55 protein-coding genes and 1 riboswitch (2 of these 56 cut by a window edge) are annotated in these 57,671 nt (G+C 39.8%); of the genes, 35 read left to right on the top strand and 20 right to left on the bottom strand.

Annotated elements, in window-relative coordinates:
• Positions 1-1,538 carry the 3' portion of a DNA polymerase I gene (gene polA, locus GTH25_RS16650; protein WP_075673349.1) on the top strand. It extends 1,261 nt beyond the left edge of the window, so 1,538 of the gene's 2,799 nt are visible here — the last part of the coding sequence; its start codon lies off the left edge, out of view; the stop codon is at positions 1,536-1,538.
• Between the two features lie 54 nt (positions 1,539-1,592).
• Here the strand turns inward: polA and GTH25_RS16645 are convergent, their stop codons facing one another.
• Together GTH25_RS16645 and def are read right to left on the bottom strand one after the other, a co-directional pair.
• Complete coding sequence (locus tag GTH25_RS16645; protein ID WP_075673329.1) at positions 1,593-2,051, bottom strand: hypothetical protein; 459 nt, start codon at positions 2,049-2,051, stop codon at positions 1,593-1,595.
• Between the two features lie 171 nt (positions 2,052-2,222).
• Complete coding sequence (def, locus tag GTH25_RS16640) at positions 2,223-2,741, bottom strand: peptide deformylase (protein WP_075673328.1); 519 nt, start codon at positions 2,739-2,741, stop codon at positions 2,223-2,225.
• A 286-nt stretch (positions 2,742-3,027) separates the two neighbouring features.
• Here def and GTH25_RS19430 point away from each other — a divergent pair, with 286 nt between their 5' ends.
• A complete protein-coding gene (locus tag GTH25_RS19430; protein ID WP_438361642.1) occupies positions 3,028-3,075 on the top strand; it encodes a small protein SpfP in 48 nt (15 codons plus the stop codon).
• 150 nt (positions 3,076-3,225) lie between these two features.
• On the opposite strand, the gene yihA is transcribed toward GTH25_RS19430, so the two are convergent.
• Entirely contained in the window at positions 3,226-3,858 is a 633-nt protein-coding gene (gene yihA / locus GTH25_RS16635) for a ribosome biogenesis GTP-binding protein YihA/YsxC (RefSeq protein WP_075673327.1), read from the bottom strand.
• A gap of 270 nt (positions 3,859-4,128) precedes the next feature.
• Between yihA and ppiA the strand changes: the two genes are divergently transcribed.
• From ppiA to argD, 3 genes are all read left to right on the top strand, one after another.
• Positions 4,129-4,698, top strand: coding sequence for a peptidylprolyl isomerase A (ppiA, locus tag GTH25_RS16630; RefSeq protein WP_072064793.1), 570 nt, complete (start codon positions 4,129-4,131; stop codon positions 4,696-4,698).
• 374 nt (positions 4,699-5,072) lie between these two features.
• The gene (locus GTH25_RS16625; protein WP_036933913.1) at positions 5,073-5,648 is read left to right on the top strand and encodes an aminodeoxychorismate synthase component II; all 576 of its coding nucleotides are present in this window, start codon (positions 5,073-5,075) and stop codon (positions 5,646-5,648) included.
• Between the two features lie 117 nt (positions 5,649-5,765).
• A complete protein-coding gene (argD, locus tag GTH25_RS16620) occupies positions 5,766-6,980 on the top strand; it encodes a bifunctional acetylornithine/succinyldiaminopimelate transaminase (protein ID WP_075673326.1) in 1,215 nt (404 codons plus the stop codon).
• A gap of 95 nt (positions 6,981-7,075) precedes the next feature.
• Here argD and crp read toward each other — a convergent pair whose 3' ends face one another.
• Positions 7,076-7,708: a cAMP-activated global transcriptional regulator CRP gene (crp, locus tag GTH25_RS16615; protein WP_004246872.1), complete on the bottom strand. Its 633-nt coding sequence runs from the start codon at positions 7,706-7,708 to the stop codon at positions 7,076-7,078.
• A gap of 313 nt (positions 7,709-8,021) precedes the next feature.
• Here crp and GTH25_RS16610 point away from each other — a divergent pair, with 313 nt between their 5' ends.
• A complete protein-coding gene (locus GTH25_RS16610) occupies positions 8,022-8,429 on the top strand; it encodes an OsmC family protein (RefSeq protein WP_075673325.1) in 408 nt (135 codons plus the stop codon).
• Between the two features lie 89 nt (positions 8,430-8,518).
• Here the strand turns inward: GTH25_RS16610 and GTH25_RS16605 are convergent, their stop codons facing one another.
• The 3 genes from GTH25_RS16605 to GTH25_RS16595 all read right to left on the bottom strand — a co-directional run bounded on the left by GTH25_RS16605 (position 8,519) and on the right by GTH25_RS16595 (position 10,652).
• Positions 8,519-9,388, bottom strand: a complete 870-nt coding sequence (locus GTH25_RS16605) for a phosphoribulokinase (protein WP_075673324.1) — start codon at positions 9,386-9,388, stop codon at positions 8,519-8,521.
• Between the two features lie 65 nt (positions 9,389-9,453).
• Positions 9,454-9,675 (bottom strand): YheU family protein, encoded by a 222-nt coding sequence (locus tag GTH25_RS16600; RefSeq protein WP_075673323.1) that lies wholly within the window; start codon positions 9,673-9,675, stop codon positions 9,454-9,456.
• Positions 9,672-10,652, bottom strand: coding sequence for a hydrolase (locus GTH25_RS16595; protein ID WP_075673322.1), 981 nt, complete (start codon positions 10,650-10,652; stop codon positions 9,672-9,674). Before GTH25_RS16595 ends, GTH25_RS16600 begins: the two co-directional genes overlap by 4 nt.
• A 99-nt stretch (positions 10,653-10,751) precedes the next feature.
• On the opposite strand from GTH25_RS16595, the gene GTH25_RS16590 reads away from it, so the two are divergent.
• From GTH25_RS16590 to GTH25_RS16580, 3 genes are all read left to right on the top strand, one after another.
• Entirely contained in the window at positions 10,752-11,357 is a 606-nt protein-coding gene (locus GTH25_RS16590) for a LysE family translocator (RefSeq protein ID WP_075673321.1), read from the top strand.
• Between the two features lie 712 nt (positions 11,358-12,069).
• A complete protein-coding gene (locus GTH25_RS16585; RefSeq protein ID WP_075673320.1) occupies positions 12,070-12,930 on the top strand; it encodes an SIS domain-containing protein in 861 nt (286 codons plus the stop codon).
• Between the two features lie 149 nt (positions 12,931-13,079).
• Complete coding sequence (locus GTH25_RS16580) at positions 13,080-14,624, top strand: methyl-accepting chemotaxis protein (RefSeq protein WP_075673319.1); 1,545 nt, start codon at positions 13,080-13,082, stop codon at positions 14,622-14,624.
• 99 nt (positions 14,625-14,723) lie between these two features.
• Here GTH25_RS16580 and GTH25_RS16575 read toward each other — a convergent pair whose 3' ends face one another.
• The 3 genes from GTH25_RS16575 to GTH25_RS16565 all read right to left on the bottom strand — a co-directional run bounded on the left by GTH25_RS16575 (position 14,724) and on the right by GTH25_RS16565 (position 20,964).
• On the bottom strand, positions 14,724-16,469 hold the full coding sequence (locus tag GTH25_RS16575; protein WP_075673318.1) for a methyl-accepting chemotaxis protein: 1,746 nt from the start codon (positions 16,467-16,469) through the stop codon (positions 14,724-14,726).
• Between the two features lie 540 nt (positions 16,470-17,009).
• Positions 17,010-18,698 carry a methyl-accepting chemotaxis protein gene (locus tag GTH25_RS16570; protein WP_156734280.1) on the bottom strand — a complete coding sequence of 563 codons (1,689 nt, stop codon included), beginning with the start codon at positions 18,696-18,698 and terminating at the stop codon, positions 17,010-17,012.
• Positions 18,699-19,029: 331 nt separating this feature from the next.
• Positions 19,030-20,964, bottom strand: coding sequence for an ABC transporter ATP-binding protein (locus GTH25_RS16565; RefSeq protein ID WP_099659190.1), 1,935 nt, complete (start codon positions 20,962-20,964; stop codon positions 19,030-19,032).
• A gap of 121 nt (positions 20,965-21,085) precedes the next feature.
• Between GTH25_RS16565 and kefG the strand changes: the two genes are divergently transcribed.
• From kefG to slyD, 4 genes are all read left to right on the top strand, one after another.
• Positions 21,086-21,631 carry a glutathione-regulated potassium-efflux system ancillary protein KefG gene (kefG, locus tag GTH25_RS16560; protein ID WP_075674193.1) on the top strand — a complete coding sequence of 182 codons (546 nt, stop codon included), beginning with the start codon at positions 21,086-21,088 and terminating at the stop codon, positions 21,629-21,631.
• Positions 21,632-21,636: 5 nt separating this feature from the next.
• A complete protein-coding gene (gene kefB, locus GTH25_RS16555) occupies positions 21,637-23,490 on the top strand; it encodes a glutathione-regulated potassium-efflux system protein KefB (RefSeq protein ID WP_075674194.1) in 1,854 nt (617 codons plus the stop codon).
• A 13-nt stretch (positions 23,491-23,503) separates the two neighbouring features.
• The gene (locus tag GTH25_RS16550) at positions 23,504-23,707 is read left to right on the top strand and encodes a YheV family putative zinc ribbon protein (protein WP_036914399.1); all 204 of its coding nucleotides are present in this window, start codon (positions 23,504-23,506) and stop codon (positions 23,705-23,707) included.
• An 88-nt stretch (positions 23,708-23,795) separates the two neighbouring features.
• A complete protein-coding gene (slyD, locus tag GTH25_RS16545; protein ID WP_069369613.1) occupies positions 23,796-24,434 on the top strand; it encodes a peptidylprolyl isomerase in 639 nt (212 codons plus the stop codon).
• Positions 24,435-24,514: 80 nt separating this feature from the next.
• Here the strand turns inward: slyD and GTH25_RS16540 are convergent, their stop codons facing one another.
• Positions 24,515-24,733, bottom strand: a complete 219-nt coding sequence (locus tag GTH25_RS16540) for a SlyX family protein (protein WP_023583298.1) — start codon at positions 24,731-24,733, stop codon at positions 24,515-24,517.
• A gap of 334 nt (positions 24,734-25,067) precedes the next feature.
• Between GTH25_RS16540 and fkpA the strand changes: the two genes are divergently transcribed.
• Positions 25,068-25,820, top strand: a complete 753-nt coding sequence (gene fkpA, locus GTH25_RS16535) for an FKBP-type peptidyl-prolyl cis-trans isomerase (protein WP_075674195.1) — start codon at positions 25,068-25,070, stop codon at positions 25,818-25,820.
• A 98-nt stretch (positions 25,821-25,918) separates the two neighbouring features.
• Here fkpA and GTH25_RS16530 read toward each other — a convergent pair whose 3' ends face one another.
• Together GTH25_RS16530 and GTH25_RS16525 are read right to left on the bottom strand one after the other, a co-directional pair.
• Positions 25,919-26,800, bottom strand: coding sequence for a DMT family transporter (locus tag GTH25_RS16530; protein WP_075674196.1), 882 nt, complete (start codon positions 26,798-26,800; stop codon positions 25,919-25,921).
• 146 nt (positions 26,801-26,946) lie between these two features.
• The gene (locus GTH25_RS16525; protein ID WP_156734278.1) at positions 26,947-27,105 is read right to left on the bottom strand and encodes a hypothetical protein; all 159 of its coding nucleotides are present in this window, start codon (positions 27,103-27,105) and stop codon (positions 26,947-26,949) included.
• A gap of 347 nt (positions 27,106-27,452) precedes the next feature.
• Between GTH25_RS16525 and GTH25_RS16520 the strand changes: the two genes are divergently transcribed.
• The 18 genes from GTH25_RS16520 to GTH25_RS16435 all read left to right on the top strand — a co-directional run bounded on the left by GTH25_RS16520 (position 27,453) and on the right by GTH25_RS16435 (position 48,948).
• Positions 27,453-28,157: a helix-turn-helix transcriptional regulator gene (locus tag GTH25_RS16520; protein ID WP_023583301.1), complete on the top strand. Its 705-nt coding sequence runs from the start codon at positions 27,453-27,455 to the stop codon at positions 28,155-28,157.
• Between the two features lie 9 nt (positions 28,158-28,166).
• Positions 28,167-28,562: a sulfurtransferase complex subunit TusD gene (tusD, locus tag GTH25_RS16515; RefSeq protein ID WP_075674197.1), complete on the top strand. Its 396-nt coding sequence runs from the start codon at positions 28,167-28,169 to the stop codon at positions 28,560-28,562.
• The gene (gene tusC, locus GTH25_RS16510; protein ID WP_083629137.1) at positions 28,562-28,930 is read left to right on the top strand and encodes a sulfurtransferase complex subunit TusC; all 369 of its coding nucleotides are present in this window, start codon (positions 28,562-28,564) and stop codon (positions 28,928-28,930) included. The genes tusD and tusC overlap by 1 nt, the downstream gene beginning before the upstream one ends.
• A 31-nt stretch (positions 28,931-28,961) precedes the next feature.
• The gene (gene tusB, locus GTH25_RS16505) at positions 28,962-29,255 is read left to right on the top strand and encodes a sulfurtransferase complex subunit TusB (protein WP_075674198.1); all 294 of its coding nucleotides are present in this window, start codon (positions 28,962-28,964) and stop codon (positions 29,253-29,255) included.
• A 127-nt stretch (positions 29,256-29,382) separates the two neighbouring features.
• On the top strand, positions 29,383-29,757 hold the full coding sequence (gene rpsL / locus GTH25_RS16500; protein ID WP_004236497.1) for a 30S ribosomal protein S12: 375 nt from the start codon (positions 29,383-29,385) through the stop codon (positions 29,755-29,757).
• A 98-nt stretch (positions 29,758-29,855) separates the two neighbouring features.
• The gene (gene rpsG, locus GTH25_RS16495) at positions 29,856-30,326 is read left to right on the top strand and encodes a 30S ribosomal protein S7 (protein WP_004246897.1); all 471 of its coding nucleotides are present in this window, start codon (positions 29,856-29,858) and stop codon (positions 30,324-30,326) included.
• A 78-nt stretch (positions 30,327-30,404) separates the two neighbouring features.
• Entirely contained in the window at positions 30,405-32,519 is a 2,115-nt protein-coding gene (gene fusA / locus GTH25_RS16490; protein WP_075674199.1) for an elongation factor G, read from the top strand.
• 67 nt (positions 32,520-32,586) lie between these two features.
• Complete coding sequence (gene tuf / locus GTH25_RS16485; protein ID WP_036933947.1) at positions 32,587-33,771, top strand: elongation factor Tu; 1,185 nt, start codon at positions 32,587-32,589, stop codon at positions 33,769-33,771.
• Positions 33,772-34,043: 272 nt separating this feature from the next.
• On the top strand, positions 34,044-34,421 hold the full coding sequence (gene secE, locus GTH25_RS16480) for a preprotein translocase subunit SecE (protein WP_006534701.1): 378 nt from the start codon (positions 34,044-34,046) through the stop codon (positions 34,419-34,421).
• A 7-nt stretch (positions 34,422-34,428) separates the two neighbouring features.
• On the top strand, positions 34,429-34,974 hold the full coding sequence (gene nusG / locus GTH25_RS16475) for a transcription termination/antitermination protein NusG (protein ID WP_004246900.1): 546 nt from the start codon (positions 34,429-34,431) through the stop codon (positions 34,972-34,974).
• Between the two features lie 146 nt (positions 34,975-35,120).
• Positions 35,121-35,549 carry a 50S ribosomal protein L11 gene (rplK, locus tag GTH25_RS16470; protein ID WP_075673745.1) on the top strand — a complete coding sequence of 143 codons (429 nt, stop codon included), beginning with the start codon at positions 35,121-35,123 and terminating at the stop codon, positions 35,547-35,549.
• Between the two features lie 4 nt (positions 35,550-35,553).
• Entirely contained in the window at positions 35,554-36,255 is a 702-nt protein-coding gene (gene rplA, locus GTH25_RS16465) for a 50S ribosomal protein L1 (RefSeq protein ID WP_075673746.1), read from the top strand.
• Between the two features lie 326 nt (positions 36,256-36,581).
• A complete protein-coding gene (gene rplJ / locus GTH25_RS16460; protein ID WP_006534706.1) occupies positions 36,582-37,079 on the top strand; it encodes a 50S ribosomal protein L10 in 498 nt (165 codons plus the stop codon).
• A 63-nt stretch (positions 37,080-37,142) separates the two neighbouring features.
• On the top strand, positions 37,143-37,508 hold the full coding sequence (gene rplL, locus GTH25_RS16455; RefSeq protein ID WP_075673747.1) for a 50S ribosomal protein L7/L12: 366 nt from the start codon (positions 37,143-37,145) through the stop codon (positions 37,506-37,508).
• Positions 37,509-37,859: 351 nt separating this feature from the next.
• Positions 37,860-41,888: a DNA-directed RNA polymerase subunit beta gene (gene rpoB / locus GTH25_RS16450; RefSeq protein WP_075673748.1), complete on the top strand. Its 4,029-nt coding sequence runs from the start codon at positions 37,860-37,862 to the stop codon at positions 41,886-41,888.
• Between the two features lie 122 nt (positions 41,889-42,010).
• On the top strand, positions 42,011-46,237 hold the full coding sequence (rpoC, locus tag GTH25_RS16445) for a DNA-directed RNA polymerase subunit beta' (protein ID WP_099660135.1): 4,227 nt from the start codon (positions 42,011-42,013) through the stop codon (positions 46,235-46,237).
• A gap of 79 nt (positions 46,238-46,316) precedes the next feature.
• Complete coding sequence (locus tag GTH25_RS16440; RefSeq protein ID WP_164530758.1) at positions 46,317-47,672, top strand: polysaccharide deacetylase family protein; 1,356 nt, start codon at positions 46,317-46,319, stop codon at positions 47,670-47,672.
• Between the two features lie 190 nt (positions 47,673-47,862).
• Positions 47,863-48,948, top strand: coding sequence for an Rpn family recombination-promoting nuclease/putative transposase (locus GTH25_RS16435; RefSeq protein WP_099660134.1), 1,086 nt, complete (start codon positions 47,863-47,865; stop codon positions 48,946-48,948).
• Positions 48,949-49,136: 188 nt separating this feature from the next.
• Here GTH25_RS16435 and thiH read toward each other — a convergent pair whose 3' ends face one another.
• The 7 genes from thiH to GTH25_RS16400 all read right to left on the bottom strand — a co-directional run bounded on the left by thiH (position 49,137) and on the right by GTH25_RS16400 (position 55,548).
• Positions 49,137-50,255 carry a 2-iminoacetate synthase ThiH gene (gene thiH / locus GTH25_RS16430; RefSeq protein ID WP_164530757.1) on the bottom strand — a complete coding sequence of 373 codons (1,119 nt, stop codon included), beginning with the start codon at positions 50,253-50,255 and terminating at the stop codon, positions 49,137-49,139.
• Positions 50,255-51,034 carry a thiazole synthase gene (locus GTH25_RS16425; protein WP_075673753.1) on the bottom strand — a complete coding sequence of 260 codons (780 nt, stop codon included), beginning with the start codon at positions 51,032-51,034 and terminating at the stop codon, positions 50,255-50,257. Before GTH25_RS16425 ends, thiH begins: the two co-directional genes overlap by 1 nt.
• A gap of 1 nt (position 51,035) precedes the next feature.
• On the bottom strand, positions 51,036-51,236 hold the full coding sequence (thiS, locus tag GTH25_RS16420; RefSeq protein ID WP_006534717.1) for a sulfur carrier protein ThiS: 201 nt from the start codon (positions 51,234-51,236) through the stop codon (positions 51,036-51,038).
• Complete coding sequence (locus GTH25_RS16415) at positions 51,233-51,982, bottom strand: HesA/MoeB/ThiF family protein (protein WP_075673754.1); 750 nt, start codon at positions 51,980-51,982, stop codon at positions 51,233-51,235. Before GTH25_RS16415 ends, thiS begins: the two co-directional genes overlap by 4 nt.
• Positions 51,976-52,623 carry a thiamine phosphate synthase gene (gene thiE / locus GTH25_RS16410; RefSeq protein ID WP_075673755.1) on the bottom strand — a complete coding sequence of 216 codons (648 nt, stop codon included), beginning with the start codon at positions 52,621-52,623 and terminating at the stop codon, positions 51,976-51,978. The genes GTH25_RS16415 and thiE overlap by 7 nt, the downstream gene beginning before the upstream one ends.
• Positions 52,607-54,559, bottom strand: a complete 1,953-nt coding sequence (gene thiC / locus GTH25_RS16405) for a phosphomethylpyrimidine synthase ThiC (RefSeq protein ID WP_164530756.1) — start codon at positions 54,557-54,559, stop codon at positions 52,607-52,609. The genes thiE and thiC overlap by 17 nt, the downstream gene beginning before the upstream one ends.
• A gap of 141 nt (positions 54,560-54,700) precedes the next feature.
• A riboswitch (TPP riboswitch) is annotated at positions 54,701-54,823 on the bottom strand.
• A 44-nt stretch (positions 54,824-54,867) separates the two neighbouring features.
• On the bottom strand, positions 54,868-55,548 hold the full coding sequence (locus GTH25_RS16400) for an HAD family hydrolase (RefSeq protein WP_075673757.1): 681 nt from the start codon (positions 55,546-55,548) through the stop codon (positions 54,868-54,870).
• A 145-nt stretch (positions 55,549-55,693) separates the two neighbouring features.
• Between GTH25_RS16400 and nudC the strand changes: the two genes are divergently transcribed.
• From nudC to nfi, 3 genes are all read left to right on the top strand, one after another.
• A complete protein-coding gene (nudC, locus tag GTH25_RS16395) occupies positions 55,694-56,479 on the top strand; it encodes an NAD(+) diphosphatase (protein WP_075673764.1) in 786 nt (261 codons plus the stop codon).
• A gap of 88 nt (positions 56,480-56,567) precedes the next feature.
• Positions 56,568-57,641 carry a uroporphyrinogen decarboxylase gene (hemE, locus tag GTH25_RS16390; RefSeq protein WP_075673758.1) on the top strand — a complete coding sequence of 358 codons (1,074 nt, stop codon included), beginning with the start codon at positions 56,568-56,570 and terminating at the stop codon, positions 57,639-57,641.
• Positions 57,634-57,671: the 5' end (the start) of a deoxyribonuclease V gene (nfi, locus tag GTH25_RS16385; protein ID WP_075673759.1), read on the top strand. It continues 631 nt past the right edge of the window; only the first 38 of its 669 coding nucleotides appear in the window; the start codon lies at positions 57,634-57,636; its stop codon lies off the right edge, out of view. Before hemE ends, nfi begins: the two co-directional genes overlap by 8 nt.

The raw sequence follows: 57,671 nt of genomic DNA, 5'->3' as shown, positions 1-57,671 counted from the left end.
GGCAGAACTTGAAGTTTGACCGCGGCATTATGGAAAATGAAGGTATCGCATTAAACGGTATTCATTTTGATACGATGTTGGAATCTTACGTATTAAATAGCGTAGGTAATCGACATGATATGGATACGTTGGCTGAAAAACATTTAAACCATAAAACCACCACATTTGAAGAGATAGCGGGTAAAGGTAAAGGCCAACTGACTTTTAACCAAATTGAGGTTGAGCAAGCGACGTTATATGCAGCTGAAGATGCGGATATCACTTTATTACTTCATCAAGCGTTGTATCCTCAAATAGAAGCCATTGAGTCTCTTAAACATGTTTACCGCGATATCGAAATGCCACTAGTTCCTGTGCTTTCTAGGATGGAACGCAAAGGGGTATTAATTGATGCTCAAGTGCTAGCGGTTCAATCTCAAGAGATTACACAACGTTTAGCTGAAATTGAAAAAGAGACATTTGCGTTAGCGGGACAAGAGTTTAATCTCTCTTCACCTAAACAGTTACAAGAAATTTTATTTGATAAGCTGCAATTACCCGTTATCAAGAAAACCCCGAAAGGGGCACCGTCCACCAATGAAGAAGTATTGGAAGAATTAGCACACAGTCATGAATTACCTCGCTTAATTTTAGAGCATCGTGGTCTTGCGAAACTAAAATCAACCTATACTGATAAATTGCCATTGATGGTGAATAGTAAGACGAAGCGTGTACATACTTCATATCATCAAGCGGTAACGGCAACGGGGCGTTTATCTTCTCGCGATCCGAATCTTCAAAATATCCCAGTGAGAAATGAAGAAGGACGTAGAATTCGCCAAGCATTTATTGCGCGTGAAGGTTTTAAAATTGTCGCTGCCGACTATTCACAAATTGAATTACGGATCATGGCGCATTTATCGCAAGATAAAGGTTTGTTAGATGCCTTTGCTCAAGGTAAAGATATTCACCGTGCCACTGCATCTGAAGTATTCGGCATACCTTTAGAGGAAGTGACCTCTGAACAACGTCGTAGTGCGAAAGCGATCAACTTTGGTCTTATTTATGGCATGAGTGCATTTGGCTTATCACAACAAATTGGTGTTGAGAGAAGAGAAGCTCAGCGTTATATGGATCTCTATTTTGAGCGTTACCCTGGCGTATTAGATTATATGGAACGCACACGTAAGCAAGCTTCTGAACAAGGCTATGTTGAAACGTTAGATGGTCGTCGTCTCTATTTACCAGAAATTAATTCAAAAAATGCTATTCGTCGTAAAGCTTCAGAGCGTGAGGCAATCAATGCCCCAATGCAAGGTACTGCTGCTGATATCATCAAAAAAGCGATGATTGCTGTTGATAACTGGATTTGCAGTGAATGCCCTGATGATGTGCATATGATTATGCAAGTGCACGATGAATTGGTATTTGAAGTGCGAGAGTCTTATTTAGAGAACGCAAATATCATGATCCACAAATTAATGGAAAGCAGTATGGAATTAGCTATTCCGTTAAAAGTTGAAGTGGGTGTCGGTAATAATTGGGATGAAGCACACTAGTTTTTAAACACTATTTTTAACTAGAAAAGGGCACAGGATTGTGCCCTTTTTTGTTTATGCTTTGCTGTTTGGAGCAAGTTCTGACTCTTCAAATTCAAGAAAGTCTTCATGCAAATCCTGGATTAACCTATCTGTTGTGGTGCCTTTGTTATCGAGTTCCATCAAAGACCAACCCACGTTACCATTCACGTCATAAAGATAGCTTTGATCAAGCATATCAATTACTTTTCCAATGATTGATTTACCATAGAAATGCAGTAATTCCTTCAGTTCTTGCTCATCAAATTGGGAAGCTAGCTTTTGATATACTTCGGGTGCTTCATCAGAGTAAATATCCATTTCACTGAGATTTCCTTCAACATCACGATAGATATCGGTGAACCCTTTTAACACAAGAAAGCGTGCAAATTGTGGGATGTTTTCTTGTAATTCACTATTTGCCCATGATTTTGGGTTTGTTGCACCGGCGGCTTTGAGTTGTTCACATAAATCCTTAAATCGACTGTTTTCCATTTTTTCCTCAAGTGATTTACTGGTGAGATTTTAAATCTATTGTATAAGGGATGGAGAGAAAAACAGCGAGAATTTATCTGTATTAGGATAGAAAAAAAGAAAAGCTCGGTTAATTACCGAGCTTTTTTATGTCAAAACTTATCAAAATGTGAAAAAGAGATAAGTGAATAATTAAGCAACTTGTGAGTCGATCAGTTTGCTCAATTTCTTCTGTTTTTTCTCAATACGTTGACGTTTTAACGGAGATAAATGGTCAATAAAGAGTTTGCCATCAAGATGGTCTAACTCATGTTGAATACAGCCTGCAAACAAATCAGAGGCTTCAAGTTCAATTTCATCACCATTTCTATCTAATGCCTTGACCTTTAAGAAGCGGTAACGCTCTGTTGGGGCAAAAGAATCTGGAATAGATAGACACCCATCCATCATATCCATCACTTCATCTTCAGTGCTGATAATTTCAGGATTGATAAGTGCAATCGGTTGATCTCGGTTTTCAGAAACATCAATTACAACAATGCGTTTAGATACATTAACCTGAGGTGCCGCTAAGCCAATACCTCGTTCTGCATACATGGTTTCAATCATGTCATCGATTAATGTGCGTATTTCGTCATCTACTTTTTCCACTGGTACTGCGACTCTGCGCAGACGCTCATCTGGAAAACGCAGGAGCGTTAATACAGCCATGGATACCTCATTTTATCGCTAATTACATATTTACTACGGTCTCGCGATAAGCGTATCACAAAATCATTAAGGATAAACCGCACCTTTTGTGTGATTTGTTCTATTTTTAATCATATTCACGTAAGTGATTAAAGTCTCATAATTATGTAATTAAACTACATTTATTTATGGTTTGAATACATAAATACATAGCTGAATCGTGTCTGCATGTGAAAAAAAATTACAAAAGGGCTTTTATTAACCAATAAAATAGAGTACATTATCTCTCGTAGGGTACAGAGGTAAGATGTTCTATCTTTCAGACCTTTTACTTCACGTAATCGGATTTAGCTGAATATTAGCTGCCCCAGTCGACTTTATTTCGACTGGGGCATTTTTTTGCCTAAAATTCACTGGGGTGGTTTGTGCGAGAAGTGAAAGGGAAAGTGATTTCCCTTTTATCAATAGAAGAACAGAACGCTATCGTTGAGAAAAAAGAAGATAATTAAGCGTTGTCATCATTTGTAGGTTGTTCTTCTGAACCTGAAAACCATTCATTAAGTGTGTTACGTAGCTTATCAATACCGATTTTTTTCAATGATGAAAAATATTCTACGCGGATATCGCCCACTTTATTTGCCAGCTCTTCACGTACGCTCATTAACTGCTTTTTACGCGCACCTGATGCGAGTTTATCTGCTTTAGTCAGTAAAACGAGAGTAGGAAGCTCTGAGCCTACAGCCCAGTCAATCATTTGCATATCGAGATCTTTTAATGGATGACGAATATCCATTAAAATAACGACACCTTTTAGGCATTCTCTTTTTTGTAAGTATTCACCTAAAGAGCGTTGCCATTTACGTTTCATTTCTTCAGGAACTTGAGCATAGCCGTAGCCGGGTAAATCGACTAAGCGTAAACCTTCTTCAATTTGGAAAAGGTTGATTAATTGAGTACGGCCTGGCGTTTTACTGGTTCTGGCTAATCCATTTTGTTGGGTTAACGCATTTAAAGCACTGGATTTACCGGCATTAGAGCGACCCGCAAAGGCAATTTCAATTCCTGTATCTAGTGGTAAATGGCGGATATCAGGCGCACTGATAATGAAATGTGCTTTTTGGTAGTTAAATTGGGCCATTATGGTATAAACCTCTCTGAAATAATGCGGCTTTTCATGCATACTTATTTCAATTTTGCATGAAAATGAATATCTAAAATATTTATTTGCTCTATTTTGGCGCAATTTAATGACTTATAACAGTGCTTAAAAATTAAAATTTACCCTGTTATAACGTAATTAGACTTATTGAGCGTAAATAAAGGTAAATGATTGGCACTATTTACCTCAGCGAATTAGAATCGCTGCATATTAAGTAAGTTGTAGACTATTAAAGTAAAGGATCCCTGCATGTTAAAACGTTTTCTTGTCACCTTCGTTACCGCTTGCACTTTAACAACAGCGACTTTTGCAATGGCAACGGGAGAAACCTTCGTTAAATTAGTCACCTCTGAAGGCAATATTGAAATATCACTGGATAATAAAAAAGCCCCCATTACAACGAAAAATTTTATTCAGTATGTCGAAGATGGGTACTATAACGGCACCACTTTTCATCGTGTTATTCCTGGTTTTATGGTTCAAGGCGGTGGTTTTACTGCTGATTTACAGCAAAAACAAACCAGAGCGCCAATTAAAAATGAAGCCGATAATGGATTGCGCAATGTAAAAGGTTCTATTGCCATGGCGCGCACGTCAGATAAAGACAGCGCAACCAGCCAGTTCTTTATTAATGTGGCTGACAATGCATTTTTAGATCACGGCCAACGTGATTTTGGCTATGCCGTATTTGGGAAAGTTGTGAAAGGAATGGATGTAGTCGATAAAATTTCACAAACTCCAACTCGTAACATAGGGCCTTACCAAAATGTGCCAGTAAAAACGGTTACTATTTTATCTGCGGAAGTCGTAAAACAATAAACGCATTATTAGGATAGGATATCTACTTATTCTAATAAGATAAAATGCATATAAACCGGAATGAGTGTTTTCATTCCGGGTTTTTTAGTACGAAAAAAATATTTTTTATCCTTCCTTTTTTCGTGTGATCTCCTGCAATAAGTATTCACTACGCTATTAATCACTCTATTCATCATCAATTACCGTCATTCTTGTTATTGCGCAATAAATCAGCAGGTTTTCTTGCTTACTATTCATATTTTATACCTGTGCTATGATAATCGGCTTTGTTGTACCCAAGTCGGTTAAACAACGAACTATTTTGGCAAATCTACACTCGCTTTAAAATAGTAATAAAATAGATAATGATAAGAAAATCAGTCGGATAGGCTAATATGCTGTTACTTATTGATAATTACGACTCGTTTACCTACAACCTCTATCAGTATTTCTGTGAATTGGGTGCTGAGGTTGTTGTTAAGCGTAACGATGAGATCGGACTTAAAGAGATAGAAAAGATGATGCCAGCACATCTTGTTATCTCGCCAGGACCTTGTACTCCTGATGAAGCAGGGATCTCTCTTGAGGCTATACAGCGGTTTGCCGGTGAAATTCCTATTCTTGGGGTTTGTCTTGGACATCAAGCGATAGGGCAAGCTTTCGGTGCATCGGTTATCAGAGCACGAGAAGTGATGCATGGTAAAAATTCATTAATACATCATAATCAACAAGGTGTTTTTAAGGGACTTAATAGACCTTTAAGTGTGACGCGTTACCACTCTTTGGTGATTGACGCGACAACATTACCAGTACCTTTTGAAGTGACGGCATGGAGCCAACATGATGGAAATGTTGATGAAATTATGGGAATTCGCCATCGTACACTGCCAATTGAAGGGGTTCAATTTCACCCGGAAAGTATTTTAAGTGAACAAGGACATGAGCTATTAAATAATTTCCTTAAATATTAAATGGATAGCATTTAAATAGCGAAATAACGTCTTTTTATACAAAACCACATTTGATTTTTTATTCATATTTGGTGATTATATTTTCATATTGAATATGGATAACGATCAGGTGGGGTAATGACAAATCAAAGCATCAATAGGGCAACATACGATCAAGTAATGTTGCCAATTTATTCACCCGCAGAATTTATTCCTGTCAAAGGGATGGGTAGCCGTGTTTGGGATCAGCAAGGAAAATCGTATATCGATTTTGCTGGTGGTATTGCGGTTTTAGCACTAGGGCATGCTCATCCAGCTCTAAATCAAGCCTTGAAAGAACAAAGTGAGCAACTTTGGCACGTCAGTAATATTTTTACGAATGAACCTGCATTACGTTTAGCACAAAAATTAATAGATAACACATTTGCAGAACGTGTCTTTTTTGCCAATTCGGGCGCAGAAGCAAATGAAGCCGCATTTAAATTGGCTCGCCATTATGCCATTACTCGTCATAGCCCTTATAAAACTAAAATTATTGCCTTTCACAATGCATTTCATGGCAGAACGCTGTTTACAGTATCGGTTGGTGGACAACCTAAATATGCGGATGGTTTTGGTCCTAAGCCTGCCGATATCGTACATGTACCGTTTAATGATTTAGATGCTGTTAAAGCGGTTATGGATGACCACACTTGTGCCGTTATTTTAGAGCCAGTTCAAGGTGAAGGTGGCGTAACAGCGGCAACACCTGAGTTTATGAGAGGGCTACGTGAGCTGTGTGATAAGCATCAAGCTCTACTTGTTCTTGATGAAGTACAAACAGGTATGGGGCGTACAGGTAAACTGTTTGCCTATATGAACTATGATGTGACACCAGACATTATTACAACCGCAAAAGCGCTGGGAAGCGGTTTTCCACTTAGTGCGATGTTAACAACATATGAGATAGCTTCCGCAATGGGGGTTGGAACGCATGGTACAACCTATGGTGGCAATCCATTAGCTTGTGCAGTGGGCAATGTCGCATTTGATTTAATTAATACACCTGAGGTACTTGAGGGGGTAGAAAAGCGCTATCAATGGATTGTGGATGAACTGGCGGCAATCAATCAAACGTACCATGTCTTTTCGCAAATCCGTGGACAAGGTTTGTTGATAGGAGCGCAATTAGCGCCACAATATGAAGGTAAAGCCAAAGAATTACTCGGTCTTGCTACTAAACATGGCTTAATGATGTTAAATGCAGGGGCTGATGTGATGCGTTTTACACCGTCGTTAATTATTACTCAAGAAGAACTGCAAGAAGGAATGGTGGCATTGAAAGCGGCTATTGCAGAATTTGTAAAAGGATAGTATCAACTGAAAACCCCATCAGCGAGGATGGGGTTTTCACAAAAAGTATATCAATAGCCCTGTTATGGGCTATTGTTTGTTTCGAGCGGGAAAACTTAGCGAGTCCCGTAAACGACGATAGTTTTACCGTGTGCGGAGATCAAGTTTTGATCTTCCAGCATTTTCAGAATACGGCCTACAGTTTCGCGTGAACAACCAACGATTTGACCAATTTCCTGACGTGTAATTTTAATTTGCATGCCATCAGGATGTGTCATTGCATCGGGTTGTTTTGCTAAGTTTAATAAGGTTTGTGCAATACGGCCTGTTACATCAAGGAAAGCAAGGTTACCTACTTTTTCTGATGTTGTTTGTAATCTGTTCGCCATTTGAGCAGAAAGGCGCATCAGAATATCAGGGTTAACCTGAATTAATTGGCGGAATTTTTTATAGGAAATTTCTGCTACTTCACAGGCTGTTTTTGCTCGAACCCATGCACTACGTTCTTGATCTTCTTCAAATAATCCAAGTTCACCGATGAAATCCCCCTGGTTTAGGTAGGAGAGGATCATTTCTTTTCCTTCTTCATCTTTAATAAGAACAGCCACGGAACCTTTAACAATATAATAAAGTGTTTCCGCTTTCTCACCTTGGTGGATCAGCGTGCTCTTGGATGGATATTTGTGAATATGGCAGTGTGACAAAAACCATTCAAGAGTCGGGTCTGTTTGCGGCTTGCCGAGAACCATTCGCGTTATCCTCTGTACGTTAAATGCAGCCTTTCAAAACGGATAGGTTCCCTTTTGAGACAGCGTGCTTAAAAATCCTATCTTTACCTATTAACTTCCTGAGAACACGGTCAGTTAATATGGAGTAGATTATAATAAATGAGAAAATAATGCATTGATCTTAACCACTATCATCAAGCAGATATTGTTTTTAACACAATTAGTGCATTAAGTCTCGTTTTACGCAGTCAGCATAATAAACCTATTTGCTAATTGCTAGTTGAATTATGAGAATGTACTCTTTTAGTTTCTGTCATCTTTAGGGGGAAAATAAATGGAAGCGCGAGTTAAGTGGGTTGAAGATTTATCTTTTGTCGGCGAATCTTCATCAGGCCATCAGATTATGATGGATGGGAATTCGGGTGATAAAGCCCCAAGCCCAATGGAAATGGTATTAATTGCTGCGGGTGGATGTAGCGCTATTGATGTCGTAAGCATTTTACGTAAAGGTCGTCACCAAGTGACTGATTGTGAAGTGAAATTAACATCAGAGCGACGCGAAGAAGCCCCTCGTTTATTTACTGATATCAATTTACATTTTATTGTTTCAGGTAAAGAATTAACGGATAAAATCGTAGAACGAGCAGTTCAATTATCCGCAGAAAAATATTGTTCTGTTTCTTTAATGTTAGGAAAAGCAGCCAATATTACGCATTCATTTGAAATAAAAGATGTTGACTAATTTTGATATTTTAAAATAAAGTTTAATTTGAAAAATAATATCCCATTAATTAAGGGATATTATTTTTATAGAGACAAATTTTATTTTGGTTAACTTATCTTTTCGCCATTTAATAATTTTTTGACTAATGGTGCCATAATTAATTCCATCGCTAATCCTAATTTCCCGCCCGGTACAACAATAGTGTTTATTGTTGACATAAACGAGCCATGTAACATCGCAAGTAAATAGGGAAAATCAATATCAGTTAAGCCACGAAAACGAATAACAATAAAACTTTCATCAAGAGTGGGGATTGCTTTGGCAGAAAAAGGGTTTGAAGTATCAACGGTCGGAACGCGTTGGAAGTTAATGTGGGTGCGTGAGAATTGAGGAATAATGTAGCTAATATAATCGTCCATAGAGCGTACAACTGAATCTCTTACCGCTTCTTGTGAGTGTCCCCTTTCTGTCGTGTCTCGGATAAGCTTTTGTATCCACTCTAGGTTGACGATAGGAACAACACCGACCAATAAATCAACATGTTGAGCTACATCATGTTCGTTGGTAACAACGCCACCGTGCAATCCTTCATAAAAGAGAATATCAGTATTACTAGCTAATGGCTCCCAAGGGGTAAATGTTCCCGGTAATTGGTTGTAAGGGGTTGCTTCATCATAAGAGTGTAGATATTTGCGAGATTGTCCTTGTCCTGTATCGCTATATTGACTTAAGGTCTTACTCAGTAAGCTAAAATCATTTGCTTCAGGGCCAAAATAACTGATATGTCTACCTTGTTCTCTGGCTTTTCTTATCGCCATATCCATTTCAGGACGGGTATAGCGATGAAAACTATCTCCATCAATCAATGCAGCATTTGCATTGAACTGTTGGAATATTTTACGAAAAGCTTGGCTTGTTGTGGTGGTTCCTGCACCACTTGAACCAGTTACTGCGATGATAGGATGCTTAATTGACATAGGTTATCCTTTTGCTAAATAAGGTTGGCCCTTATTGATGGCGATACATCGCTAACTTTGAATAACTAATCAGAGCGAAATTGCGATGCAGGCATAATATTGACGCTCTCATGAAGTTCAGACCAAACCAACACGGCCTCACCGGATTTAAGTTGTTTTTTTACGTCGGCGACTTTTTGCTCAAGCGTTTTCTCTTGGATACCATAATCAGTACCTTCTCGTAAAACGAAACTTTCAATGAGATTGTCTAGAGTTTCAGTTGAAAGCTCGCTCCAAGGTATTATCATTTTGCTTTCTCCAAATAGGTAGCCAACCAATCAGGAATACGCCTTTCTAGCCACATCACCGGTTTTGATAGCTTCCCACCAACAAATCCCACATGCCCACCAAACTCTGTAAGTTGGTATTCAATGTTATTGGGTAGCGTTTTGACATCAGGAATAACATCCGCAGACATAAATGGATCGTCTTTAGCATGAATGATAAGTGTCGTTTTCTTTATTTTATTTAATAAAGGCAACGCACTGCATTGGCGATAATAATCTAATGCATCTTTAAACCCGTGAATTTTAGACGTAATAAGATCGTCAAACTGGCGTAGTTTTTTGATGGATTTTATCGTCAATAAGCTAATCGGTAAGGATTCTGGATAGCGAATAAGTTTTCGGGTTGCGTTATTTTTAAGTTCTTTTAACAGATACCATTGGTAAAAACGAGAAAAACCATGTTCAATTTTTGTTGAACATGGTTCAAGCATTAATGGCGCAGAGACAATAACAGCTGCATCTACAACCGCATTTTCACCACTTTCAGCAAGATAATAGGCAAGCATATTTCCACCAAGTGAATAGCCAACGGCGGCTGTTGGTTGTTCGCCAAATTCCTTTTTCAACCAATTTAAGAAGTAGCGAGCATCTTCTGTTTCACCTGAGTGGTAAATGCGATTTTGTCTATTGGGTTCACCACTGCATCCTCTAAAATGCATCACAACGCTTAGCCAGCCTCTCTCTTTTGCGGCGGCTAACATGCCATGAGCATAAGGGCTACTAAACCCACCTTCTAAGCCATGAAAGATGACTAAGCGCGGTTTATCGAGTGCCGTTGCCGGATCTTCACTCCACGCTAAATCGACAAAATCATTGTCTGGAAGATTGAGCCGTTGCCAATGTGGCGTAAGTTGTGGCGTCCTACGTACAATTCTTGGTAAGAGCGTTTGTAAATGTGGATTTTTAGCCCAACGTATTGGATTAAAGTATTGAGACATATTTTCCGTCTATCAAAATGAATTAACACTTGTTTGCTAAATAACATACTGCTATTTTCGGTGAAAATAAAACGTCTGTCACATCTTTGAGCATACTCAATGACACTTAGCCTTGTTTTTTCTTTAACTATTTTCCTGTTTATTGCAGCGATAACACCTGGACCAAACAATTTACTGCTTACTTCATCTGGGGCAAATGTGGGCTTTAAGGGCTCGTTAAAGCTAATGGCCGGCATTATGCTGGGTATGCAATGCGTTTTATTAAGCTCTGCATTTGGTGTTGCCGCATTATTGATAATTTATCCTGCACTGCATATCGGGTTGAAGATAATCGGGAGTGCGTATTTACTTTGGCTTGCTTGGAAAACAGCGACATCATCTTATCAGCGTTTAGATATTCCAGCAAAAACACCACAAGCAGTAAGTTGGTTTCAGGGCGGATTGTTGCAATTTCTAAATCCAAAAGCGTGGATGATGGGATTAGGTGCAGTAGGGAGCTTTAGTCTATCAGGCGATGCTTATTTTAGCTCAGTCATTGCTATTAGCATTGTTATGGTTATTGTTAATTTTGTTGCTGGTATTGTTTGGATATTAGGCGGAACATTAATTAGCCTATTTTTACAAAGCAGACGCTCTTGGTTTGTTTTCAATATTTCAATGGGATTATTAACGGCGCTCTGCGTCCCTTTGATTTGGATAGAGTAATTTCAGAAAATAGTTATAAATCAAGTGGTAATCAAACTTTTTTGATTTAAATGATGTTTTTTTAAGATTGGTTGAAATGATCTCTCTTGATGTGTATCAAAAAAAGAGTATTCCTCTATAAAAAGAGAGATCTACGATCGCCCACTGACACAATCATTCATGTTAAAGTACTCTCTTGTATAAAGTGATGACTGATTTTTTAGTCGTTATATAGTTCTCATTATTCAACTATTTGATTTTTTTATTTCTCATTATTTACACCATTAAAATGGAAAATAACTATTTTATATAGGAATTATTTATTCTTTTTACTGTTTCTATTAAAGTGATTTTTATTACGTTTATGTTTTTGAATTGTTATTAAATGAATGGAAGTGTTTGAAAATAACAATTTATTAAGAGTAAATAGATTAAGTTTATATCGTTCTATTGACCTAAAAGAATAAATTATTATTTAAAATAGAGAGGGGAGTAAATTAAGTATTATAAATGTAGGGACTGATGAATATCGTTCTGATTGAAAAGATAATTATAAAACTATTATAAAAACAAGTATTCCAATAATAAGGTGATTTTTTCTATACTTTATTGTTGTTCATTATCTCTTTTTAATTGATTTTTTTCTAAAAAATTAATTGTTATAGGTATTAAATACTGTACCAAGAATTACTCCATATATAACTATATAGTACTCGAAGTGGATATTGTCATTATGCCGACATTAACGAAAATTGCCTGGATAAAGCCGGGTATGGCTACGAATCAGCGAAAAATAGCAGACTACATTTTAGATAATCCAGAGAAAACAATCACTTTATCGTCACAGCAACTTGCTGAAACAATGGGTGTGAGTCAATCTGCTATTGTTAAATTTAGTCAAAAAATAGGATTTAAAGGTTTTCCTTCTTTGAAACTCGCCATTAGTGAAGAGCTAGGTCGAAAAAACGCGAATTCAGGGGCAAACCCTAGCCTATTACATAATCAAATAGGCTCGGAAGATAGTTTAGAGGTTATCGCACAAAAACTCGCTCAAGAGAAAAATAATTCAATTTGCGATACAACTCGCCAAATTAATTACCTTCATTTTGAAAAGGTGATCCAGCTGATTGATGAAGCTCAGCGAGTTCAGATTATTGGTATTGGTGGCTCAGGATTAGTCGCAAGAGATTTAAGCTATAAATTACAAAAAATAGGAATAACCACGCTGATTGAAACAGATCATCATGTTCAGATATCTGTTGCCCAAATGTTAAGCTCAAAGGATTTACAGATAGTTATTTCTTATAGTGGCAAAAGAAAAGATATGTTAGTCGCAGCCTCTGTAGCTAAAAAACAGGGAGCAAAAATCATTGCCATTACAGGAGAAAAACACTCTCCATTAGGAAGAATTTCTGATTATATATTAGAAACAATTGCGGATGAAGGTGAGTGGCGAAGCGCTTCAATCTCTTCACGCACAGCACAAAACACGATCACTGACCTCATTTTTATGGCGTTATTAAAGAAACGTGATGAGTGTGCAAAGACATTAGTGCTAAGTTCGCAGGCATTAATTAATAGCTTAGATAATTAAAAAATTTGAACTGATTCAAAAAATTAATATTTAAACATAGGTATTTACACTTATTACTAAAGTTATTCTCCTAACGGCCGAAACGATAGTTATTTAGGCAGTCTTTTTTTGTTGAGATGTTTTAATTTCAATGTCGAGGAGAGTAACTAATGCGTAACAATCAACCGGTGACACAGCGAGAATACCCGGTATCTGAAAACGCAACACTGATGTCGACGACAGATCTTGATGGCAATATTATTTATGCTAACGAGGACTTTGTCGAAGCCAGTGGGTTTTCAGTGGAAGAACTAGTGGGACAACCCCACAATATTGTCCGACATCCAGATATCCCTTCAGCAGTTTTTAAGGATATGTGGAAAACGTTAAAACAAGGAGAGGTTTGGACTGGGATCGTGAAGAATCGGCGTAAAAATGGGGATTACTATTGGGTAAGAGCGAATATCACCCCTATTATACGTCAGGGTAAAATTCAAAGTTTTATGTCGGTAAGGACTTCTGCAAGAAAAGAGGAAATAGCACAAGCCTCAGCGCTTTACGCTGCGTTTAATCAAGGTAAGTATCCTTCACACATGTTTTTAAAAGGCGCTTTTGTGTATAAAGGATGGCAGCGTTGGCGCTCATGGAATCAGACAATTTCATTAAAAAAACGACTCCGCCTTTTTATCCTCTTACCTCTACCTTTTATGTTGTTGAGTGCATGGTTTGCTGGTTTATCTGGCTATGCTCTTTTTATGCATATGGCGATTTTGCTGGTATTACTGATGGCAAATGAACGTATTCTCTATTTTCAGATTGTTAAGCCAATTAGACTCCTGAATGAGCAAGCGAATCGAGTTGCAACTGGCGATGAACATAACGTTACATATATAAATCGCATTGATGAAGTGGGTATGACACAGCGTTCAGTTAATCAACTAGGGCGTATGTTCCGTTGGTTAGTCAGTGATGTGAGTCATCAAATACATCAAGTAGACATCTCTTGTGATCAATTAGCTGCAGGTAATCGTGATCTGTATGTAAGAACAGAGCAAACTGCCAGCAATGTTGAAGCAACGGCCTCAACGATGAATGAATTAACGACAGCGGTAAGCAGCAATAGTGAAACGGCAGGGCAAGCAAACAACCTTTCTAATGTCACTTGTGAGGCAGCGATAAAAGGAGGTAATGCAATGGATAATATCGTTAATACAATGAATGATATTGCGAAGAGTTCTGATCGTATTAGTAATATCATTGGTGTTATTGATAGCATTGCCTTTCAAACTAATATCCTTGCACTTAATGCATCCGTAGAAGCGGCCAGAGCAGGCGAACAAGGTCGAGGTTTCTCAGTGGTTGCAACAGAAGTAAGGGAGCTAGCGCAGCGCAGCGCAGAGGCAGCGAAAGAGATCAAAACATTGATCAGTGCTTCAAGTAGCAATATCAAAGTCGGCTCAAAGCAAGTCAATGAAACAGTCGGAACTATGGAAGATATTGTCGTGCATGTTAAAAATGTGACTGATTTAATTGGTGAAATTAGTCTTGCATCATCAGAACAGAGTGCAGGTTTAAAAGAGCTTGGTCGCGCTGTTGAAAAATTGGAATCGATTACGCATGAAAATGCGAATTATGTTTCTAAAGCCTCAATGATTTCAGGTGAAATGAAAGTACAAACTAATTACTTAGTTAGTGCAATCAATGTATTTCATTAATTTGTTATTATTTAAGAAGTAAAAGAAAAAGACACCTACTAAAAATAGGTGTCTTTGTGTTTATCTAAATCACGCTTTTATCATGATCAACTCAATGAGTTAAAAGCTTGTCCAATCATCATCTTCACCGTCATTTACAGTTGCTGTTCCTTTTGCTGATTTTCTCTCTTTCACGTCATCTTTAGCGATATTTTTCATGTTCTCATCTTTTGTATGCTGTGATTTTTCAGATGAGAACTGTTTTTCTATTACTTTATGTTGTGTCTTTTTATTGAACTGTTCACTTTCAGCCGTTTTAAATTGCTCAACAATTTGTTCAAGATTACCTGCTTCTTCGGTCAATAAGCTGGCAACAGCAGAAGATTGTTCAACCATCGTCGCATTTTGCTGTGTTGCTTTATCCATTTCAGTGACTGCAAGAGAAACTTGAGTGATACCTCGAGTTTGTTCTTCTGACGCAGATAAAATTTCTGTCATTGAATCTTCAACATGTTTTACGGATGTGAGTATTTCGCCCATAGAAATGCTAACTTGCTCAACCAGATCATTGCCATGACGAACACGACTAATAGAGGCATCAATTAACTCTTTAATTTCCTTTGCAGCTTCGGCACTGCGTTGTGCTAGCTCCCTTACTTCTGTTGCAACCACTGAGAAACCTCGACCTTGTTCGCCCGCTCTTGCGGCTTCAACCGCAGCATTTAACGAGAGAATATTGGTTTGGAAAGCGATGCTATTGATAACCGCGGTAATTTCACCAATTTTTTGTGAGCTATCGGCAATATCAGTCATCGTTTTCACCATTCTATTGGTGACGTCGCCCCCTTTGCTGGCAATATTGGAGGTCTGACTAATCAGGTGTGAAACTTCACGAGCACTTTCTGTATTATTTCTCACTGTTGCTGTGAGTTGTTCCATACTTGAGGCGGTTTCTTCTAATGCACTCGCTTGCTCTTCGGTACGACAAGAAAGATCGGTATTCCCTGCGGATAACTCTTGGACACCGGTATAAATATGATGGCTTGTCCCTCGGATCGCATTCACAATTAATGACAGTTCAGTACGCATATATTGAATACCTGTAATTAATTGGTCGATTTCATTATTTCCTTTTACTGTAACATCTTTATTTTCTAATAAGTTTCCTTGTGAGATTTTCGACATATAATCGACAATTTGATTGATACGTAAAACAATATTTCGACGTATCCAAAGTACAACAAGAACAGTAAAAAGAATGAAAATAAACATAAAGACAAAAGCTAAAACCAAGGTACGTTCATAATTACCTTGAGCTGCTTTTATTGCATGAGTAACAACGTTATCACTGAGATAATCTGTTGCTTCATAAAGGGATTGAGTAAAGCGGTCATTGGTATTATGTGCATAAAGAGATTGAAAGCCGTAGTAATCACGAATTTCTAAACATGATACAAGTTGGTCAAGATCATAAAGTACACGATTAAAGAGCTTTTTCATGCTCTCTATTTTTTCGGGATCAAAATCTGCTTCTTCGGTAGCAGTGAAATATGCAGTAATAATACGTGTAATTTCTTGTTTTCTTTTGGGATAAGAGGAAATGAAATCAGAAATTTTACTTTCTGCAATATCGGGCGTGAGATGGGCTTCAAACATAACATTTAGCATATCTTCACGTAGTTTATTTAACTCAGCATAACCATAATCCATCGTTTTTATCTGTTCAAAGCCATTCGCTAATTGTGAGATCCGCTTATTTGTTAAACTCGCATCACGGATACTCATTGCACCAGAAAAAAGTTGAATGGCGCAAAACAGTATTAAGATAAACATTAAGCCATTAGATATTTTTATTCGTTTCAGCATAGCCTTACCTATTTAATTGGTTTGTAGGACACACAGCAAGGAGCGATAACTATTTATCAATTAAACTTATTCGGCTCAATATTTAAAAACTTTACCTTTTCTACTCTATTTGATAGTAAAGACGACTTATATTTCTTTTTTTAGCTTTGATTATCAGCTAATGGCTAAAATTTTCTAATGATTAATAGAAAAAACCATAAGTATATTATCTTACTTATTTTTTGTGTTAATTATTAAAATATAAATATTAATAATGATTTGTTGGATATTAAAACAATAATAAGCAGTATTTTATTTTTATTTATCTTTTTATCTTATGATAAGTAAAATAAAATTATCGCTTTCATAAACGCTCTTAATTTTTCTAAAAAAATGCTTTTGTTTCGTATAAAAAACGATCTGTTTTTTTGTGTTTATGTGCGGTGGGCTCAGAAATACTCCCAGAAAAATCACTGGGAGTATGGTAGGTAGAGGTTTTGTTATATGTTCTGGACTATTTTCTACACAACTCTCTCTCACGATATTGTGTGAGAGGTATCATTAAAAGCTTTCCCAATTATCGTCTGTTTCGTGATTATTGGTTTTTATTGTTGGTGTTTTAAGTGTTTCTGTGTCTTGTGATTTAGCTGAGAATGTAGGTAACTTAGTTTTAGTTGGTGCAACTTTTTCGTGCTCAACTTTGAATGTATTCACAATCGTATCCAGCATACCTGCTTGTTCACTTAATGTGGCAGAGGCAGCTGTTGATTGTTCAACCATCGCCGCATTTTGCTGTGTTGCTTTATCCATTTCATTAACAGCAAGGCTGATCTGTGCAATACCGCGGGTTTGTTCTTCTGATGCAGATAAAATTTCTTTCATCGAACCCGAAACATGATTAACAGAGGTGACAATCTCACCCATTGATAAACTCACTTGTTCGACAAGATCATTACCTTGTCTAACACGTGATATTGTCGATTCAATCAGCTCTTTGATCTCTTTCGCCGCTTCCGCACTACGCTGTGCTAAATTGCGAACTTCACTTGCAACCACTGAGAAACCACGGCCTTGCTCACCCGCTCTAGCCGCTTCAACGGCAGCATTAAGGGCTAATATATTGGTTTGGAAAGCAATATCATCAATGACTGCAGTGATTTCACCAATTTTTTGTGAGCGATCGGCAATGTCTGTCATTGTCATTACCATCTTATTACTATGCTCACCCCCCTGAACGGCAATATCGGCAGTACTCATAACGAGCTCTGTGACTTCACGAGCGCTTTCTGTGTTATTACGAATAGTTGCGGTCATCTGCTCCATGCTGGATGCTGTTTCTTCTAATGCACTGGCTTGCTCTTCAGTTCTACTCGATAAATCATTATTACCTGCAGCAATCTCTTGTACGCCAGTGTAAATAGTTGCACTAGTATTTCGAATCGAACTTACCATCTCTTTTAATTGAGCTCGCATTTGTTGTAAGCCGAGCATGAGTTGATCGATTTCAGTCTTACCTGAAACATCGCTATCAATACGACTGACTAGATCGCCTTTAGCAATTGCCTCTTGATAGATGATCATTTGGTTAATGCGCACAATGATGTATTTGCGGATCCAAATAAGCACTAAGGTGGTAAAGATGAGGAAGATACCCATAAAGAGCGATGCTATCCACAACATGCTGTGGTAGTTGCCTTCTGCTTCAATCACTGAAGGATTCACAACTTCATCGGTAATAAAGTCGGTGGCTTCATACAATGAATTAGTGAAGTTAGTGTTTGCTGGGCTTTTTAAAATTAAACGAACCGCGTTAGTGTTACGTTCACTTAAATACTGCGCCAGTAAATCAAGATCAGCCCGGCTCTTTTGATAAAGCTGTTTGATTTGTGCCATACGTTGCTGATCGAAGCCTGTTTGCGCAGATAGCTCAACATACTCATTCATCAATGCGTCAACTTGTGCTTTACGTTCGGGCATGGTTTGCATAAATGCAGTAACATTTGCATCCTCGGTTTGAGGATTTGAAATATAATTAAATGCTTGTGCAATAATATCAGTACGTAATGTATTCAACTCCGCATAAGTATTATCCATGGTGCGTAGTTGATCGAAACTGTATGAAATTCTTTTAAGTGTATTTTGAGTCTGGTAGGCATCGTGAATGCTTTGTACTCCAGAGATGATCTGAATAATACAAAACAGAGTCAGGACACACATTAAACCTTGAGAGATTTTAATTCGTTTTAACATAACTCTACCTATTAGCTTTGCCTTTTCGTTGGTAAGTGGGAGGTCCACTTAGCAGAATGATTAATTCGGCTGGAATGTTAAAAACTTTAGCGTGAAAGAATTTATTTCCCTTACTTAATATAAATAGGTAGAAAATAAACGTTAATTAGTTATTTTTATTGGGTTATTGTTAGATAGAGTGAGATTATATTTTGTGTAAATAGTGCTATTGTAAAATGATATAAATACCGTAAGTGAAATGAATTGTATAAATTTTCAGAATGAATTGAAGAGCAAAAATAAAGGAACTATTTAATTTAAAATAGTTCCTTTTTAAATGGATTGCGTTGTATTACTGGGCTTCAAATGTGTTTGTCATTTCTTCCAGTGTTTCTTGTAACTCCATCCATTCCATTTCCACTTCTTCTAGTGCGGATTTCGCAACACCTTGTCGGTTTAAGCAATCAGAAAGCTCATTTTTACGGCTAGTATCATAAATACCACTATCAGAAAGAGCTGTTTCGATATCACTAAGCTCTTGGCTTAATTTATCCATCTTGCTTTCTAATGTTGTGAGTTTCTTGCGTAGAGGCTGGGTTTGTTGTCTAAACTCCGCTTCTTTACGTTTTTGCTCTTTTTTATCTTGAGCGCTTAAATTGGTGGTTGTCGTGATATTGTCGTTATCTTGTTGGCTCTTATTTGCCTGTGTCTCTTGACGATTTTGATCAACTAACCACTGTTGATAATCATCAAGATCACCATCAAATGGCTCAACTTGACCATCGTGCACCAGGTAGAGATCGTCAGTGGTGGAGCGTAATAAATGCCTATCATGCGATACGACAACAATTGCGCCTTCAAAGCTAATTAAAGCTTGAGTCAGTGCTTGGCGCATATCTAGATCAAGGTGGTTTGTTGGTTCATCCATTAATAGCAAGTTAGGACGTTGCCAAACTAAAAGTGATAAGACCAAACGCGCCTTTTCACCCCCAGAGAATTGACCACAAGCATCTGTGACTTTGTCGCCATGAAAGCCGAAACCACCCAAGTAATCACGTAATTTTTGTTCAGTCTCTTTAGGTGCTAAACGAGTTAAATGTTGTAGTGCCGATTCATCTGAGCGTAAAAACTCTAATTGATGCTGGGCAAAATAACCAAGCTTAATACCTTTAGACAGTGCTAATTTCCCCTGTAACGGTTCAATCTCACCTGCAAGTAATTTAATCAGTGTCGATTTACCTGCACCATTGCGTCCTAATAATCCAATACGTGAGCCAGGAACTAAATTAAGTTTGATATCATTAAGAATAATTTTTTCACCATAACCCGCGCTGACTTTCTCCATTGATAAAAGAGGATTAGGCAAGCTTTCAGGTTGACGGAAACTAAAATGGAATGGGTTATCTGAATGTGCAGGAGCAACCTTTTCCATTCGCTCAAGCATTTTGACACGGCTTTGAGCTTGTTTGGCTTTTGTCGCTTTCGCTTTAAATCTATCTATAAAACTCTGTAAGTGTGCAATTTTGGCTTGTTGATTTTCAAACAAAGCTTGTTGTTGTGCGAGTTTGGTCGCACGTTGCATTTCAAACGAAGAGTAGTTGCCTGAGTATTCAAAGATTTTTTCTTGCTCGATATGCAAGATTTTATCCACGATAGGATCAAGAAAATCACGGTCATGGGAAATTAAAATAAGCGTGCCTGTGTAGCTCTTTAGCCATTTTTCTAGCCAAATAACGGCATCTAAATCTAAGTGGTTGGTTGGTTCATCAAGTAGCAGTAAATCCGAACGGCAAATCAGCGCTTGCGCTAAGTTTAAACGCATTCTCCAGCCACCTGAAAATGATTTTACAGGTTCATTAAGCTGCTGTTGGCTAAAACCTAAACCATTCAGTAAGGTTGCTGCGCGGGATTGTATTGTCCATGCATTAATTGCATCTAATTGCCCGTGGATCAGTGCGATAGCATGACCATCATTTATTTCGTTCGCTTTTTGTAATCGTTGTTCTAACTGGCGATATTCTCTATCACCATCAATAACATAATCAATAGCAGGTACATCAAGTGCAGGTGTTTCTTGGTTAACCCATGCCATTGACCATGTACTAGGATAGGTGACATTGCCTGCTTCAGATTGAAGTTCACCCTTCAATAAAGAAAGTAATGTGGTTTTGCCACAGCCATTTTTACCGACTAGACCAATCTTTTGCCCTGGATTAATAGTTGCACTGGCATTGTCCAGTAACACTCTGACACCACGGCGAATTTGCAAAGAAGAAAAAACAATCATAAATATCGTCTATTAAGAGTATGTAAATTAATATATAGAGTAAGTTGTTCGTAACAGTTGGTCACAATGCGTGCATGGTAACGGAAAAAACAGTTTCTGACACGTTTTGTAAGGAGGAATGATGTCAAACGCATCAAATGTATTGCTGGTGTATGTTCATCCCGAACCGCGTCAATCAATCGCCAATAAGGCGTTATTAAAAGCGGTGAGGGATTTAGAAAATATAACTATCCATGATTTATATGCTACTTATCCTGATTTTTTTATTGATATACACCATGAACAATCCTTGCTGTGTAAGCACCAAGTGATCGTTTTTCAATTTCCATTGCAAACATATAGTTGCCCTGCATTATTAAAAGAGTGGCAAGACAGAGTGTTAACTCGTCCATTTGCTAACAAAGCAGGTAGAGCACAATTAAAGGGTAAGTCATTTCGTTGTGTTATTACAACGGGAGAGCCTGAGCAGGCTTATCAACATGATGGGAAGAATCACTACACACTGACAGAGTTATTACGTCCTTTTGAATTAATGGCAGAAATGTGTGGTATGCGCTGGTTATCACCAATGATTGTGTATTCAGCAAGACAACAGTCTAAAACAACACTGACTCATATCGGTGAGGCTTATCGTCATTGGTTAAGTGCGCCACTTGAAGGGGAGTAAGCCTAATGGAAGATAATTGGATGATTAAAGCTGTGCTCTTTTTCTTGTGTGCTGCCGTGATTATGGTGCCGATTGCACAACGCCTTAAAATTGGTGCAGTACTCGGTTATTTGATTGCGGGTATTGCTATTGGTCCTTGGGGATTAGGGCTGTTTAAAGATGTTGATAACATCTTACATTTTGCTGAATTAGGTGTGGTTTTTTTAATGTTCCTTATTGGTTTGGAATTAAATCCAGCCAAGTTATGGGAATTAAGGCGAGCCATTTTTGGTGTTGGTTCAATGCAGGTGGTATTAACTGCATCTATTTTTTCAGGGCTCATTCTCGTTTTTACTTCTTTTTCATGGCAGGCGGCTGTTATTGGAGGCTTAGGTATTGCGATGTCTTCCACGGCAATGGCGTTGCAACTTATGAACGAAAAAGGAATGAACCATAATGAAGGCGGGCAATTAGGTTTTGCTGTTTTACTTTTCCAAGATATGGCCGTTATTCCTATCCTTGCCGTTATTCCTTTGTTGGCTGGAGAAACGGCAAGTAGTGATTGGTATCGCATTGGTGTGAAAGTGGCTGCTTTTGCTGGATTGCTGATTTGTGGTCGTTATTTATTACGTCCACTTTTGCGCTTAGTGGTGAAATCGGGAGTAAGGGAAGTTTTTACTGCCGCTGCGCTGCTTGTTGTATTAGGTGCCGCTATTTTTATGGAAACTCTTGGCTTTTCAATGGCAATGGGAACCTTTATTGCGGGCGTGTTATTGGCAGATTCAGAGTATCGACATGAATTAGAGATCTCCATCGAGCCTTTTAAAGGCTTACTTTTAGGACTCTTTTTTATCTCTGTCGGTATGTCTTTAGATATCGGTATTTTATGGCGTTATCTCCCACAAGTATTATTGGGCGTCTTAGTTCTGGTGATTGTAAAAGCATTGATACTTTATAGTATTGCGTGGTTAGCCAGATTACGTTTTTCCACACGATTACAATTCTCAGCTGTGTTAAGCCAAGGCGGGGAATTTGCGTTTGTTGTTTTCTCGACATCGATGGCAATGGGCGTATTAGATAGTCAGCAAATGGCGTTATTGTTGGTTGTTGTCACGCTTTCTATGATGACAACGCCTCTTGTGATGCAAATGACAGACGCTGTGTTTGCTCGTCGCTATAATGAAGCTAAAACGGACGAACAGCCCTTTGTTGAAAATAACCACCCAGAGGTCATTCTTGTCGGATTTGGCCGAATGGGTCAGGTTGTAGGGCGTTTGTTAATGGCGAATAAGATTAACGTCACGGTATTAGAGCATGATGTTGGAAGCATAAGCACCATGCGTAAATATGGCTATAAAGTGTATTATGGTGATGCCACTGATCTCAATTTATTGCGTGCTGCCGGTGCTGAACATGCTAAAACCATTGTTATCACCTGTAATGAACCTGAAGCTACGATGGAAATTGTTCATCTCTGTCAGCATCATTTCCCTAACTTGCATATTATTGCAAGGGCAAGAGGACGTGTTGAAGCTCATGAATTGCTCAAAGCAGGCGTAACAGATTTTAGTCGTGAAACATTTTCTAGTGCCTTAGAGTTAGGTCGTAAGACGTTAATTGAATTAGGAATGCATCCTCATCAAGCTTATCGGGCACAACAGCATTTTCGTCGTCTGGATATCAACTTATTGAGAAAGCTGGTGGATGAATCACCTGAAGAAGTTTCTAACGTTTCACGAGTAAAAGAAGCGAGACGGGAACTTGAGGAGTTATTTAGTGAAGAAATTCGTCAAGAGCACCATCAGCCTGATATTTGGGATGAATCTTTAACAGAAGATATTCCTCAAATACACAAAGAAAAAAAATCTATTGATAAATAGGAGAACTGACCCCATGTCTGCAACCCGTAAACGCTTTATCGCAGGAGCTGTGTGTCCACACTGTCAAGCTCAAGATACACTCAAAATGTGGCGTGAAGATAAAGTGGATATTGTGGAATGTGCGAAATGTGGCCATCAACAACGGCAAACAGAGGGTGAAGTTAATTCCCTTGTTCGTGAAAATGAGCAGGTCATTGGGATCTTTACACCACAATAATTGTAGGTTTTTTGATATAACCCGATACAGAAGATTTATTTTTCGTTACAATCGGGAAAATTTTGCCCACGGGTATGTAGGAGATGTCATGAAAGTAGCAAACGACTTGGTAGTTAGTCTGGCTTATCAAGTAAGATCAGAAGACGGTGTTTTAGTTGATGAGTCCACGGTGAGCGCACCGTTAGACTATCTGCATGGCCGTGGTTCTTTAATCAGTGGTTTAGAAAATGCGTTAACAGGTCGCGAAGTCGGTGAAAAATTCGACGTAGAAGTGGCTTCTGACGATGCATATGGTCAATACGACGAAAACTTAGTTCAACGTGTACCGAAAGATGTTTTTGTTGGTGTTGATGAGTTAGAAGTTGGTATGCGTTTTCTTGCTGATACCGATCAAGGTCCAGTACCAGTAGAAATTACAGGTATTGAAGGTGACGAAGTTATCGTTGATGGTAACCACATGTTAGCAGGTCAAAACCTGAAGTTTCATGTTGAAATCGTTGCAATTCGTGAAGCGACTGAAGAAGAATTAGCTCACGGTCACGTACACGGTGAAGAAGAAGAGCACGAATGTTGCGGTGGCCACGGTCACGGTGAAGAAGGCGGATGCTGTGGCGGTGGCCACGGTCACGGTCATTCACACGGTGAAGAAGGTGGATGCTGCGGTGGCGGCGGTCATGGCCACGGTGGTCACGGCCACGGTAATGGCGGTTGTGGTTGCCAGCACTAATCTTTCGTTGAAAAGATCAAAAGGAGCGTCTAAACGCTCCTTTTTTGTTTTCGGTTTTGATATCAATAACAAACGAGAACTTAGTAGTGAGGTGGAGGTGTTTCGTCCTCAGGTCTAGCAAGTATTGAGGTTTGAGAGTTTTTTAGGCGCTCTGAAACAATTTTTAAGGCTTCTTTAAAGCGGCTAATTTCGATTTGTTGCTGTGTGACCACCTGATTTAATTCTTCAATAGTCGCATCTTGGAAAGCAACTTTGCTTTCTAATTGAATGAGCAATCGCTCTACTTCCTTAATATCCATTGTGTTTTTCCTCCTTTAAAATGTCCTATTACGACGAATATGATTAACAAACTCGCGAAATTTAATCTTATTTACTGATATATACACAGGAAGACATAAATCTGGTTTGAGATAAAAGACTATTTTGCTAATGTGATAGCACTCTGTGCTGACAAAAATCCTAACATTAACTGTTAAGAGTGTCGGCAAATTTTTTAAATTCATATAAAATTGCTACCCGCGGATGAGATCTATACCGCAACGACAGCAAGATGTGATGCAAAACGTTTAAGCAAAGATCTATGATGATCGTTTGCAAAACGTAGCGACTCACTAACATATACTGGAGAATGGGATGAAATCTTTATTAAAAACGACGTTGCTGGCAACCAGTTTAGCTTTCGCATTCAGTGCACCTCATGCATTCGCTGAAGAAGCTACAGCTAAAGTGCCAACATTAAATAGCGCATTTAAAACTCAAAATGAGCAAAATGCCTATGCGTTAGGCGCGTCGATGGGTCGCTATATGGAAGCTGCATTACAAGAACAAAAAAATATTGGTATTACTTTAGATTCCAAACAACTGTTAGCAGGCGTTCAGGATGCATTTAATAGTAAATCAAAATTATCAGACGCTGAAATTGAATTAACATTAGCGGCTTTTGAAGACCAAGTCCGTACTGCTGCAACAGCAAAAATGGAAAAAGAAGCGACAGAAAACAAAGCTGCGGGTGATAAATTCCGTACAGAGTTTGCCGCTGAGAAAGGTGTAGTAAAAACTAAATCAGGCTTACTGTATTTAGTTGAAAACCCAGGTAAAGGCAAAACACCAACAGATGCTGATCGTGTTACTGTAAACTACAAAGGCATGCTGATTGATGGTAAACAATTTGATAGCTCTTATGATCGTAACGAACCTCTGACAATCAGCCTGAAAAGCGTTATTCCTGGCTGGACTGAAGGTATGAAGTACATCAAAGAAGGCGGTAAAATCAAGTTAGTTATTCCACCAGAATTAGGCTACGGACAACGTGCAACAAGTGGTATTCCTGCTAACTCAACATTAGTATTTGAAGTTGAATTACTGAGTGTTGAAAGCGATAAGTAATTCACTTATCTCTAAATATCACTAAAAAAATGCTGACATTCATGTCAGCATTTTTATTTCTAATGTATAGCTTATTGTTTGTTTATTAACTCATAGTGTTAGTCTATTGTTTCTTCAATAATAATGGCTTTGGGCTTTTTGAAAACAAACAGCAAGCCTACAATGATTGCTCCCATTCCAGCCAAACTTAGCCAAGACATTTTGTTACCTAAGAAGATGTAATCCATTAATGCTGTTACGCCAGGTACTAAATAAAATAAGCTAGTGACGTTAACTAAATTACCCGCTGTGAGTAAGCGGTATAGTAGCAATTGAGCAACAACAGAAATGATCACAGCAAGCCAAAGTACAGGAATGATAAAGCCAATGTCGAATGAAGCATGAAAAGGCTGGAAGGGTACAAATAATAAACATAACGCAAGGCTAACAACATATTGTAACGGTAAGGCATCCATCGGTGCTAATTGCAGTTTTTTCTGTGAGATTGCACCAAAGCTCATGCAGAGTAGTGCGACTAACGCATAAATCATTCCCGTCAATGAGAGGGCCGTATTAAATAAACTTTGGGCAACCACTAACACTAATCCAGCCAAGGCGATTAAAAGCCCTAATAGTCGTGTCGCTGTAAAATTACGTTCTATTATCCATAATGTAATAATTGGCTGAACGCCCATAATTGTGGCTAACATTCCTGGTGTAATGCTATTAGCAAGCGCTAAAAGATAACAGATAGAATAACCACCAATAATAAGTAAACCGACCCATGCTGTTTTTAAACGACTTCCTTTCGGTGGCAAAAAGCGATGGCGCTGAATACATAAAAAAGAGAGAAACGCTAAAGCGATAATAAAACGCCAAGTTAAAATTGCAAATGAGCTACCATTATCTAATCCCCAACGAGAAAAGATAGCGCCACTACTCCACAATAAAACGAATAACGTTGTTGGGCCGAATTTTGCCCAATATTGACGTAAGTACATGATGATATACCTGTAAAATAAGCAATAAGAGAGCTTGATTATTTTTAATGATTATTAGCTAATTGATAAAATATCAATGAATAAACGTAAGCAACATATCACTATATAAGTGGTGATTAAGTCCGTTCTTAAGCTAAGTAAATAAATCAAGCAACGTGAGTTGCAACAACAACCGTTGTATTGACTACAACCACTTTCACAGGCGGAGGTGGTGAAGAGAGAATCTCAATAGGCATAGAAGCAACAGAAATTGATCCTATTATTGATGAAGTTTGCTGAGATTGGCATATCATCAGTGTATTCATAGGATTAATCACTCGTTAAAATAACAATAATTTGGAATATAGGTAATCTATTCAGTAGTGTCAATCTTTATCCTGCCCACTCTGAAAAAGGAAAATTTTCAAAAATAAAAGGTGGGAATGAGTACAAAAGATAAAGAAAAATGAAAAAAGCTGTGACCTATCACAAAGCTCTTATTCTAAGTTACTTGACGTAGATCTTCTGGCGATCTAACGTCAGAATCGTTCTTAATTCTGTTTTTATATTTAAATTTTTTTAATATTGAATTGATCCGCAATGACGAATCGTTATAAAAAATAGAACCTCAAGTCATTATCATAATTAAAGCCTTTAAGGATTATATAATCAAATGTCTAGCCCGTTATTTAATGGTGACAGCAGCGAGTTTGAAAAACTAGATAGCCGACCTTTTACTCAAACTGATCACGAAATACTAAAGTCCTATGAAGCAGCCGTGGATGGTTTGGCAATGCTCATTGGCAATCATTGCGAAATCGTATTGCACTCTCTGGAAGATTTGAAATGTTCAGCGGTTAAAATCGCGAATGGAGAACATACTGGTCGTAAGATTGGTTCTCCAATTACCGATTTGGCATTACAAATGTTACATGACATCACAGATGAAGATTCAAGTTTTTCAAAGGCTTATTTTACTAGAGCGAAAAGTGGTGCATTGATGAAGTCAATCACGATTGCTATTCGTAACCGTGAACGTCGTGTCATTGGTTTATTGTGTATTAATATGAACCTTGATGTTCCATTCTCTGAAATAATCAAAACCTTTATTCCTGAAGAAACGCATGAAGTTGCATCCGATGTTAACTTTGCTTCATCTGTCGATGATTTAGTGGCTCAAACATTAGAGTTTACGATTGAAGAAGTAAATAATGATCGCGAAGTTGCGAATAATGCTAAGAATAAACAAGTGGTGTTAAGCCTTTATGAGAAAGGTATTTTTGATATTAAAGATGCCATTAATCAGGTTGCAGATCGCTTAAATATCTCAAAACATACTGTGTATCTCTATATTCGCCAGTTTAAAAATGGAGAATAAGGCAACATTATGAGTTCCTTGACATATTGTTTAGTGGTTACAGGGCCTCATTACGGAACTGAACAAGCTTCAAGTGCCTATTTATTCGCAAATGCCCTTCTTGAAAAAGGGCATAAGATTTCACAAGTATTCTTCTATCGGGAAGGTGTTGTGAATGCTAATAAATTGGTATCGCCTGCAAATGATGAATTTGATCTCCCTAAAGCGTGGGTTACATTGGCGAAAAAACATCAAATTCCCTTGAATGTTTGTGTTGCTGCCGCATTGCGTAGAGGAATTATCGATGAGCAGCAGGCAAAAGAGCAGGAAAGGGATTGCCATAATATGGCAACTGAATTTGAGTTAAGCGGATTAGGTTCACTGGCTCAAGCGATGTTAACCTGTTCCCGTGTGGTGCAATTTTAATGAAGAAAATGAATTCAATCGCATTCCTTTTTACTCAAGCACCTCATGGTAATAGTGCAGGGCGAGAAGGTTTAGATGCTTTACTCGCAACCTCTGCATTAACAGAAGATATTGGTGTTTTTTTTATCTCTGATGGTGTGTTTCAACTTGTTGAAAATCAACAGCCTGAAGGAGTGCTATCACGTCATCATGCGGCAACATTTAAAGTGCTACCCTTGTATGATGTGACAAACGTCTATATATCACAGAAAGACATGGCTCATCGTGGATTATCCTCTCAAACTTCTTTTGTGTTGGATGCACAGGTGATATCCCAAGAAGATATTGCTCAAAAATTGAGTGAATATGATGTGGTATTGCGCTTTTAATACAGAAGTTAGTCAGGAAGGTTGAACGGTTATGTTGTATACTTATTCTGTCTCTATTTATCAAAGTGATTTAGAGGCTTTTTTATCTTTATTGGCAAAAGAAGATGATGTTTTGTTAATACAAGATGGTGTACTGGCAGTTCTTGAAGACAATCCCTTATTAAAATATTGTCTCCAACAGCAAATTTCAGTTTACGCATTAATTGATGATGTTTTGGCAAGAGGCTTAAAAGATCAAGTATCTCATCACATTAAACTTATCAATTATGGTGATTTTGTCGATTTAACGGTAAAACACCCCCAACAAATTCATTGGGGAGCGTAGAATTGCTGTATAATTCTTGACACATGAGCCCGTCAGCAATAAAATTCTGCGTCCTCATGTTTTGTCTTGTTGACAAGACAGAGTTCAAATCCGTGTTTACGAAGCAAAAACCAGGAGCTTTTTTTAAATGGCAACTATTAACCAGCTGGTGCGCAAATCTCGTAGCTCGAAAGTTGTTAAAAGCAACGTTCCAGCTCTGGAAGCTTGCCCGCAAAAACGTGGCGTATGTACTCGTGTATATACTACCACTCCAAAAAAACCAAACTCAGCACTGCGTAAAGTATGCCGTGTGCGTTTGACTAACGGTTTCGAAGTTTCTTCCTACATCGGTGGTGAAGGCCACAACTTGCAGGAACACTCCGTAATCTTAATCCGTGGTGGTCGTGTTAAAGACTTACCAGGTGTGCGTTACCACACTGTTCGCGGCGCGCTGGACTGTTCCGGTGTTAAAGACCGTAAACAAGCTCGTTCTAAGTACGGTGTGAAGAAGCCAAAGGCTTAATGGTTCTCCGTTAAGTAAGGCCAAACATTTTTTCACCATTAATGTCAAAATAAACTCATTGAGTTTTGGACAACCCTGAATTTAAACGGAGTATTTCCATGCCACGTCGTCGTGTAATTGGTCAACGTAAAATTCTGCCAGATCCTAAGTTCGGATCAGAACTGCTGGCCAAATTTGTAAACATTCTGATGGTAGACGGTAAAAAATCTACTGCAGAATCTATCGTATATAATGCGCTTGAGACCCTGGCTCAGCGTTCAGGCAAAACTGAACTGGAAGCGTTCGAAATCGCATTAGATAACGTACGTCCTACTGTGGAAGTTAAATCCCGCCGTGTTGGTGGTTCAACTTACCAAGTTCCAGTTGAAGTACGCCCAGTTCGTCGTAATGCATTAGCAATGCGTTGGATTGTTGAAGCTGCTCGTAAACGCGGTGATAAATCCATGGCTCTTCGCCTGGCAAATGAATTATCTGATGCGGCTGAAAACAAAGGCGCTGCTGTTAAGAAACGTGAAGACGTTCACCGTATGGCAGATGCAAACAAGGCGTTCGCACACTACCGTTGGTAATCCACGGAGTATTGCAACTCTTTTCAGGACAGCTTTGCTGTCCTTTACCTGAATTGAACGCCCACGAGAGAGGAAAAAATGGCTCGTCAAACCCCCATAGCACGCTACCGTAATATCGGTATTAGTGCGCACATCGATGCCGGTAAAACCACTACAAGTGAACGTATTCTGTTTTATACCGGTGTAAACCATAAAATTGGTGAAACTCACGAAGGTTCAGCAACAATGGACTGGATGGAGCAGGAGCAGGAACGTGGTATTACTATCACATCCGCAGCAACTACTGCATTCTGGTCTGGTATGGCTAAACAGTTTGAGCCTCACCGTGTAAACATCATCGACACCCCAGGACACGTTGACTTCACAATCGAAGTAGAACGTTCTATGCGTGTTCTTGATGGCGCGGTTATGGTTTACTGTGCAGTTGGTGGTGTTCAGCCTCAGTCAGAAACAGTATGGCGCCAGGCTAACAAATATCATGTACCACGTATCGCGTTCGTTAACAAAATGGACCGTATGGGTGCAAACTTCCTGCGTGTTGTTGAACAAATCAAAACACGTCTGGCAGCAAACCCAGTTCCACTGCAAATCCCAGTAGGCGCTGAAGAAAATTTCACCGGTGTTGTTGATTTAATTAAAATGAAATCAATCCGTTGGAATGAAGAAGACCAAGGTGTTACCTTCGAATACGAAGACATTCCTGCAAATCTGCAAGATTTAGCTGAAGAATGGCACAACAACCTGGTTGAATCTGCTGCTGAAGCATCAGAAGACCTGATGGACAAATATCTGGGCGGTGAAGAACTGACAGAAGCAGAAATCAAAGCTGCTCTGCGTAAACGCGTTCTAGATAACGAAATTATCCTGGTTACCTGTGGTTCTGCATTTAAGAACAAAGGTGTTCAGGCAATGCTGGATGCGGTAATTGAATACCTGCCAGCACCAACAGATGTTCCTGCAATCAAAGGTATGTTACCAGACGGTAAAGATACTCCAGCAGAACGTCATTCAAGCGACGACGAGCCATTCTCATCTCTGGCATTCAAAATCGCTACTGACCCATTTGTTGGTAACTTAACATTCTTCCGTGTGTACTCTGGTGTTGTAAACTCAGGTGACACAGTTCTGAACCCGGTTAAAGACAAAAAAGAACGTTTTGGCCGTATTGTTCAGATGCATGCTAACAAGCGTGAAGAAATTAAAGAAGTTCGTGCGGGCGACATCGCTGCTGCTATCGGTCTGAAAGACGTAACTACAGGTGATACTTTATGTGCAATTGATGCACCAATCATCTTAGAACGTATGGAATTCCCAGAGCCAGTAATCTCTGTTGCTATCGAACCTAAGACTAAAGCTGACCAAGAAAAAATGGGTATCGCTCTGAACCGTCTGGCTCAAGAAGATCCATCTTTCCGCGTATCAAGCGACGAAGAAACTGGTCAGACTATCATTGCTGGTATGGGTGAGCTGCACTTAGACGTGTTAGTTGACCGTATGCGTCGTGAATTTAAAGTTGAAGCGAACGTAGGTAAACCACAGGTTGCTTACCGTGAAACTATTCGTGATACAGTAACTGATATCGAAGGTAAGCACGCGAAACAATCTGGTGGTCGTGGTCAGTACGGTCATGTTGTTATGGACCTGTCTCCATTACCAGCAGGTGGTGAAGAGAACTACGTATTTATCAATGATATCGTTGGTGGTGTAATTCCTAAAGAATTCATCCCAGCTGTTGATAAAGGTATTCAAGAACAGCTGAAATCTGGTCCATTAGCAGGTTACCCTGTTGTGGATATTCAGGCTCGTTTACATTACGGTTCTTACCATGATGTTGACTCCTCAGAAATCGCGTTTAAAATTGCCGCATCAATGGCATTTAAAGACGGCTTCATGAAAGCTAAGCCAATTCTGCTTGAGCCAGTCATGAAAGTTGAGATTGAAACGCCAGAAGATTACATGGGCGACGTTATCGGTGACTTAAACCGTCGTCGTGGTATGGTTGAAGGTATGGACGATCTGCCTACCGGTAAGATCATCCGTGCTCAAGTACCACTGGCTGAAATGTTCGGTTATGCAACTGACCTGCGTTCACAAACTCAGGGTCGTGCTTCTTACTCTATGGAGTTCTTGAAGTACAACGAAGCGCCTAGCAACGTCGCTCAGGCTATTATCGAAGCTCGTAAAGCGAAATAAGATCCTTTCGAGTTCAATTTAGTTTACGCTCCCTCTATTTGAGGGAGCGATATTAAGGAATATAGTCGTGTCTAAAGAAAAATTTGAACGTTCAAAACCGCACGTTAACGTTGGTACTATCGGCCACGTTGACCACGGTAAAACAACTCTGACTGCTGCAATCACTACAGTTTTAGCTAAAACTTACGGTGGTGCTGCTCGTGCATTCGATCAAATCGATAACGCACCAGAAGAAAAAGCTCGTGGTATCACCATCTCTACTTCACACGTAGAATACGACACACCAACTCGTCACTACGCACACGTAGACTGCCCAGGTCACGCCGACTATGTTAAAAACATGATCACTGGTGCTGCGCAAATGGACGGAGCTATCCTGGTTGTTGCTGCGACTGATGGCCCAATGCCACAAACTCGTGAGCACATCCTGTTAGGCCGTCAGGTTGGTGTTCCTTACATCATCGTATTCCTGAACAAATGTGACATGGTAGATGATGAAGAGTTACTGGAATTAGTAGAAATGGAAGTTCGTGAACTTCTGTCTCAGTACGATTTCCCAGGTGATGACACTCCAGTAATCCGTGGTTCAGCGCTGAAAGCACTGGAAGGCGAAGCTGAGTGGGAAGCAAAAATTGTTGAATTAGCAGAAGCACTGGATTCATACATCCCAGAACCAGAGCGTGCAATTGACAAACCATTCCTGTTACCAATCGAAGACGTATTCTCAATCTCAGGCCGTGGTACAGTAGTAACAGGTCGTGTTGAGCGTGGTGTTATTAAAGTTGGTGAAGAAGTTGAAATCGTTGGTATCAAACCAACCGTTAAAACAACTTGTACTGGCGTTGAAATGTTCCGTAAATTACTTGACGAAGGTCGTGCAGGTGAGAACGTTGGTGTTCTTCTGCGTGGTACTAAACGTGAAGAAATCGAACGTGGACAAGTACTGGCTAAACCAGGTTCAATCAAGCCACACACTAAATTCGAATCAGAAGTTTATATTCTGAGCAAAGATGAAGGTGGTCGTCACACTCCATTCTTCAAAGGCTACCGTCCACAGTTCTACTTCCGTACAACTGACGTAACTGGTACTATCGAATTACCAGAAGGCGTAGAAATGGTAATGCCAGGTGACAACATCAACATGATCGTTGAACTGATTCACCCAATCGCGATGGACGACGGTTTACGTTTCGCTATCCGTGAAGGTGGCCGTACAGTAGGTGCGGGCGTTGTTGCTAAAGTATTAGGTTAATTACTCGCGTAATTTCCTAGAGAAGGGCATCAATCGATGCCCTTTTTATGCGTTGTTTGAAAAAGAACCTATCTCATCACTAGTTTGTTGTAAATTATTGGTGAGATAGGCTCTGATACAACGAATCGAGTCCAGTATCTTGCAGATACGAATGTCATAGAGATATGACACTGTGTCAGATGCAATCATAGTTGATTTTATGGTTAGTCTGATTTGTTTTGCTCTTGCGAGGCAAGCTGGCTATTTATTTACATCATATGACAGGTTAATTTATGAGTGCGAATAGCGGAGCTCAAGATAGCAAACGCGGTGGTGATATCGCTAAGTGGATCATTACCGTTTTATTGCTGGCAGTAGCGGTGGGTGGCAACTATCTTTACCGTGAATTTAACCTAGCGTTACGAGCTTTAGCTGTTGTTGCTTTGTTCGTAGCAGCGGGTGGGTTCGCGTTGTGGACAACACAAGGTAAAGCAACATTAGCATTTGCTCGTGAAGCACGCATTGAAATGCGTAAAGTAGTATGGCCAACACGTCAAGAAACATTGCAGACAACCCTGATTGTTGCTGCGGTGACGGCTATTGTGTCATTAGTTCTTTGGGGACTGGATGGCATTCTGGTTCGTTTTGTTTCCTTTATTACTGGCCTGTGAGGTGTTCATGACTGATTCTCCAAAAAAACGCTGGTATGTCATTCAGGCTTTTTCAGGCTTTGAAGGCCGTGTTGCACAGTCTCTGCGTGAGCATATCAAATTAAACGAAATGGAAGACTCATTCGGCGAAGTTATGGTTCCAACCGAAGAAGTGGTTGAGATCCGTAGCGGTCAACGTCGCAAAAGTGAGCGTAAATTTTTCCCAGGTTATGTTCTTGTCCAAATGGTCATGAACGATGCAACTTGGCACTTAGTACGTAATGTACCTCGTGTTATGGGATTCATTGGCGGAACGTCTGACAGACCTGCACCAATTAGCGATAAAGAAGTTGATGCGATTATGAATCGCTTACAACAAGTTGGTGATAAACCGCGTCCTAAAACACTGTTTGAACCAGGTGAAATGGTTCGTGTTAGCGATGGTCCATTTGCTGACTTTAACGGTGTTGTTGAAGAAGTTGATTACGAAAAAAGCCGCTTAAAAGTCTCTGTATCAATCTTTGGTCGTGCAACACCAGTTGAATTAGACTTTAGTCAGGTTGAAAAAGGTTAAACCTTTTTACGTTGCTTTCTTGCAAAAGGTGGAAAAGTTATCTACAATTTTCCACCTTTCGTTTTGAGTTGTTTTGTCATAAGACAGAACAAAGTAAAATCGGGGAGCCCTAGCCGGGCGATATACCCACATTGAGGAATTAATTAATGGCTAAGAAAGTCCAAGCCTATATCAAACTGCAAGTTGCTGCAGGTATGGCTAATCCAAGTCCACCAGTTGGTCCAGCTCTGGGTCAACAAGGTGTTAACATCATGGAATTCTGTAAAGCATTCAACGCTAAAACTGAAAGCGTTGAAAAAGGTTTACCAATTCCTGTTGTTATTACAGTTTACGCTGACCGTTCTTTCACTTTCGTTACCAAAACTCCTCCAGCAGCAGTTCTGCTGAAGAAAGCTGCGGGCGTGAAATCAGGTTCTGGCAAACCGAACAAAGAGAAAGTAGGTAAAATTACTTCTGCTCAAGTTCGTGAAATCGCAGAAACTAAAGCTGCGGACCTGACTGGTGCTGACGTTGAAGCTATGATGCGTTCAATCGAAGGTACTGCTCGTTCCATGGGCCTGGTAGTGGAGGATTAATCTGATGGCTAAACTAACCAAGCGCATGCGCAATATCCGTGAGAAAGTTGAAGTAACTAAACAGTACGAAATTGCTGAAGCAGTTGCTTTACTGAAAGAACTGGCTACTGCTAAATTCGTTGAAAGCGTTGACGTTGCTGTTAACCTTGGCATCGATGCACGTAAATCAGATCAAAACGTTCGTGGTGCAACTGTACTTCCACACGGTACTGGCCGTTCAGTTCGCGTTGCTGTATTCGCACAAGGTGCAAATGCAGAAGCTGCTAAAGAAGCAGGCGCTGAATTAGTCGGTATGGACGACTTAGCTGCTAAAGTTAAAGCTGGCGAAATGGACTTTGACGTTGTTATCGCATCTCCAGATGCAATGCGCGTTGTAGGTCAATTAGGTCAAATCCTTGGCCCTCGTGGCTTAATGCCAAACCCGAAAGTGGGTACTGTAACTCCTAACGTTGCTGAAGCAGTTAAAAATGCTAAAGCTGGTCAGGTTCGTTACCGTAACGACAAAAATGGTATTATCCATACCACTATCGGTAAAGTTGATTTCAACGAAGTTCAATTGAAAGAAAACTTAGAAGCTCTGCTGGTTGCTCTGAAAAAAGCAAAACCATCAGCAGCAAAAGGCGTTTATATCAAGAAAGTAAGCCTGTCTACCACTATGGGTGCAGGTGTTGCGATTGATCAAGCTAGCCTAAGCGCAACAGTTTAATCTTAGATTAGACTAAAGTCATAAAAGACTTTACCTTGGCGTCAAATTTGTATAGAATTTGACGCCTTGAGTTTAGCTATGTTGTATTTTATTTAAGTCGACATAACTAAATTCTCTGAATTTCGGTTGGAGTCTGGCCTATCCAGACCCCGTCCAAGACCGCAGGTGTAAGTAATTACTTAATTTTCCTGCGTAGACGGTGAGAGAGCCAATAAAGAATTATATATTCTGGATTCTACTCACCGTGTTTTAGCGCTTATACCATTGTGGTAATAAGTGATGTGAGTCCCGAGTTTTTACTCGGTTAATCCAGGAGCAAGAAGCTAATGGCACTAAATCTTCAAGACAAACAAGCGATTGTTGCTGAAGTCAGCGAAGTTGCCAAAGGTGCGCTTTCTGCAGTTGTTGCGGATTCCCGTGGCGTTACTGTAGCTAAAATGACCGAACTGCGTAAAGCATGTCGTGAAGCTGGCGTTACTGTACGTGTAGTACGTAACACTCTTCTGCGTCGTGCTGTTGAAGGTACTTCTTATGAAGTACTGAAAGATGCATTTGTTGGTCCAACCTTGATTGCATTTTCTGCTGAACATCCGGGCGCTGCAGCTCGTCTGTTCAAAGATTTCGCGAAAGCGAACCCAGCATTCGAGATTAAAGCGGCTGCCTTTGAAGGTGAGTTTATCCCAGGTTCGAACATCGATCGTCTGGCTACACTCCCAACTTACGATGAAGCAATCGCACGCCTGATGGCAACCATGAAAGAAGCCTCTGCAGGCAAATTGGTTCGCACTCTGGCTGCTCTGCGCGATCAGAAAGAAGCTGCTTAATAGCCAATTTCTTCGTTGCTTTATTTACGTATAAACTTTTTCTGAATTTTAGGAACACTTGTTATGTCTATTTCTAAAGACGATATCTTAAACGCAGTTGCTGAAATGTCTGTAATGGACGTTGTTGAACTGATCTCTATGATGGAAGAAAAATTCGGTGTATCTGCTTCTGCAGCTGTTGCTGTTGCTGCAGGTCCAGCAGAAGCTGCTGAAGAGAAAACTGAATTTGACGTTATCCTGAAAGCTATCGGCGGTAACAAAGTAGCAGTAATCAAAGCAGTACGTGGCGCTACCGGTCTTGGCCTGAAAGAAGCTAAAGACTTAGTAGAATCTGCACCAGCAGCTCTGAAAGAAGGCGTAAGCAAAGATGATGCTGAAGCTCTGAAGAAAGCTCTGGAAGAAGCAGGCGCTGAGGTTGAAGTTAAATAATTTAACTTCCCAGAGTGCAGCCTAACGGCTGATGGCTGGTGATTTTTTGGTCACCAGCCTTTTTGCGCTGTAAGGTAAGAGTCACTTTTTCACACTTTTTTGGTGTCTCATTACTTCAATATTTCTTGCTATTGACGACTTAATATACTGTGTTAATCACTACGATCCACGTTCTCGAAAGCTCGGTAGTGAGATCGACACAATGAAATGATTTAAGAGTAATAGCAATGAATATTCGGGAAATAGTTGTTTTCCTACCTACAAAAAAACAGTGTTAGCAGAATGTCGAGCCATCCTTAAAAAGTTAAGGACAGGCAGAGTGGGTCACTTTTCAGCGAGCTGAGGAACCCTATGGTTTACTCCTATACCGAGAAAAAACGTATTCGTAAGGATTTTGGTAAACGTCCACAAGTTCTGGATGTTCCCTATCTCCTTTCTATCCAACTTGACTCGTTCCAGAAGTTCATCGAGCAAGATCCTGATGGTCAAAACGGTCTGGAAGCCGCTTTCCGTTCCGTATTTCCTATCCAAAGCTACAGTGGTAATGCTGAATTACAATATGTCAGCTACCGCTTAGGCGAGCCTGTTTTTGATGTTAAAGAATGTCAGATCCGCGGTGTAACTTACTCAGCACCTTTGCGTGTAAAACTGCGTCTGGTCATTTATGAACGTGAAGCCCCAGAAGGCACCGTTAAAGACATCAAAGAACAAGAAGTCTATATGGGTGAAATCCCATTAATGACCGATAATGGTACTTTTGTTATCAATGGTACTGAGCGTGTTATCGTTTCCCAGTTACACCGTAGCCCTGGTGTGTTCTTTGATAGTGACAAAGGTAAAACACACTCTTCAGGTAAGGTACTGTATAACGCACGTATTATCCCTTATCGTGGCTCATGGTTAGACTTCGAATTCGACCCTAAAGATAACCTTTTTGTCCGTATTGACCGTCGCCGTAAATTACCTGCGACTATCATTTTACGCGCAATGAACTACAGCACTGAAGACATCTTAGGATTATTCTTCGAAAAAACATTGTTTGAAATCAGCAACAACAAGCTGATGATGACATTAGTGCCTGAACGTCTGCGTGGTGAAACTGCTTCATTTGATATTGAAGCAAACGGCAAAGTGTATGTCGAAAAAGGCCGTCGTATTACCGCTCGCCATATTCGTCAATTAGAAAAAGAGCAAGTTGACCGCATTGAAGTACCTGTTGAATACATTGCAGGTAAAGTGGTTGCTCGTGACTATATTGATGAAGCGACAGGTGAGCTGATTTGTGCCGCTAACATGGAAATCTCTTTAGATGTGTTAGCTCGCTTAAGTCAAGCTGGTCATAAAACGATTGAAACTCTGTTTACCAATGACTTAGATCATGGTGCTTATATTTCAGAAACTGTTCGCGTCGATCCTACAAACGATCGTTTAAGCGCATTAGTTGAAATCTATCGCATGATGCGTCCTGGTGAACCACCTACACGCGAAGCTGCAGAAAACTTATTTGAGAACTTATTCTTCTCTGAAGATCGTTATGATCTTTCTGCTGTGGGTCGTATGAAGTTCAACCGTTCGTTAAGCCGTGACGAAGTTGAAGGTTCTGGCATCCTGAGCCAAGAAGATATCATTGAAGTAATGAAAAAACTGATTGATATCCGTAATGGTAAAGGTGAAGTGGATGATATCGACCACTTAGGTAACCGTCGTATTCGTTCTGTTGGCGAAATGGCTGAAAACCAATTCCGTGTTGGTCTGGTGCGTGTTGAACGTGCAGTTAAAGAGCGTCTGTCTTTAGGCGATCTTGATGCATTAATGCCACAAGATATGATCAACGCAAAACCGATTTCTGCTGCTGTCAAAGAATTCTTTGGCTCTAGCCAGTTATCACAGTTTATGGATCAGAATAACCCTCTATCAGAAATTACGCACAAACGTCGTATTTCTGCATTAGGCCCAGGTGGTTTGACCCGTGAACGTGCAGGCTTCGAAGTTCGAGACGTACACCCAACTCACTACGGTCGTGTGTGCCCAATCGAAACGCCTGAAGGTCCAAATATCGGTCTTATTAACTCATTATCTGTTTATGCACAGACTAACGAGTACGGTTTCCTAGAAACGCCTTACCGTGTTGTTGAAAACAACGCTGTAACAGATGAAATTCACTATCTGTCTGCAATCGAAGAAGGTAACTTCATCATTGCTCAGGCTAACTCCGTATTAGACGATGACAATCATTTCGTTGAAGAATTAGTTACTTGCCGTCATAAAGGTGAGTCAAGCTTATTTAGTCGTGACCAAGTTCAGTACATGGACGTTTCAACTCAACAGGTTGTTTCTGTCGGTGCTTCACTGATCCCATTCCTTGAACACGATGACGCCAACCGTGCATTGATGGGTGCGAACATGCAACGTCAGGCTGTTCCTACACTTCGTGGTGATAAACCACTAGTAGGTACAGGTATGGAACGTGCGGTAGCGGTTGACTCCGGTGTTACTGCGGTTGCTAAACGTGGTGGTGTTGTTCAGTATGTTGATGCTTCTCGTATCGTTATCAAAGTTAACGAAGAAGAGACTTACGCTGGTGAAGCGGGCATCGATATCTACAGCTTGACTAAATACACTCGTTCTAACCAGAACACATGTATTAACCAAACTCCTTGCGTATCTTTAGGTGAACCTGTTGATCGCGGTGACGTGTTAGCTGATGGTCCTTCAACAGACCTTGGTGAGCTAGCATTAGGTCAAAACATGCGCGTGGCATTTATGCCATGGAATGGTTATAACTACGAGGACTCCATCCTTGTATCTGAGCGTGTTGTTCAAGAAGACCGTTTCACTACTATCCATATTCAAGAACTCGCTTGTGTCTCTCGTGATACTAAGTTAGGGCCTGAAGAGATCACTGCTGATATTCCGAATGTCGGTGAAGCAGCGTTATCTAAACTGGATGAATCAGGTATCGTTTATATCGGTGCTGAAGTGAAAGGCGGCGACATTCTGGTTGGTAAAGTAACGCCTAAAGGTGAAACTCAACTGACTCCAGAAGAGAAACTGCTACGTGCTATCTTCGGTGAAAAAGCGTCTGATGTTAAAGATTCTTCTCTACGTGTTCCTAATGGTGTGTCTGGTACAGTTATTGACGTACAGGTCTTCACCCGTGATGGCGTAGAAAAAGATAAACGTGCATTAGAAATCGAAGAATCACAGTTACGTGAAGTTAAGAAAGACTTAACTGAAGAACTGCGTATCTTTGAAGCTGGTCTATTCGCTCGTATCCGTGGAGTTCTAATTGCTGGCGGTATTGAAGCTGAGAAATTAGACAAATTACCTCGTGAACGTTGGTTAGAGCTGGGTATTGCGGATGAAGAGAAGCAAAACCAGTTAGAACAATTAGCTGAACAGTATGATGAACTGAAAGCTGAGTTCGCGAAGAAACTGGAAGCTAAACGTCGTAAAATCACTCAAGGCGATGATTTAGCACCTGGCGTGCTGAAAATCGTTAAGGTTTACCTGGCTGTTAAACGTCAGATCCAACCTGGTGACAAGATGGCGGGTCGTCATGGTAACAAGGGTGTTATCTCTAAGATTAACCCAATTGAAGACATGCCATACGATGAAAACGGTAATCCAGTAGACCTCGTACTGAACCCACTAGGTGTACCATCACGTATGAACATCGGTCAGATCCTTGAAACTCACTTGGGTATGGCTGCTAAAGGTATCGGTGATAAGATCAATGCGATGCTGAAACAGCAACAAGAAGTTGCTAAGTTACGTGAATTTATCCAGAAAGCTTACGATCTGGGTATGGCACCTCGTCAGAAAGTTGATCTGAACACCTTCAGCGATGAAGAAGTGTTACGTCTGGCTGAAAACCTGAAAAAAGGTATGCCAACCGCAACACCAGTGTTCGATGGTGCAGAAGAAATGGAAATTAAAGAGATGCTGAAATTAGCTGATCTTCCAACTTCTGGTCAGATTACACTTTTCGATGGCCGTACAGGTGAACAATTTGAGCGTCCAGTAACTGTTGGTTACATGTACATGCTTAAACTGAACCACTTAGTTGATGACAAGATGCACGCCCGTTCTACCGGTTCGTACAGCTTGGTTACTCAACAACCTCTTGGTGGTAAAGCACAGTTTGGTGGACAGCGTTTCGGGGAGATGGAAGTGTGGGCACTGGAAGCATACGGTGCAGCATATACTCTTCAAGAAATGCTTACTGTTAAGTCGGATGACGTTAACGGTCGTACCAAAATGTACAAAAACATCGTTGATGGTAACCATCAGATGGAACCAGGTATGCCAGAGTCGTTCAACGTATTGTTGAAAGAGATCCGTTCACTGGGTATCAACATCGAATTGGAAGACGAATAACGTATTCCATAAAGACAGACTGCTAGAAATGGCAGTCTGTCAAACAGTGACTACACTGGTTTAAAGGGGTGAATGACAGGGGTCATTTGCCTGGCAGGTCTAACTCCGACAGGAGCCATTTCGTGAAAGACTTATTAAAGTTTCTGAAAGCGCAAACCAAGACCGAAGAGTTTGATGCGATCAAAATTGCTCTGGCATCACCTGATATGATCCGTTCATGGTCATTTGGTGAAGTTAAAAAGCCAGAAACAATTAACTACCGTACGTTCAAACCAGAACGTGACGGTCTTTTCTGCGCCCGTATTTTCGGACCAGTAAAAGATTACGAATGTTTGTGTGGTAAATACAAACGTTTAAAACACCGTGGTGTTATCTGTGAGAAGTGTGGCGTTGAAGTTACACAAACTAAAGTTCGTCGTGAACGTATGGGTCACATCGAATTAGCTTCTCCAGTTGCTCACATTTGGTTCTTGAAATCACTGCCGTCCCGTATCGGTCTGCTGCTGGATATGCCACTGCGCGATATTGAACGTGTACTGTATTTTGAATCTTACGTTGTTGTTGAAGGCGGTATGACCAGCCTTGAGCGCGGACAAATCTTAACAGAAGAGCAATATCTTGATGCATTAGAAGAATTCGGTGACGAATTTGATGCGAAGATGGGTGCAGAAGCTGTTCAGAATCTGTTGCAGAGCATGGATCTGGAACAAGAGTGTGAAACGCTGCGTGAAGAGTTAAATGAAACTAACTCTGAAACTAAACGTAAGAAACTGACTAAACGTATCAAGTTACTTGAAGCATTCATGCAATCAGGCAATAAACCTGAATGGATGATCTTAACTGTACTGCCTGTGTTACCACCAGACTTACGTCCACTGGTTCCACTTGATGGCGGTCGTTTTGCGACTTCAGACCTGAACGATTTATATCGTCGTGTGATCAACCGTAACAACCGTTTAAAACGCCTGCTTGATTTAGCAGCACCAGACATTATCGTACGTAACGAAAAACGTATGTTACAAGAGTCTGTGGATGCGTTATTAGACAACGGTCGTCGTGGTCGTGCGATTACAGGTTCTAACAAACGTCCTCTGAAATCTTTGGCTGATATGATCAAAGGTAAACAAGGTCGTTTCCGTCAAAACCTGTTAGGTAAACGTGTTGACTATTCTGGTCGTTCTGTAATCACCGTTGGTCCATACTTGCGTCTGCATCAGTGTGGTCTACCGAAGAAAATGGCTCTTGAGTTATTCAAACCATTTATTTACGGAAAACTGGAAACCCGTGGTTTAGCGACAACAATTAAAGCCGCTAAAAAAATGGTTGAGCGTGAAGAAGCGGTTGTTTGGGATATCTTAGATGAAGTTATCCGCGAACATCCAGTGATGCTAAACCGTGCACCAACACTTCACCGTTTAGGTATTCAGGCATTTGAACCAATCCTTATCGAAGGTAAAGCTATTCAGTTACACCCACTCGTTTGTGCGGCATATAACGCCGACTTCGATGGTGACCAAATGGCGGTTCACGTACCATTGACATTAGAAGCACAGTTAGAAGCTCGTGCATTGATGATGTCAACAAACAACATTCTGTCTCCAGCAAGTGGTGACCCAATCATCGTTCCTTCACAGGACGTTGTATTAGGTCTTTACTACATGACTCGTGACTGCATCAATGCCAAAGGTGAAGGCATGGTGTTAAGTGGTCCTAAAGAAGCTGAACGCGTTTATCGCGCAGGTTTAGCCTCTTTACACGCACGCGTTAAAGTACGTATCACTGAAGAGATCAAAGATGGCGAAGGTAATATCACCACTGAAACTAGCTTAAAAGATACGACTATCGGCCGAGCTATTTTATGGATGATCGTACCAAAAGGCCTACCTTACGCACTGGTTAACCAACCATTAGGTAAGAAAGCAATTTCTAAAATGCTCAATACCTGTTATCGCGTAATGGGCTTGAAACCAACAGTTATTTTTGCTGACCAAATCATGTATACCGGTTTTGCTTACGCAGCACGTTCAGGTGCATCAGTAGGTATCGATGACATGGTTATCCCTGCTAAAAAAGCAGAGATCATTGCAGAAGCTGAAGCGGAAGTTGCAGAAATTCAGGAACAGTTCCAATCCGGTCTGGTAACAGCGGGCGAACGTTACAACAAAGTCATCGATATTTGGGCTGCAGCGAATGAGCGTGTAGCAAAAGCGATGATGGAAAACCTGTCTACTGAAACCGTTATTAACCGTAACGGTGAAGAAGAACAACAAGTATCTTTCAACAGCATCTTTATGATGGCTGACTCCGGTGCTCGTGGTTCTGCAGCTCAGATCCGTCAGTTAGCAGGTATGCGTGGTCTGATGGCTAAGCCAGATGGCTCAATCATCGAGACACCAATCACAGCGAACTTCCGTGAAGGCCTGAACGTACTCCAGTACTTCATCTCAACCCACGGTGCTCGTAAAGGTCTTGCGGATACTGCACTGAAAACAGCAAACTCCGGTTACTTGACTCGTCGTTTAGTTGACGTTGCACAAGACTTAGTCGTAACAGAAGACGACTGTGGTACAACCGAAGGTGTTATGATGACTCCGGTTATCGAAGGTGGTGATGTTAAAGAACCACTGCGTGAACGTGTATTAGGTCGTGTGGCTGCAGAAGATATTCTGAAACCAGGCACTGCCGATATTCTTGTTCCACGTAACACCCTGTTAAACGAAAAACTGTGTGATCTGTTAGAAGAAAACTCAGTTGATAGCGTGAAAGTACGTTCAGTTGTAACCTGTAACACAGACTTCGGTGTATGTGCTAAATGTTATGGTCGTGACCTTGCTCGTGGTCATATCATTAACAAAGGTGAAGCTATCGGTGTTATCGCGGCACAGTCAATCGGTGAACCAGGTACACAGTTAACGATGCGTACGTTCCACATCGGTGGTGCGGCATCTCGTGCGGCAGCAGAATCAAGCATTCAAGTACGTAACAAAGGTACTCTGAAGCTGTTCAATGCGAAGTTCATTACTAATACTGCTGGTAAATTAGTTATCACTTCTCGTAACACTGAATTACGTTTAATTGACGAATTCGGTCGTACGAAAGAAAGCTATAAAGTACCTTACGGTGCTCAATTAGCGAAAGGTGATGGCGAAGCAGTTAACGGTGGCGAAACTGTTGCTAACTGGGATCCACATACAATGCCAGTTGTGAGTGAAGTATCTGGTATCATCCGTTTTGCTGACATGGTTGATGGTCAAACTATCACACGTCAAACAGATGAATTAACAGGTCTTTCTTCACTGGTTGTTCTGGATTCAGCAGAGCGTACAGGTAGCGGTAAAGATTTACGTCCAGCGTTGCGCATCACTGATGCACAAGGTAATGACGTATTAATCCCGAATACTGATATGCCAGCACAGTACTTCCTGCCAGGTAAAGCAATTGTTCAGTTAGACGATGGCATTACAATTAACGCAGGTGATACTTTAGCGCGTATTCCACAAGAATCTGGCGGTACTAAAGATATCACCGGTGGTCTGCCACGCGTTGCTGACCTGTTTGAAGCTCGTCGTCCGAAAGAGCCTGCAATCCTTGCTGAAATCAGCGGTATTGTTTCGTTCGGTAAAGAGACTAAAGGTAAACGTCGCCTAGTTATTTCTCCATTAGACGGTAGCGATGCATACGAAGAGATGATCCCTAAATGGCGTCAGCTTAACGTATTCGAGGGTGAGGTTGTGGAACGTGGTGATGTTATCTCCGATGGTCCAGAATCACCACACGACATTCTGCGCTTACGTGGTGTTCATGCGGTTACTCGCTATATCACTAACGAAGTACAGGAAGTTTACCGTTTACAAGGCGTTAAGATTAACGATAAACACATCGAAGTTATCGTTCGTCAGATGCTACGTAAAGTTACCATTGAGAACGCAGGAAGCTCTGAGTTCCTCGAAGGTGAACAGGTTGAATACGCTCGCGTTAAAGTATCAAACCGTATTCTGGAAGATGATGGCAAAGTACCAGCAACGTATGCTCGTGACCTGTTAGGTATCACGAAAGCATCTCTGGCAACTGAATCCTTCATCTCTGCTGCATCGTTCCAAGAAACAACTCGTGTTCTGACGGAAGCTGCAGTAGCAGGTAAACGCGATGAGTTACGTGGATTGAAAGAAAACGTTATTGTTGGTCGCTTGATCCCAGCTGGTACCGGATATGCGTATCACCAAGATCGTATGAAGCGTCGTCAATCACAACTGCCGACAGATGAAACTGAAACAACAATCAGTGCTGATGAAGCATCTGCTAACTTAGCAGAATTACTGAATGCTGGTTTTGGTGGATTAAAAGACTAAAATCTAATTTAGATTAGATTGAAATGCCCTCCATTGTGAGGGCATTTTTTGTTTCTGTTCTACATAAGTAGGCGAAATGATGAGAATAATAACTAATAGTTTGATTATTCTATGCTTTATTTTTACTGGATTTGTTTCCGCAGCACCTTATGAAAGAGGTATTCCAACAGAAGCTCAATGGGATTTAAAAACGCCCATTACAACATTGATGCAACTGCGCCAACAAAAAACACTATATGCATTTGTGGGTGATAAATTACGACCTGTTGCAGAGCTTTTCCCTAACCAAGGTTTTTATGCATCAGTAGCGGAGGGCGATTACCACAGAATACAATTTGGAAATGCTCAAGGTTATCTTGAAGCAGGTTATTTAGAAGATGGCTATTTTGAAGATATTGTTTCTATTAAACCCGATAAGAAAACACGTTTCTTATCAGATAGCACGAAGAAAACAGATTATCCTATCTACGAATATTTAATTACGACAAAAAATACCCCCATCTATAGTGATAAAGATATTGCTAGCTCACAAATAGCAATACTGTTATCCAACTTACGTTATCCCGTGTTATCACGCACAATAAAAGAAGATGCTGATGGAAATAAAATCAACTGGTTTGAAATTTCTTTAGGCGGTCGCTTAGGTTATATTTCATCAAGAGGTGTAAAGCCTGATTTAGGGATACCTGTACTTACCTATCATCATATTCTTAAAGCAACGGAAAACCATAATTTCCGCCATACATCAACGACAACATCATTAACTGCATTTACAGAGCAGATGAATTATTTAAAAGACGCGGGATATGAAACGCTTTCACTAAATCAAGTCGCAGGCTATTTAAATAAAAGTGTCAATTTACCGGGTCGAGCTGTTGCATTAACATTTGATGATGGTTTGCAGTCTGTTTATCGCTATGCTTATCCTCTTTTAAAAGAAAATGGCCAACGAGCAACATTATTTGTTATCTCTTCACGAATAAAATCTGAAACCCCTAAGTGGGCACCTAATTCATTGCAATTTATGAGTTGGCAGTCACTTAAATTGAGTCGTGATGTTTTTGATATTCAATCACACTCCCATTTTTTACATCGTTTAGATAATAATAAAAAACCTATTATCTTTAGCCGTCAGTCCCACACAATTATATTGGATTTGCAACGTTCACAACGTGTATTGCGATTATTAAATCCACATCAATATGCCTTTGCATATCCTTTTGGTGGATATAATCAAAGAGCAATCAATGCCGTCAAAACGTCGGGTATGACATTGGCTGTGACGACTCAGCAAGGAAAAGTTCGTTTAGGTGATCCACCTTTCGCTCTAAAAAGACTTTATGCTTTGAGTACAGATCCCATTGAGAAATTTGCGAGGATGGTGGGTAATGATGAATATGAAGTGGTTAATAAAAATATTGTTGTTGATAAATAATTAAAAAGAAAATTTATAATCTTAAAAAATACCTTTGATATTTATTGAAGGTGTTTTTTATTTCTCTATTACTTATTCAGTTAAGATCAATAAATAACTTATATTTTTCAGATAATTATGATTATTTTTTAGTGATAAAAATTTATTTTTTTCTGTAAGCTAGCAATCCAAATTCAGCATGGAGCTAGTTATGAAAAAATCTATATCCATATCTTCTTATGATTCTGCATTTAAACGTTTTATGATGAATGTGAGTAATGCGAAAGACTTTTTCTTTGTCCATTTACCTGAGGACTTAAAAAGTCATTGTGATTTTTCAACGTTGCAATTACAAAATTCTGCTTTCATCGATATTAACTTACGTTCTCGTATGTCTGATATTTTATATTTAGTGAAAACCAAAGAGGGTGATATCTCTATTTATTTACTGATAGAGCATCAATCTAAGCCAGATAAAATGATAGCTTGGCGTATGATGAATTATGCGTTTTACACTATGAATCAACATTTACAGCAAGGTTATAAATCTTTACCTCTCGTTGTTCCCATTCTGTTTTATCATGGAGAGAAAAAACCTTATCCTTTTCCTGTTAATTGGATGTCATGCTTTCCGCTTAATTCACTTGCTAATAAACTTTATTCTAATAGTTTCTCTTTAATTGATTTGACTTCAATTGATGATGATATTTTACTGACACATAAAAAAGCGGCGGTAATGGAAATTGCGATGAAGCATGTTAATAGTTGTCATGATATTAATGAGATTGCAATACTTTTATCAAAAGCAATAAATCAGAAAAACTGCAGAGATGAAGACACAATTGCTGTTGTAGAATATTTATTCTCAATTATGGATGCATCAGACTTTGAGTTCATTTTAAATAAGATAGTTGAACAAGTAGATAACCACAAAGAGGTGATTATGAATATAGCTTGGAGATTAGAAAATAAAGGATTTAATTTAGGTGTAAGCGAAGGGTTTGAAATAGGCAAAAATGAGGGGATCGAACTGGGCAAAAATGTAGGTATTGAATTAGGTAAGAATGTAGGTATTGAGATTGGAAAAGCTAAAGGCATTGAGTTAGGCAAAACAGAAGGCATTGAAATAGGAAAAGCTAAAGGCATTGAGTTAGGCAAAACAGAAGGCATTGAAATCGGTAAAAAAATAGTACAAATGGAATTAGCTCAAAACTTATTAAAAGAGAATTTTGATCTTTTATTTATCGAAAAAATATCCGGTTTAAGTATTCAAGAAATTGAAGAATTAACAGTATAATAATTAAACCATCTGTTTTATATAATGTTAAATTAAAAGTATTCCAATATACTGTTTATACTATTTTATTTTTCTTTAATCGTTTTAAATTTATTACATGTTACTTTTATTAAATTATTTAATAAAAACCGCCTTTATTATTTTTAATTAAATAAATTAAAGGCGGTTTTATATTATTTGAATTTTAATTAACGACCCAAGTAATTATCCCAATCTTTCCATACTGGTTGTAATCCTCGCTCTTTTAATACGTTGATAACATCATTTACATGACGATTATCATTAGGCGAAAATTGCTCTAATTCTTCATGGCTATCAGAATATCCACCGGGCTGAGTTTTAGATCCTGCACTAATATTATTAATTGCTAACGGCACTGTGTTATCGCGAAAATATGGAGATTCACGGGTTGAAAGTGAAAGTTCAACATCAGGTGCTAAAATGCGAAAAGCACAGATCAACTGAACTAACTCCACTTCACTCATTACTGATGCGGGGCTAAGCCCACCAGCACAAGGACGTAAACGAGGAAAAGAGATAGAGTAACGACTTTTCCAATAGCGTTTTTGTAAGAACGAGAGATGTTCTGCCACCATATAACAATCGCTACGCCATTGACTTGAAAGACCAATCAATGCACCTAAACCAATTTTATCAATCCCTGCTTGCCCTAATCTATCTGGTGTTTGTAGTCGCCAATGGAAATCTTGTTTTTTACCTTTTAGATGATGAAGTTGATAAGTTGGTTCATGATAGGTTTCTTGATAAACCATGACACCATCAATACCCAGAGTTTTTAATTCTGCATACTCTTCTGTTGCAAGAGGTTGAACTTCCATCATTAATGAACTGAAATTTTCTCGAATAAGAGGGATATATTGGCGAAAATAATCCATACCCACTTTTCTTTGATGTTCTCCAGTCACTAATAACAAGCTATCAAAACCTAATTGTTTAATGCTATTACATTCGGCAATGATCTCATTTTCATTTAATGTTTTGCGTTTAATGGCATTACTCATTGAAAAGCCACAATAAGTACAGTCATTTGCACATAAATTAGAAAGATAGAGTGGAACATATAATCCCACAATATTACCAAAACGTTGTCGAGTAAGTTTCTGAGCACGTTGAGCCATAGGCTCTAAGTAATGTCGACCCGCAGGCGAAATCAGCGCCATAAAATCATCGAGTGTAAGGGTATGACGATTTAATGCAGCTTCAACATCCGCATTGGTTTTACTATTGAGCTTTAAAGTAATGTCATCCCAGTCGAGTTGTTGCCAATAATCAGAAAAAGTGTCCATTAGAATGCCCCCAAGTATTGGGTTAATGGACTAGAGGCTTGAGCTTGCATATTCACCACTGAAGCGGAGGTGGCAAGTCCTGATTGTCGAGCAAGTTCGCCTGCATCAAGCGCTGCTTTAAATGCTTGTGCCATTAAAATAGGATTTTTAGCAACAGCAATTGCGGTATTCACTAAGACGGCATCTGCACCTAACTCTAAAGCTTCAAGTGCGTGGCTTGGCGCACCAATCCCTGCATCAACAACAACAGGTATTGAGGCTTGTTCAATAATAATCCGTAGAAAATCACGAGTCTGTAAACCTTGATTTGAACCAATAGGAGAGCCTAAAGGCATTACGGCTGCACAGCCAACTTCTTCTAAGCGACGACACAAAACAGGGTCAGCACTACAATAAGGTAAAACAACAAAACCTTCTTTAACGAGGATTTCAGCAGCTTTAAGTGTTTCAATAGGGTCGGGTAATAAATATTTGGTATCAGGATGAATTTCTAATTTTACCCAATGAGTGCCAAAAGCTTCTTTGGCTAAACGAGCCGCAAAAACAGCTTCTTGTGCTGTTTTCGCACCGGATGTATTAGGTAGTAATTTTACCCCTAATGATTTAAGTGGTGCGATTAAATCATCATTACCATTTTTTAAATCCACACGCTTCATTGCCATCGTAACTAATTGGCTACCTGAAGCCTTAATGGCTTCTGTCATTAACGTTGGTGTTGCAAATTTCCCTGTGCCTGTAAATAGTCTCGATGTGAATGTTGTATCAGCAATTTTTAACATATCAGCCCCCTGCAATAGCTTGGAAGAGAAGAATAGTATCGCCATCATTAATAAAATGTGTTTCCCAGTTTTCACGGGGAACAATAGTTTCATTGATAGCAAGCGCTACACCAATGGGTGGTTGCTCTAACTGAATAAGGAGCTGACAGATAGTGACAGGCATATCCAGAGAATATTGTTCGTCATTTACGGTAATGTTCATGCTACCCCCTGACAAACAGGACATGTTTTTGATGGTGTTAAACGCAAAGTACTCCAATTTTGTTTTCTACCATCGAAAAGGCGAAGTTTTCCACTTAGAGTACAGGGTAAGCCAGAGAGCAATTTAATTGCCTCAAGTGCCTGAAGTGTGCCAATCACACCCACAACAGGACCTAAAATTCCGGCTGTTCTACAATTGCGTTGTGGCTCGGTCTGATCTGGATAGAGGCAATGATAGCAGCCATGAGTAAAAGGAGGTTCAAACACCATAAGTTGGCCACTAAACCCTACGGCACTGCCACTGATAAACGGAGTTTGCTGCGCGACACAAGCACGGTTAATCGCTTGGCGTGTGAGCATGTTATCTGTGCAATCTAAGACTAAATCAGCCTCTTTAACTAATTTAGATAATGAGTCACTATCAATACGTTGTTTATAAGAGGTGATTTTTATCTCTGGATTTAATGCGAGCAGAGACTGCTTTGCGATCTCTGATTTTGCATTAGGAATATCTTGAGTCCGATAAAGAATTTGACGTTGTAGATTAGAAACATGCAACTCATCATCATCAACTAAAATAAGTTTCCCAATACCTGCACCAGCAAGATAAAGTGATGCAGGAGAGCCTAATCCACCAAGTCCAACAATCAGTACTCTTGCTTGTTGAAGTTTATTTTGCCCCTCTAAGCCGATATCTTCTAACATCACTTGTCGGCTATAACGCATAAAATCATTATCATTTAGCATGATGGCTTTCCCTCCACTAATTCTAATAATTTACGCGTTACTTGTTGCCAATCTGGCGCTTTTGTTATTGCACTGACTAAGGCAACACTACCGACACCAGTTGCAACAACATCAGGTACTCTCTCTAGCGAGATCCCACCAATAGCAACAGTTGGAAAATTAGGTGTCTGCTCTACTTGATGTTTGAGCGCCTTCAAACCTTGAGGTTTGGATGGCATATCTTTAGTTGTCGTTGGAAAGATATGTCCTAATGCGATGTAAGATGGACGCAATGCTTTCGCTCTTTGCAATTCCGTTTCATCATGAGTAGAAATACCAAGGCGTAACCCTGCTTTTTTTATGGCATCAAGATCCGCAATATCGAGATCTTCTTGGCCAAGATGAACACCGTAGGCGTGATGTTTAATAGCAAGTTGCCAATAGTCATTAATAAACAATCTTGCGTGATATTGTTTACCTAATTTTATTGCTTCAACGATCTCTTGCTCAACATCGTTGGGTTGTTTACCTTTTATGCGTAATTGTAGGGTGGTAACGCCTGTTTTTAACAGGCGTTCGATCCATTCAATAGAATCAACAACAGGATAAAGCCCAAGCTTTTTTTCTGTTGATGCGAAAGGGGTGTTAGAGGATCTGTTCATTTTCAGTCACCTCAACACTGGCGATTTCTGCACTGTGGTATAACTCACTTCCATGCTCTTTAAAAGCTTGAGACATTTGCTCCATACCCGCTGCATAATCACGTACTTCTTGTGTTATTTTCATTGAGCAGAATTTAGGGCCACACATTGAGCAGAAATGAGCGACTTTTCCTGATGCTTGAGGCAAGGTTTCATCGTGATATTGACGTGCGGTTTCAGGATCAAGCGCTAAATTAAATTGATCTTCCCATCTAAACTCAAAGCGAGCTTTTGACATTGCATTATCACGAATTTGAGCACCGGGATGTCCTTTGGCTAAATCGGCAGCATGAGCCGCAATTTTATAAGTAATAAGGCCTTGCTTTACATCTTCTTTGTTAGGTAAACCTAGATGCTCTTTAGGGGTAACATAACAGAGCATTGCACAACCAAACCAGCCAATCATTGCTGCACCAATACCTGATGTGAAGTGATCGTAACCTGGTGCAATGTCTGTAGTAAGAGGGCCTAATGTATAAAATGGTGCTTCATGACAATGCTCTAATTCTTCTGTCATATTGCGACGGATCATCTGCATTGGGACATGGCCTGGGCCTTCTATCATGACTTGAACGTCATATTCCCATGCAATTTTTGTCAGTTCACCTAAGGTATGTAATTCAGAAAATTGTGCTTCATCATTTGCATCTTGAATTGAACCCGGTCTTAATCCATCGCCTAGAGAAAGGGAAACATCATAAGCTGTGCAAATTTCACAGATTTCACGGAAATGTTCGTAGAGGAAATTCTCCTTATGATGCGATAAACACCATTTTGCCATTATCGAACCGCCGCGAGATACAATACCTGTTAGGCGTTTTGCCGTCATAGGTACATAACGTAACAACACGCCTGCATGAATAGTAAAGTAATCAACGCCTTGCTCTGCTTGTTCAAGCAAGGTATCTCGGAACATTTCCCAAGTGAGATCTTCAGCAATACCGTTAACTTTCTCGAGTGCTTGATAAATTGGAACTGTGCCGATAGGAACTGGGCTGTTACGAATGATCCACTCACGCGTTTCATGAATATAACGGCCTGTTGAGAGATCCATTACAGTATCTGCTCCCCAACGTGTAGACCAAATCAGCTTTTCCACTTCTTCTTCAATGGAGGAAGTAACAGAGGAATTTCCGATATTGGCATTCACTTTTACTAAGAAATTACGCCCAATAATCATTGGCTCTGATTCAGGATGATTGATATTGGCAGGAATTATCGCTCGGCCCGCAGCAACTTCTTGGCGTACAAATTCAGGAGTAATATTATCAGGGAGATGCGCACCAAAGCTGAATCCTGCATGCTGTTGGCGTAAAACTTCGCTACGAATTCTCTCTCGACCCATGTTCTCACGAATAGCAATAAACTCCATTTCAGGCGTAATAATACCTTGGCGAGCATAATGCAATTGCGTCACACTTTTACCATTTAGCGCTTTTTTAGGGCTTGGTTTTAAGGGAAAACGTAAATGTTCTAACCCAGTATCAGAAAGGCGCTGTTGGGTGAAATCGGAACTTAAAAGAGAAAGCACTTCAGTATCATTGCGCTCATCAATCCATGGTTGGCGTATTTTTTTTAATCCAAGATTAACGTCGAGTTGAGAAGCGGGATCACCATAAGGGCCTGATGTGTCATACACCGGTACAGGTTCATTATCTTCAAAAACAGGGGAATCTTTTGATCCTCCTACTAGTGTTTTATCAAGTTGGATCTCACGCATTGGTACTTGAATATCAGTACGTGTTCCTTCGAGGTAAATGCGGTTTGAATTTGGGAAACTGACACCTTGAATAGTGCTGATAAACGCTTGAGCGGCATCACGTTGCTCTTTTCGTGGACGTTGTTTGTTGTTTGTTGGTGAAATATCTTTAACGGATATAGTTTGATTTTGGGACATAGCATTTCCTAATAAATATCATGCAGGCTAATTGCCTGTCGGGTGAATATTGAGAAAAATGCTTGTCTGGAGGTCGCAGGGAGTATCGACAGATAGGTGTATATAGGTGTGTAAAAAATATACGCAATGAAGCTATCAAAAGGTCGAATCACTCTTGTTCCCTTCGCGGGTATTAACCCGATCAGGTTCCGCGGATCCCGAATTAACGGTCTCAGCCTGTGTTTATAATAGCCTTATAAACACTAGGCACTCCGACAAGAAGACATCCAGTATATGAAAGATTTTAAAAACTACAAGTCCGACATGGGTTATTTATTTAAATCCCAATGTTGTTGTTCCCATGCTTTTTCATCTGAAACTTGAGTTAATTTTTTATCTGCATTAACCGCGATAACATGGTCTGCTTGGTAACATAATGGGAGATCATTAGATGAATCAGTATAGAAATAAATATAAGTATAATTAATGTTGTTAGCTTCTTTCCATTGATTTAAACGCTCAACTTTTCCTTCTCGAAATGTAGGAATACCTTCAATAAATCCAGTGTAATGATTGTCCTTAATTTGCATATCAATACCCATTGAAACGTCTGCATTGAGTTGCTTTGCAATAGCATAAACTAGAAAGGACATTGTTGCTGAGATAATTATAACGGGAATATTTTGCTGTCGATATTGTGTAATTATTGATATTCCTTGTGGGTAAAGTAGAGGCTTAATTCTTGTTTCAGTGAAGTCATTAACCCAATGATTTATCTTATCTATATCATAATGTTTAAAATATGCTAGATGTTGAAAAAGATATTGGTTTATATTCAGCTTTTCAGCATAATAGTCTGCGATCATTTGTTCATCTAGTTTCAAAAAATGAGGATCTGTGACTATTTTTTTATCCCACAAATAGTTTGTCCACAAGCGACTAGAATCGCCTGCTAAAAGTGTTTCATCTAGATCAAAAATAGCAATTTTATTTTTTATTTTATCTGTCATTCTAACGGTTCTTACTATTAATAAAATTTATATTTATGTTTAGGAATACTAATGAATTATAGAAGATAGTTATAATTCATTGAGTGGTTCTTGCTAAAAAGAGTATCCTCTATTCTATATCATTATTTTGGATAGAATGGTCGTTATGCATTTATATACATTAACAGGGTCAGAAAAGGGCTGGTGGACGGTCAGCCTTGGTGGACGAGTATGGTTACCTAAAGGCGAACTTCCGTTTGGCTTAGCTAAAGATTGGGATCTCATAGGTCAGCACGCCAAAATTGTTGGTGAATGGCAAGGTGAAACAGTTTGGCTTATTCATGGAAAAATGGATAACGATATGTGTTCACCAAGGCTTATCGCTTCACAGGATGAAAACTTATTTAAATTAGTTGGTCGTGGCGTTCAACTGGCTGAGTTTTATCGTTCTCACCGTTTTTGTGGTTACTGTGGTTCCAAAATGCGTCATAGTGAGAGTGAATGGGCGTGTTTATGTGATAATTGCCATGAACGCTATTATCCACAAATTGCCCCTTGCATTATTGTGGGTATTCGCCATGAAGATAAAATCTTATTAGCACATCATGTTAGGCATAAACATTCACCTCTTTATACTGTACTTGCTGGTTTTGTTGAGGTGGGTGAAACTTTAGAAGAAGCCGTAGCCCGTGAAGTGTTTGAAGAGAGTAATATTCGTATTCGCAATATTCGCTATGTATCCTCTCAGCCTTGGCCATTTCCTCACTCCTTAATGATGGGCTTTTTAGCTGACTATGATGGTGGTGAACTACGCCACGATCCTTCTGAATTAACGAGTGCAGGTTGGTATCGTTACGATCAACTACCACAGATCCCGCCACCAGATACGATTGCTAGACGTTTGATAGAAGATACGATAGCGAATATTAGACAAGATAAAGAAAAGAGCTAAATAAAGGCGCTGTCTGCCAACAGTTATTTTTCCAGCATGTTACAATGCCTGCTATTTTGCGGCCCTATTACTGTTAATGGAGTTAGTCATGAGTGAGTTGAAAAACGACCGCTATTTACGTGCGCTGTTGCGCCAACCTGTTGATGTCACCCCAGTTTGGATGATGCGTCAGGCAGGCAGATATCTTCCTGAATATAAGGAAACACGGGCACAGGCGGGGGATTTCATCTCATTGTGCAAGAACACAGAATTGGCTTGTGAAGTGACATTACAGCCTTTAAGACGCTTTCCTTTAGATGCTGCTATTTTATTTTCTGATATTTTAACTATTCCAGATGCAATGGGATTGGGTCTTTACTTTGAAACAGGTGAAGGCCCTCGTTTTAAATCACCAATAAATAGTCTTGATGATATTAAAAAGCTACCTATTCCTGATCCTGAAGATGAACTGGGATATGTGATGAATGCAGTACGTGCCATTCGTCATGCATTGCAAGGTAGTGTGCCATTAATTGGTTTTTCGGGAAGTCCTTGGACGCTGGCAACCTATATGGTTGAAGGTGGAAGTAGTAAGGCCTTCACAAAAATTAAAAAAATGATGTACGCAGAGCCACAAGCATTACATCTATTACTGGATAAACTGGCAGATAGCGTTATTCTGTATCTGAATGCTCAAATTAAAGCGGGTGCACAATCCATCATGATTTTTGATACATGGGGTGGTGTGTTAACTGGCCGTGATTACCAACTCTTTTCATTACACTATATGCATAAGATTGTTGATGGTCTTATCCGTGAATATGATGGAAGAAAAGTTCCTGTAACCTTATTTACCAAAGGTGGCGGCCGTTGGCTAGAAGCGATGGCTGCGACAGGTTGCGATGCATTAGGGCTTGATTGGACGATTGATATTGAAGATGCACGTCGTCGAGTAGGGGATAAAGTTGCGCTACAAGGCAATATGGATCCTTCTATGCTGTATGCACCGCCTGCCAGAATAGAGCAAGAAGTCGAAACTATTCTTGCTGGATTTGGTAAAGGTAACGGTCATGTCTTTAATCTTGGGCACGGTATTCATCAAGATGTTCCACCAGAACATGCTGGTGCATTTATTGATGCGGTTCACCGTTTATCGAAGCCTTATCATCAGGATAATGATTAATACCCAGCAATTGCGTCAGGAGCAGACAGA

The sequence above is a fragment of the Proteus terrae subsp. cibarius genome (assembly GCF_011045835.1).
Classification (GTDB): domain Bacteria; phylum Pseudomonadota; class Gammaproteobacteria; order Enterobacterales; family Enterobacteriaceae; genus Proteus; species Proteus cibarius.
This window is presented reverse-complemented; position numbering and strand designations above follow the sequence as displayed.

Bases quoted from the DNA above. Each gene is read 5' to 3' on its own strand.
- GTH25_RS16645 (WP_075673329.1), bottom strand. From the start codon at position 2,051: ATGGAAAACAGTCGATTTAAGGATTTATGTGAACAACTCAAAGCCGCC.
- def (WP_075673328.1), bottom strand. From the start codon at position 2,741: ATGGCTGTATTAACGCTCCTGCGTTTTCCAGATGAGCGTCTGCGCAGA.
- yihA (WP_075673327.1), bottom strand. From the start codon at position 3,858: ATGGCCCAATTTAACTACCAAAAAGCACATTTCATTATCAGTGCGCCT.
- ppiA (WP_072064793.1), top strand. From the start codon at position 4,129: ATGTTAAAACGTTTTCTTGTCACCTTCGTTACCGCTTGCACTTTAACA.
- GTH25_RS16625 (WP_036933913.1), top strand. From the start codon at position 5,073: ATGCTGTTACTTATTGATAATTACGACTCGTTTACCTACAACCTCTAT.
- argD (WP_075673326.1), top strand. From the start codon at position 5,766: ATGACAAATCAAAGCATCAATAGGGCAACATACGATCAAGTAATGTTG.
- crp (WP_004246872.1), bottom strand. From the start codon at position 7,708: ATGGTTCTCGGCAAGCCGCAAACAGACCCGACTCTTGAATGGTTTTTG.
- GTH25_RS16610 (WP_075673325.1), top strand. From the start codon at position 8,022: ATGGAAGCGCGAGTTAAGTGGGTTGAAGATTTATCTTTTGTCGGCGAA.
- GTH25_RS16605 (WP_075673324.1), bottom strand. From the start codon at position 9,388: ATGTCAATTAAGCATCCTATCATCGCAGTAACTGGTTCAAGTGGTGCA.
- GTH25_RS16600 (WP_075673323.1), bottom strand. From the start codon at position 9,675: ATGATAATACCTTGGAGCGAGCTTTCAACTGAAACTCTAGACAATCTC.
- GTH25_RS16595 (WP_075673322.1), bottom strand. From the start codon at position 10,652: ATGTCTCAATACTTTAATCCAATACGTTGGGCTAAAAATCCACATTTA.
- GTH25_RS16590 (WP_075673321.1), top strand. From the start codon at position 10,752: ATGACACTTAGCCTTGTTTTTTCTTTAACTATTTTCCTGTTTATTGCA.
- GTH25_RS16585 (WP_075673320.1), top strand. From the start codon at position 12,070: ATGCCGACATTAACGAAAATTGCCTGGATAAAGCCGGGTATGGCTACG.
- GTH25_RS16580 (WP_075673319.1), top strand. From the start codon at position 13,080: ATGCGTAACAATCAACCGGTGACACAGCGAGAATACCCGGTATCTGAA.
- GTH25_RS16575 (WP_075673318.1), bottom strand. From the start codon at position 16,469: ATGCTGAAACGAATAAAAATATCTAATGGCTTAATGTTTATCTTAATA.
- GTH25_RS16570 (WP_156734280.1), bottom strand. From the start codon at position 18,698: ATGTTAAAACGAATTAAAATCTCTCAAGGTTTAATGTGTGTCCTGACT.
- GTH25_RS16565 (WP_099659190.1), bottom strand. From the start codon at position 20,964: ATGATTGTTTTTTCTTCTTTGCAAATTCGCCGTGGTGTCAGAGTGTTA.
- kefG (WP_075674193.1), top strand. From the start codon at position 21,086: ATGTCAAACGCATCAAATGTATTGCTGGTGTATGTTCATCCCGAACCG.
- kefB (WP_075674194.1), top strand. From the start codon at position 21,637: ATGGAAGATAATTGGATGATTAAAGCTGTGCTCTTTTTCTTGTGTGCT.
- GTH25_RS16550 (WP_036914399.1), top strand. From the start codon at position 23,504: ATGTCTGCAACCCGTAAACGCTTTATCGCAGGAGCTGTGTGTCCACAC.
- slyD (WP_069369613.1), top strand. From the start codon at position 23,796: ATGAAAGTAGCAAACGACTTGGTAGTTAGTCTGGCTTATCAAGTAAGA.
- GTH25_RS16540 (WP_023583298.1), bottom strand. From the start codon at position 24,733: ATGGATATTAAGGAAGTAGAGCGATTGCTCATTCAATTAGAAAGCAAA.
- fkpA (WP_075674195.1), top strand. From the start codon at position 25,068: ATGAAATCTTTATTAAAAACGACGTTGCTGGCAACCAGTTTAGCTTTC.
- GTH25_RS16530 (WP_075674196.1), bottom strand. From the start codon at position 26,800: ATGTACTTACGTCAATATTGGGCAAAATTCGGCCCAACAACGTTATTC.
- GTH25_RS16525 (WP_156734278.1), bottom strand. From the start codon at position 27,105: ATGAATACACTGATGATATGCCAATCTCAGCAAACTTCATCAATAATA.
- GTH25_RS16520 (WP_023583301.1), top strand. From the start codon at position 27,453: ATGTCTAGCCCGTTATTTAATGGTGACAGCAGCGAGTTTGAAAAACTA.
- tusD (WP_075674197.1), top strand. From the start codon at position 28,167: ATGAGTTCCTTGACATATTGTTTAGTGGTTACAGGGCCTCATTACGGA.
- tusC (WP_083629137.1), top strand. From the start codon at position 28,562: ATGAAGAAAATGAATTCAATCGCATTCCTTTTTACTCAAGCACCTCAT.
- tusB (WP_075674198.1), top strand. From the start codon at position 28,962: ATGTTGTATACTTATTCTGTCTCTATTTATCAAAGTGATTTAGAGGCT.
- rpsL (WP_004236497.1), top strand. From the start codon at position 29,383: ATGGCAACTATTAACCAGCTGGTGCGCAAATCTCGTAGCTCGAAAGTT.
- rpsG (WP_004246897.1), top strand. From the start codon at position 29,856: ATGCCACGTCGTCGTGTAATTGGTCAACGTAAAATTCTGCCAGATCCT.
- fusA (WP_075674199.1), top strand. From the start codon at position 30,405: ATGGCTCGTCAAACCCCCATAGCACGCTACCGTAATATCGGTATTAGT.
- secE (WP_006534701.1), top strand. From the start codon at position 34,044: ATGAGTGCGAATAGCGGAGCTCAAGATAGCAAACGCGGTGGTGATATC.
- nusG (WP_004246900.1), top strand. From the start codon at position 34,429: ATGACTGATTCTCCAAAAAAACGCTGGTATGTCATTCAGGCTTTTTCA.
- rplK (WP_075673745.1), top strand. From the start codon at position 35,121: ATGGCTAAGAAAGTCCAAGCCTATATCAAACTGCAAGTTGCTGCAGGT.
- rplA (WP_075673746.1), top strand. From the start codon at position 35,554: ATGGCTAAACTAACCAAGCGCATGCGCAATATCCGTGAGAAAGTTGAA.
- rplJ (WP_006534706.1), top strand. From the start codon at position 36,582: ATGGCACTAAATCTTCAAGACAAACAAGCGATTGTTGCTGAAGTCAGC.
- rplL (WP_075673747.1), top strand. From the start codon at position 37,143: ATGTCTATTTCTAAAGACGATATCTTAAACGCAGTTGCTGAAATGTCT.
- rpoB (WP_075673748.1), top strand. From the start codon at position 37,860: ATGGTTTACTCCTATACCGAGAAAAAACGTATTCGTAAGGATTTTGGT.
- GTH25_RS16440 (WP_164530758.1), top strand. From the start codon at position 46,317: ATGAGAATAATAACTAATAGTTTGATTATTCTATGCTTTATTTTTACT.
- GTH25_RS16435 (WP_099660134.1), top strand. From the start codon at position 47,863: ATGAAAAAATCTATATCCATATCTTCTTATGATTCTGCATTTAAACGT.
- thiH (WP_164530757.1), bottom strand. From the start codon at position 50,255: ATGGACACTTTTTCTGATTATTGGCAACAACTCGACTGGGATGACATT.
- GTH25_RS16425 (WP_075673753.1), bottom strand. From the start codon at position 51,034: ATGTTAAAAATTGCTGATACAACATTCACATCGAGACTATTTACAGGC.
- thiS (WP_006534717.1), bottom strand. From the start codon at position 51,236: ATGAACATTACCGTAAATGACGAACAATATTCTCTGGATATGCCTGTC.
- GTH25_RS16415 (WP_075673754.1), bottom strand. From the start codon at position 51,982: ATGCTAAATGATAATGATTTTATGCGTTATAGCCGACAAGTGATGTTA.
- thiE (WP_075673755.1), bottom strand. From the start codon at position 52,623: ATGAACAGATCCTCTAACACCCCTTTCGCATCAACAGAAAAAAAGCTT.
- thiC (WP_164530756.1), bottom strand. From the start codon at position 54,559: ATGTCCCAAAATCAAACTATATCCGTTAAAGATATTTCACCAACAAAC.
- GTH25_RS16400 (WP_075673757.1), bottom strand. From the start codon at position 55,548: ATGACAGATAAAATAAAAAATAAAATTGCTATTTTTGATCTAGATGAA.
- nudC (WP_075673764.1), top strand. From the start codon at position 55,694: ATGCATTTATATACATTAACAGGGTCAGAAAAGGGCTGGTGGACGGTC.
- hemE (WP_075673758.1), top strand. From the start codon at position 56,568: ATGAGTGAGTTGAAAAACGACCGCTATTTACGTGCGCTGTTGCGCCAA.